The sequence below is a fragment of the Streptomyces sp. NPDC088725 genome, assembly GCF_044751305.1.
Taxonomy (GTDB): Bacteria; Actinomycetota; Actinomycetes; order Streptomycetales; family Streptomycetaceae; genus Streptomyces.
Genome location: NZ_JBIVLO010000017.1, coordinates 1 through 57,671, shown reverse-complemented (window position 1 = coordinate 57,671; position 57,671 = coordinate 1). Strand labels below are relative to the sequence as shown.

Annotated in this window: 29 protein-coding genes and 5 pseudogenes (1 of these 34 running past the window's edge); 24 read left to right on the top strand and 10 right to left on the bottom strand. The window is 71.3% G+C overall.

All coding sequences use genetic code 11. From position 1 onward, the window contains the following. From ACIP6N_RS29190 to ACIP6N_RS29175, 4 genes are all read left to right on the top strand, one after another. Positions 1-663, top strand: the 3' portion of a protein-coding gene (locus ACIP6N_RS29190) for a carbohydrate-binding protein (protein WP_401820603.1). 1,851 nt of this gene lie to the left of the window's left edge; the window shows 663 of its 2,514 coding nt (coding positions 1,852-2,514); its start codon lies beyond the left edge, outside the window; it ends in the stop codon at positions 661-663. 66 nt (positions 664-729) lie between these two features. Then, entirely contained in the window at positions 730-2,361 is a 1,632-nt protein-coding gene (locus ACIP6N_RS29185; RefSeq protein ID WP_401820602.1) for a glycoside hydrolase family 13 protein, read from the top strand. 384 nt (positions 2,362-2,745) lie between these two features. Then, positions 2,746-3,516 carry a polysaccharide deacetylase family protein gene (locus tag ACIP6N_RS29180; RefSeq protein ID WP_401820600.1) on the top strand — a complete coding sequence of 257 codons (771 nt, stop codon included), beginning with the start codon at positions 2,746-2,748 and terminating at the stop codon, positions 3,514-3,516. A 346-nt stretch (positions 3,517-3,862) separates the two neighbouring features. Continuing rightward, complete coding sequence (locus ACIP6N_RS29175; protein ID WP_401820597.1) at positions 3,863-4,213, top strand: UBP-type zinc finger domain-containing protein; 351 nt, start codon at positions 3,863-3,865, stop codon at positions 4,211-4,213. Between the two features lie 46 nt (positions 4,214-4,259). On the opposite strand, the gene ACIP6N_RS29170 is transcribed toward ACIP6N_RS29175, so the two are convergent. Further along, entirely contained in the window at positions 4,260-5,117 is an 858-nt protein-coding gene (locus ACIP6N_RS29170; protein WP_401820596.1) for an NAD-dependent epimerase/dehydratase family protein, read from the bottom strand. Positions 5,118-5,257: 140 nt separating this feature from the next. On the opposite strand from ACIP6N_RS29170, the gene ACIP6N_RS29165 reads away from it, so the two are divergent. After that, entirely contained in the window at positions 5,258-5,692 is a 435-nt protein-coding gene (locus tag ACIP6N_RS29165; RefSeq protein ID WP_401820651.1) for a hypothetical protein, read from the top strand. A 68-nt stretch (positions 5,693-5,760) separates the two neighbouring features. Here the strand turns inward: ACIP6N_RS29165 and ACIP6N_RS29160 are convergent, their stop codons facing one another. Both ACIP6N_RS29160 and ACIP6N_RS29155 read right to left on the bottom strand, forming a co-directional pair. Then, positions 5,761-6,543 carry a VOC family protein gene (locus ACIP6N_RS29160; RefSeq protein WP_401820649.1) on the bottom strand — a complete coding sequence of 261 codons (783 nt, stop codon included), beginning with the start codon at positions 6,541-6,543 and terminating at the stop codon, positions 5,761-5,763. A 103-nt stretch (positions 6,544-6,646) separates the two neighbouring features. After that, positions 6,647-7,414: a sulfite exporter TauE/SafE family protein gene (locus ACIP6N_RS29155; protein ID WP_401820594.1), complete on the bottom strand. Its 768-nt coding sequence runs from the start codon at positions 7,412-7,414 to the stop codon at positions 6,647-6,649. A gap of 588 nt (positions 7,415-8,002) precedes the next feature. Here ACIP6N_RS29155 and trpS point away from each other — a divergent pair. Continuing rightward, on the top strand, positions 8,003-9,046 hold the full coding sequence (gene trpS / locus ACIP6N_RS29150; RefSeq protein WP_401820647.1) for a tryptophan--tRNA ligase: 1,044 nt from the start codon (positions 8,003-8,005) through the stop codon (positions 9,044-9,046). Between the two features lie 115 nt (positions 9,047-9,161). On the opposite strand, the gene ACIP6N_RS29145 is transcribed toward trpS, so the two are convergent. Then, positions 9,162-10,187, bottom strand: a complete 1,026-nt coding sequence (locus ACIP6N_RS29145) for a chitinase (RefSeq protein ID WP_401820593.1) — start codon at positions 10,185-10,187, stop codon at positions 9,162-9,164. 280 nt (positions 10,188-10,467) lie between these two features. Between ACIP6N_RS29145 and ACIP6N_RS29140 the strand changes: the two genes are divergently transcribed. Beyond that, entirely contained in the window at positions 10,468-11,037 is a 570-nt protein-coding gene (locus ACIP6N_RS29140; protein ID WP_401820591.1) for an NUDIX hydrolase, read from the top strand. Between the two features lie 158 nt (positions 11,038-11,195). Here ACIP6N_RS29140 and ACIP6N_RS29135 read toward each other — a convergent pair whose 3' ends face one another. Then, a complete protein-coding gene (locus tag ACIP6N_RS29135; protein ID WP_401820589.1) occupies positions 11,196-11,876 on the bottom strand; it encodes a YoaK family protein in 681 nt (226 codons plus the stop codon). 78 nt (positions 11,877-11,954) lie between these two features. Here ACIP6N_RS29135 and ACIP6N_RS29130 point away from each other — a divergent pair, with 78 nt between their 5' ends. The 8 genes from ACIP6N_RS29130 to ACIP6N_RS29095 all read left to right on the top strand — a co-directional run bounded on the left by ACIP6N_RS29130 (position 11,955) and on the right by ACIP6N_RS29095 (position 44,403). Beyond that, positions 11,955-13,322, top strand: coding sequence for an FAD-binding protein (locus ACIP6N_RS29130; RefSeq protein ID WP_401820588.1), 1,368 nt, complete (start codon positions 11,955-11,957; stop codon positions 13,320-13,322). Positions 13,323-13,421: 99 nt separating this feature from the next. Then, the gene (locus tag ACIP6N_RS29125) at positions 13,422-14,432 is read left to right on the top strand and encodes a serine hydrolase (protein WP_401820586.1); all 1,011 of its coding nucleotides are present in this window, start codon (positions 13,422-13,424) and stop codon (positions 14,430-14,432) included. Between the two features lie 578 nt (positions 14,433-15,010). Next, complete coding sequence (locus tag ACIP6N_RS29120; protein ID WP_401820584.1) at positions 15,011-17,392, top strand: thioester reductase domain-containing protein; 2,382 nt, start codon at positions 15,011-15,013, stop codon at positions 17,390-17,392. Continuing rightward, positions 17,389-18,561, top strand: a complete 1,173-nt coding sequence (locus ACIP6N_RS29115) for an alpha/beta hydrolase (protein WP_401820582.1) — start codon at positions 17,389-17,391, stop codon at positions 18,559-18,561. Before ACIP6N_RS29120 ends, ACIP6N_RS29115 begins: the two co-directional genes overlap by 4 nt. Before the next feature lie 50 nt (positions 18,562-18,611). Then, entirely contained in the window at positions 18,612-27,794 is a 9,183-nt protein-coding gene (locus ACIP6N_RS29110; protein WP_401820580.1) for a type I polyketide synthase, read from the top strand. A 110-nt stretch (positions 27,795-27,904) separates the two neighbouring features. Then, positions 27,905-42,004 (top strand): SDR family NAD(P)-dependent oxidoreductase, encoded by a 14,100-nt coding sequence (locus ACIP6N_RS29105; RefSeq protein WP_401820646.1) that lies wholly within the window; start codon positions 27,905-27,907, stop codon positions 42,002-42,004. Between the two features lie 319 nt (positions 42,005-42,323). Continuing rightward, positions 42,324-43,157: an aldo/keto reductase gene (locus ACIP6N_RS29100; RefSeq protein WP_401820577.1), complete on the top strand. Its 834-nt coding sequence runs from the start codon at positions 42,324-42,326 to the stop codon at positions 43,155-43,157. Between the two features lie 127 nt (positions 43,158-43,284). Beyond that, positions 43,285-44,403 carry a DUF475 domain-containing protein gene (locus ACIP6N_RS29095; protein ID WP_401820574.1) on the top strand — a complete coding sequence of 373 codons (1,119 nt, stop codon included), beginning with the start codon at positions 43,285-43,287 and terminating at the stop codon, positions 44,401-44,403. On the opposite strand, the gene ACIP6N_RS29090 is transcribed toward ACIP6N_RS29095, so the two are convergent. After that, positions 44,400-45,092: a GntR family transcriptional regulator gene (locus ACIP6N_RS29090; protein ID WP_401820571.1), complete on the bottom strand. Its 693-nt coding sequence runs from the start codon at positions 45,090-45,092 to the stop codon at positions 44,400-44,402. The genes ACIP6N_RS29095 and ACIP6N_RS29090 overlap by 4 nt on opposite strands. A 143-nt stretch (positions 45,093-45,235) precedes the next feature. Between ACIP6N_RS29090 and ACIP6N_RS29085 the strand changes: the two genes are divergently transcribed. From ACIP6N_RS29085 to ACIP6N_RS29060, 6 genes and pseudogenes are all read left to right on the top strand, one after another. Then, positions 45,236-46,705 carry an NCS1 family nucleobase:cation symporter-1 gene (locus ACIP6N_RS29085; RefSeq protein ID WP_401820568.1) on the top strand — a complete coding sequence of 490 codons (1,470 nt, stop codon included), beginning with the start codon at positions 45,236-45,238 and terminating at the stop codon, positions 46,703-46,705. Between the two features lie 5 nt (positions 46,706-46,710). Continuing rightward, positions 46,711-47,424: an aspartate/glutamate racemase family protein gene (locus ACIP6N_RS29080; RefSeq protein WP_401820566.1), complete on the top strand. Its 714-nt coding sequence runs from the start codon at positions 46,711-46,713 to the stop codon at positions 47,422-47,424. Positions 47,425-47,695: 271 nt separating this feature from the next. Further along, positions 47,696-49,174 (top strand): MFS transporter, encoded by a 1,479-nt coding sequence (locus ACIP6N_RS29075; RefSeq protein ID WP_401820563.1) that lies wholly within the window; start codon positions 47,696-47,698, stop codon positions 49,172-49,174. Positions 49,175-49,287: 113 nt separating this feature from the next. Then, positions 49,288-50,203 (top strand): annotated as a pseudogene (locus ACIP6N_RS29070) (DUF6891 domain-containing protein). Between the two features lie 63 nt (positions 50,204-50,266). Beyond that, a pseudogene (locus tag ACIP6N_RS29065) lies at positions 50,267-50,451 on the top strand (aminoglycoside phosphotransferase); the annotation flags it as partial. 639 nt (positions 50,452-51,090) lie between these two features. After that, entirely contained in the window at positions 51,091-51,891 is an 801-nt protein-coding gene (locus ACIP6N_RS29060) for an NPP1 family protein (RefSeq protein WP_401820561.1), read from the top strand. A gap of 505 nt (positions 51,892-52,396) precedes the next feature. Here the strand turns inward: ACIP6N_RS29060 and ACIP6N_RS29055 are convergent. Continuing rightward, positions 52,397-52,520, bottom strand: a pseudogene (locus ACIP6N_RS29055) (IS5/IS1182 family transposase); the annotation flags it as partial. Between the two features lie 262 nt (positions 52,521-52,782). Between ACIP6N_RS29055 and ACIP6N_RS29050 the strand changes: the two are divergent. Continuing rightward, positions 52,783-53,448: a hypothetical protein gene (locus tag ACIP6N_RS29050; RefSeq protein ID WP_401820559.1), complete on the top strand. Its 666-nt coding sequence runs from the start codon at positions 52,783-52,785 to the stop codon at positions 53,446-53,448. Between the two features lie 207 nt (positions 53,449-53,655). Here the strand turns inward: ACIP6N_RS29050 and ACIP6N_RS29045 are convergent, their stop codons facing one another. From ACIP6N_RS29045 to ACIP6N_RS29035, 3 genes and pseudogenes are all read right to left on the bottom strand, one after another. Next, a complete protein-coding gene (locus ACIP6N_RS29045; RefSeq protein WP_401820656.1) occupies positions 53,656-53,865 on the bottom strand; it encodes a hypothetical protein in 210 nt (69 codons plus the stop codon). Positions 53,866-53,898: 33 nt separating this feature from the next. Further along, positions 53,899-54,063: pseudogene (locus ACIP6N_RS29040) on the bottom strand (hypothetical protein); the annotation flags it as partial. Next, positions 54,056-54,349 (bottom strand): annotated as a pseudogene (locus ACIP6N_RS29035) (DUF1062 domain-containing protein); the annotation flags it as partial. The pseudogenes ACIP6N_RS29040 and ACIP6N_RS29035, both read right to left, overlap by 8 nt. Before the next feature lie 529 nt (positions 54,350-54,878). Between ACIP6N_RS29035 and ACIP6N_RS29030 the strand changes: the two are divergent. Both ACIP6N_RS29030 and ACIP6N_RS29025 read left to right on the top strand, forming a co-directional pair. After that, positions 54,879-55,679: a maleylpyruvate isomerase family mycothiol-dependent enzyme gene (locus ACIP6N_RS29030; RefSeq protein ID WP_401820558.1), complete on the top strand. Its 801-nt coding sequence runs from the start codon at positions 54,879-54,881 to the stop codon at positions 55,677-55,679. Between the two features lie 837 nt (positions 55,680-56,516). Further along, the gene (locus tag ACIP6N_RS29025; RefSeq protein ID WP_401820556.1) at positions 56,517-56,975 is read left to right on the top strand and encodes a DUF6924 domain-containing protein; all 459 of its coding nucleotides are present in this window, start codon (positions 56,517-56,519) and stop codon (positions 56,973-56,975) included. Positions 56,976-57,671 lie beyond the last annotated feature (696 nt).

Sequence of the window (57,671 nt, the reverse complement as noted above, 5' to 3'; positions counted from 1 at the left end):
CGGATCCGCGACACCTTCGCGGACGGGGTCAGCCTCCACAAGGGCACCGCCAACACCGAGCTGTGGAACTCCAGTGTCCGCAACACCGGCGACGACGGTCTCGCGATGTTCTCCGAAGGCCAGGCGGTGACGAACAGCGCCTTCCGCTTCAACACCGTCCAGGTGCCGCTGCTCGCCAACACGGTCGGCATCTACGGCGGCACCGCCAACCGCGTCGAGGACAACGTCCTCTCCGACACGGTCACCGCCTCCGCGGGCATCGCGATCAGCAGCCGCTTCGCGCCCGTCCCGTTCAGCGGCACCACCTCCGTCCAGCGCAACACACTCCAGCGCACCGGCGGCTTCGAGCCCAACTGGCAGAGCAAGTTCGGCGCCCTGTGGATCTACGCCGACTCCTCCGACATCACCGCGCCCGTCCTCGTCCAGGACATCGACATCCTCGACTCCACCTACAGCGGCGTCCTGATCTCGTTCAACAAGACCATCAGCAATCTGACGCTGAAGAACATCAAGATCCAGAACACCGGCGCCTACGGACTGGAGATCCAGTCGGCCGGCTCCGGCACCTTCTCCGGTGTCACCGTCTCCGGCGCCGCCTCCGGAGGGCTCAACTCCTCCGGGGGCTTCACCATCACGCGCGGCAGCGGCAACTCCGGCTGGTAGCCGCACCATCCGGCGCGGGCCCGCACACAGCGGACCCGCGCCACCCCCATCGAGCAAGGAGTTTCCGTGACCCACTGGTGGCGGCATGCCGCGATCTACCAGATCTACGTACGCAGCTTCGCCGACGGCGACGGCGACGGCACCGGTGACCTCGCCGGCGTCCGCGACCGCCTGCCCTACCTGCGTGAACTGGGCGTGGACGCACTGTGGTTCACCCCCTGGTACACCTCGCCGATGGCCGACGGCGGCTATGACGTCGCCGATTACCGCGACATCGACCCGCTCTTCGGTTCACTCACCGAGGCCGCCGCGCTCGTCGAGGAGGCGCACACCCACGGTCTGCGCGTCCTTGTCGACCTGGTCCCCAACCACTGCTCCGACCAGCACCGGTGGTTCCAGCAGGCGCTGGCGGACGGCCCCGGCTCGCCCGCCCGCGAGCGTTTCTGGTTCGTGCCCGGACGCGGCGAGGACGGCAACGAGCCGCCGAACGACTGGCATTCGTACTTCGGCGGCAGCGCCTGGACGAGGATCACCGAGGCGGACGGCACCCCCGGCCCCTGGTACCTGCACATGTTCGCCCCCCAGCAGCCCGACCTGAACTGGGAACACCCGGAGGTCCGGGCCGAGTTCGAGGACATCCTGCACTTCTGGCTGCGCCTGGGCGTCGACGGCTTCCGTATCGACGTCGCCCACGGACTCGTCAAGAAGGCCGGTCTGCCCGACGCCGGCGACGCACCCGACCCCACCGACCTGCCCTACCAGGACATCGACGGGGTTCACGACATCTACCGCAGCTGGCGGAAGATCCTCGACGGCTACGACGGCGAGCGGATCTTCGTCGGCGAGGTCTGGCTGCCCACGGCCGAACAGTTCGCCCGGTATCTGCGCCCCGACGAACTCCACTCGGCGTTCAACTTCGAGTTCCTGTGCTGCGCGTGGGACGCCGCAGCCCTGCGCGCCGTGGTCGACTCGACCCTCGCCGCCCACGAACAGGTCGGGGCGCCGCCCACCTGGGTGCTGTCCAACCACGACACCATCCGGCATGTCACCCGCTACGGCCGCGAGGACACCTCGTTCGACATGGGCGACAAGCGCCTGTCCGACCCGAGTGACCCGGTTCTCGGCCGCCGGAGAGCCCGGGCGGCGGCGCTCCTCACGATGGCCCTGCCGGGCGGTGTGTACGTCTACCAGGGCGACGAACTGGGCCTGCCCGAAGTGCGCGATCTGCCCGACCACCTCCTCCAGGACCCCACCTTCGTACGCTCCGGGGGAGCGGACCGGGGCCGCGACGGCTGCCGTATCCCGCTCCCGTGGGGACGGGACACCGGCTCGCTCGGCTTCTCACCGGCCGGGGCCACGGCGCAGCCCTGGCTGCCGCAGCCCGCTCAGTGGGCGGAGCTGTCCGTCGAGGCGCAGACCGCGGACCCGGCGTCCTTCCTCACGCTCTACCGGACTGCTCTCGCCCTGCGCCGGGAACGGCTGACCGGTCTGCCGGAGACACTGGAATGGGTCGGGACCGGGCCGGGAACGGTCTGCTTCGACCGGCCGGGCGGATTCCGCTGTGTGGTCAACCTCGGTGATACGGCGCTGCCACTGCCCGCGGGCGCGACCATCCTGCTGGCCAGCGCGCCGCTGGAGGAGACGGCCGGCACGGTCTCGCTGCCTGCGGACTCCTGCGTGTGGCTGCACCTGGACTGATCCCGGACCCGGGATTGGTTCCAGACCTGCCCCGGCGGGAGGCGGGACAGTGAACGGGGACAGCGAACCGGGGCAGCAAAAGGCCCCGACCGGACGGGGGAGACCGGTCGGGGCCGAACACGGGCGAGTGCGGACGGCGGTCGCCTCGCGGCGATGTGCACCATGGGGCTTCAGCCGAACGATCGTCCCCATGGGCTATTTCTCTATGGGGCCCGGGGACCATGTCCCATCCGCACCCACAGTCTCTCCAACGGTCCGCTCCTCCGGATTGTTCCCGGCCTCCCGGCACGGGGCATGGCCCTCGGCTCACTGTGCGTGAACGTGTATACGTCATACGTATAGTTCTCCGGAGTATCAGTCACGCGCCAGAAGAGGGGATGTGCCATGCCGTGGAACAGGAAACCGCTCAGAACCCGCGCCGCCGTGCCCCGGGTGGCCGTCGCCGCACTGGTCCTGACGCTCAGCGGTTGCTCGGCCGGCACCACCTCACCGGCATCGGCCAGAGACGAGGCCGCAGCCGATGACAAGGGGCGAACCGGCGCGGTGGACTGCGCCAAGGCCCACTGCATAGCGCTCACCTTCGACGCGGGCCCCGGCAAGGACACCCCGCGCCTGCTGGACATACTCAAGGAGAAGAAGGTGCACGCGACCTTCTTCCTTCTCGGCAAGAACCACGTGATGCGGCACCCGGATCTCGTCGCCCGAGAGGCACGCGAGGGCCATGAGGTGGGCAACCACACCTGGACGCACAAGGTACTCACCGGCCTGGACGCCGACGCCGTGCGCGACGAGCTGTCCCGCACGCAGGACGCCATAGCGAAGGCGACCGGCCATCGCCCCACCCTGATGCGTCCGCCGCAGGGCCGTACCGACAAGACGGTCGACGACGTGTCCCGCGAACTGGGCCTGTCCGAAGTCCTGTGGAGCGCCACCGCCAAGGACTACTCGACCACGGACACGGCCCTGATACGCAAGCGCATCGTCGACCAGGCGAGCCGGGACGGCATCATCCTGCTGCACGACATCTACGCGGGCACGGTGCCCGCCGTCCCCGGCATTATCGACGATCTGCGAAAACGCGGCTACACCTTCGTCACAGTGCCCGAACTGATGGCCCCCGCCCACCCTGAGCCCGGCACGGTCTACCGCCCCTGACCCCTTCCGCACCGGGAGCCGGGATTCAGGAAGGGAACTCGTCCTGCGGCAGCCCGCTGGTGGCGTTTCCGCCGCAGGGCCGGCGCGGCCACCGCACCGATCGCGAGCCGCCTGCCCGCTCGCCTGCCCGTTCTCCCCGATCCGCCCCGCCCGCGCGTGTGCTCAGCACGATGCCGCTCCCCGTACCCCCGTCCGGCCCCGTCCGGGCGCCGAATGTCCAGGCCCATCCCCTCTTGGACTGCTGTCAATACGCTCCGGTCGGCCGGAATGTCCGGCGGGACAGTTCCGGCGTCTGCTGGCGGAGAGGGCGAAGCCGCCGTAGCGTGAAAAAGGCGATTGACTCGAAATGGCCGAGGCGGCCGGGACGGGCGGCATCACCATGGCGAACGACGAGGAACGGGCGACTTCACTGATCTGCGGCCATCTCGCGGACGTGGAGCCGGTGACACCGGACAGCCCGGACAGCTGCACGGAATGCGTGGCGCTCGGCGACGACTGGGTCCACCTGCGGGAATGCCAGGGCTGCGGGCACATCGGGTGCTGCGACTCGTCCAAGAACAAGCACGCCACCGCACACCACAACGCGAGTGGGCACCCGCTGATCCGCTCGTACGAACCTGGCGAGGGCTGGTGGTGGTGTTACGAGGACGAGGTCGTCTTCGAGGTCGAGGGCATCGGACCGGTACGCGCGGCCTGAGCGCGTCCGGGTCCGGTCCCCTGGGTGCGCGAAACCGCTGCCCCGGCTACTCCGCGCCGAGCCCGTCCCACCAGGACCGGCGCCGGGGCGTCCAGTCCAGCCGCTCCCGCGCGTAGCGGTTGTCCGCGCCGCGCGCCCAGGCGTGCCTTCCTGTGGCGAGCGCCGGCGCGGGGGCGCCGACCGCGGCACAGAACACCGGAACCCACTCCCGACCCGTCGCCGGCTCGTCGTCGCAGACGTTCACCGGCCCCGAGGGCCATTCCAGCGCCGCCACCGCCGCGCCGGCCGCGTCATCGAGGTGGACGAAGCTGCTGACGTCGCCGTCCGCGATCAGACCGCCCGCCCGCGCCCTCCGCGCCACGGGCCCACCGGACGCGAACCACGTGGCGGGCCCGTAGAGCAGCCCGTACCGCAGCACCACCCATTCGGGCGCGTCCCGGACGGCCTCCTCCAGCGCGGCGACCCCGTGCACGCTCGTGGACCTGCGCCCGGACGCGCCGAAGTCCAGCGCCGTCCGCTCGGTCGCGGGCGTGTCCCCGCCCTCGTACGCCCATGCCACGCTCTGCGCCACGACCCTGCGGACCCCTGCGGCCAGGGCCGCGTCCATCAGATTCCGGGTGCCCGTCCTGCGCATCACCGCGTTGGCTTCGCGGCCCCCGTCACCCCCGGCGGCGAGATCGGTCAGCTGGTGGATCACGGCATCGGGAGCCGCGTTCCTGATCGTGCGGGTGATCCCCTCGACGTCGAACACGTCGGCGACCGCCGCCTCCGCTCCGAGGGAACGCAGCGACTCGGCGTCCGAAGTGCGCCGCGTCAGGGCGGTGACGTGATGGCCCTGACCGACCAGGAGCGGCAGCAGGCGGCGGCCGACGACTCCGGTGGCCCCGGCCAGGAAAATACGCATGACGGCAGTCCTTTCATCGTCCAATCAGCTACTTTGCCGTCTTTGGCATGATCTTTGCCGGTAGCCGCGACCGGATCGCCAGGAGTCTTTTGACGCTCCGGGGGCAGGTCGTGACCATGACGACGACGAGAGCGGGTTCCATGAACGACTCCACGGAGCGGAACGGGCAGGACGTGGCACCGACGGTCACGGAACCGGTGCCCGACCTCCAGCTCCAGATGCTGATCCGGCTGCTTGACAAGGACCCGCGGTCCTCACTGCCGATCACGCTGAATGTGCCCGGGGGAGTGGTGTACGGCGACCTGATCGCCCACGAGGCGTGGAAGGCCGACTGGGCGACGAGCCTGCGACGGGTGGAAACCCTCAGCGCGGGGCTGCTCGCCGGATTCCCGGAGACCGTCGATCAGGCGGTCGGCGAACTGCGCGGTGAGGACACCGGCCACCACCTGCCCCGCTGGATCCATCTGCGCAAGGCCACCCTGACCACGGGCGGTGTCGGGCCGGCCGTCGAACTGCCGGTGTGGCGGGGCAGGCTCTCCGACGTCGCGGGCTGGGCGCTCGGCCGGCCCGACTGATCGCCGTCCGCAGGCGGGACGGCCGCCTTCCTCTCCCGTCCCGGAAGGCGGCCGCCGGGCCGGGAGAATCAGCCCGCGGTGACCGTGAACAGCGCGCCGTCCGGATCGCGCAGGGTCGCTTCCCGCAGCTCGGGCGAAGCCTGCCGCGGCGAGATCAGCGCGCCACCACCGCGTACGGCGGCCGCGACCGAACCGTTCACCTCCGGCACCCGGAAGTACACGTGCCAGCGGGGCCGGACCTGCGGATCGGGCGTGGCCTGCACGGCGCCGCCACGGATCTTGGCGACTACATGCCCGTCCTGCCGCAGCACCGAGTGGTCCTCCTCGTGGACGAGGGTGTAGCTGCCCTGCCCCTCGGGCGCCCAGCCGAGCACCTCGCTGTAGAACCGCGCGGCGTCGGCGAAGTCGCGGGTACGCAGCTCCAGCCAGGCAGGCGCGCTGCCCCGCCCGACCGTCCAGTCGGAGCGCACCGCGCCCTCCCAGATGCCGAAGGCGGCGCCGTCGGGATCCGTGGCCAGTGCCGCGCGGCCCGAGTGGAAGGCCAGCGGACCGACCGCGACGGTCGCGCCGCGCTCCCTGATCCGGGCCGCGGCCTCGTCCACATCCGCGACGGCGAAGTACGGCGTCCACACGACGGCGACCTGGAGCGAAGACGCCAGCGCCCCGATGCCCGCGACGGGCGACCCGTCGGTGAGGGCGACACGGAAGTCGTCCCCGAGACCGGCCGCCCGGTAGGTCCAGCCCAGCACATCGCTGTAGAAGCCCTGGGTGGCGGAGAGTTCACGTGACAGCAGGGTCACCCAGCAAGGGGCTCCGGCCACTTTGTGCGAATCCGTCTTGTCCCGCTCCACAACGCTCACTTTGACTCCACACTCGCCCGACACTTCCTGCCCCCCACTCTGCCAGGCCCCGGACGCAGCCGCCGACGCTCGCCCGTCAACCGGGTACCAACCCTCAGCTCAGGAGGAGTTCAACGCCGCCGAGGACGGTCGCGGCGATCACCACGCGCTCGAAGAGACGCTGATTGATCCTGTTCACACAGGTCTTGCCGATGACGGCGCCCGGAACGACGAACAACACCAGGGCCGCGTCCAGCAGAAGGGAATGCGCGTCGATCAGGCCGAGGCCCACGCTGAACGGCACCTTGGACGTGTTGACGATCAGGAAGAACCACGCCGACGTACCGAGGAAGCCCAGCTTCTGAAACCCCGCGGAGAGCAGATAGAGGGACATGACCGGCCCGCCCGCGTTGGCGACCATGGTGGTGAACCCGCCCATCACACCGTACGAACGGGCCTTGAGCCGCCCGGCCGAGGGCCCCGACGACTCCTTCGCCGGGTTCTGTGCCGTCGTCGCTACGCCGCGCCGCCGCCACACCGTGACACCGGCCATCAGCAGCAGAATCGCCCCGATCGACGTACGCACGGCGTCGTCGTCGGCCACCACCAGGAACGCCGTACCGGCCACCACCCCGACGGCGACCGCGGGAAACAGGCGCCACAGGGTCGGCCAGTGCGCGTGCCGCCGGTAGGTGAGGACCGCGAGCACATCACCGGCTATCAGGAGAGGAAGGAGAACGCCGGTCGACCCACGAGCCGGGAGCACGGCCGCGAACACGGCCAGGCTGACCGTATTGGCGCCGCTCACAGCCGTCTTGGAGAAGCCGACGAGCATCGCTGCCGCGGCCAGCGCGGCGAATTCCCACAGAGTGATGGTGTCCATGCCAGTCACCGATGGTATGCCTCGCCGCGGGCCGTCCGGCCCGCGGGCACCCGCCGGGCCCGCACGGCCCGTTGCCCGCCCCGGCGGTGCGCCCTGAGAACGGCGCACCGCCGGGACGGCGAGGCCCGCCCACTCCGATCAGGGCCGTGACAGCGGACGTTGGGACCGAGGTGCGCCGCGTCCGGGGAGCGAGGACAGGGGCGTGGCAGTCATCGGGACGAGCAACGGGATCGGCGTGGCGCCCGCCCGTGCCGCCCACGCCCGCCGCGCGGACTCATCAAACGCCATCTGCGACTCATGACCGAATTATCAGCGACCGGGGATCGGAACACGGACTAGGGTGGCCGCATGCACCTTTCGTCATGTCCGAGCTGGTGGCGCTCCTCGTAGGAGCGGCCGCCTCTCACGCATGAACCGGGCCGTTCGGATGGACGGCCCGTTCGCGTTCCCCTGGAGCGGGGCTCGTGCCTTCCTGACGGCGAGACCGACACACCAGGAGACCCTGTGAACGCCAACTTCCCGACCACAGAACCCGATTACTCCGCCCCGGCTTCCTCCGCCCCAAGACCCTCCGCCGACACGCTCGGCCTGTCTGCCGCGCGGGCCCGCAGCGCGGCGCTGGAAGAGCGGATCCTCGGGGATCCCGGATCATTCCGTGTGCTGACGGGCGACCGCCCGACCGGCCGTCTGCACCTGGGGCACTACTTCGGAACGCTGCACAACCGTGTACGTCTGCAGGACCTCGGTGTGGAGATGTTCGTGGTCGTCGCGGACTACCAGGTCCTGACCGACCGTGATGTGGCGGACAACCTCGCCGGGCACGTCGAGGATCTGGTGCTGGACTACCTCGCCGTCGGCGTGGACCCGGCGCGCAGCACGATCTTCACGCACAGTGCCGTCCCCGCGCTCAACCAGCTGATGCTGCCCTTCCTGAGCCTCGTCTCCGTCGCCGAACTCAACCGCAATCCCACGGTCAAGGACGAGATCACCCACTCGCGGCAGTCCGCCGTCAGCGGCCTGATGTTCACCTACCCCGTCCACCAGGCGGCCGACATCCTCTTCTGCAAGGCCGATCTGGTCCCCGTCGGCCAGGACCAGCTCCCGCACCTCGAAGTCACCCGGACCGTCGCCCGCCGCTTCAACGACCGTTACGGGAACGGCGCCGCCGTGTTCCCGCAGCCCGACGCGCTGCTGTCGAGCGCGCCGCTCCTGCTCGGCACGGACGGTCGGAAGATGAGCAAGAGCCGGGGCAACGCCGTCCCCCTGGCGGCAGACGCCGACGAGACCGCCCGACTGCTCAAGGGCGCCAGGACCGACTCCGAACGGCACATCTTCTACGACCCGGCCACGCGACCCGAGGTATCCTCCCTCCTCCTGCTGGCGGCACTCTGCCAGAAACGGACCCCCGGGCAGGTGGCCGAGGACATCGGCTCGGCGGGCTCCGCCGCGCTGAAGAAGACCGTGACCGAGTCGGTCAACGAGTACCTCGCCCCGATCAGGGCGCGCAGGACCGCGTACGCGCAGGACCGTGCCTTCGTACGCCGGACGCTCCGCGAAGGGGGCGAGCGCGCCACGGCCGTGGCGGAGGCCACGCTCGCCGAGGTGCGCACCGCCATGAACAGCCAGTACTGAACACCGGGACGAACCCCGGGAGCCTTCCCGCCCGTACCGCCATATCGCCGCACCGCGCGCGGAAAGGCGCCGGATTCCCCGCGTCAAGCGTCGCGGGCTACTCGGCCTTCCCGTCTCAGCCCGTGAACCCGGCGATGATGCGGCTGAACTGCCAGGGATCCTGGTCCACTCCCGAGCAGGTGTCGTCGTTCGGGTAGGCGCCGGGGCACGGCCGGTCGCGGTTGACCGACCAGAAGGAGAGGCGCGCCAGGTGGTGTTCCTGGGCATAGGCCGTGATGGCGGTCGCGTCGTCCGTCGTCACGGTCTCACCGTCATCGGTGATGCCGTTCATCGAGGAGATCCCGCTGTGCGCGTACGCCTGCGCGTCGCTGTAGCCGTACGCGCCCTTCACGGTGTTCTTGAGCCCTTCGGCGGCCTGTTCGGTGAGGTTCGCCATGTTCCGGCCGCCGCCGCCGAAGTCGAATGGCATGATCGTCCAGCCGTCGACCTCCAGCCCGGAGTCCGCGGCGCCCTGGATCATCCGGTCGTCGGGACCCGACTGGTCGCTGGGGAAGGTCACGTAGGTGATCAGGCCCGCGTTGTCGGCCTTGACCTGCTTCAGCGCGTCGATCGTCTTCTGCCGCGTCGCCCCGTCGTTGTAGGCGTCGCCCTCGATGTCGATGTCGATCGCCTTCAGGCCATAGGCGTCGACGACCTTCTGGTACGCACCGGCCAGCGCGTCCGCGTCCGCGCACGACTGCTCCAGCTTGCCGCCGCTCGCCCCGCCGAAGGACGGCACGATGTCACCACCGGCACCGCGTACCGCGTCGACGGTCTCCTGGTCGACACCGCCGGTCAGCGGACGGTCGCCGTCCCACCGAGGGTCGCAGCCGCCGCTGTCGAGGACGAACGCCATCGTGAACCAGCGCACGCCGGTCGCGTCCATGACCTCGGTCGGGTCCGGCGGATTGCCCCAGCCGTTGTACAGGTACGGCGCGACGGCCCGCGGAGCAGCCGCGGGCCGCACGGAATCGGTGGCCGCGTACGCGCTCACCGCCATGCCGGCGCCGGAGGCGACGACGGCCGCCGCGGCCGTGACGGCGGCCCCGCGCAGCAGACGGCGCTTCTCCGACGCGGCACCATGACGTGCGTCTGAACTCATGTGGGGGGCCTTCCAGATGTGGGGGAGGGAAGGTGCGAAGGCGGGCGGGCCGGGCGTCCGCGAGCACGGCGGCAGCGCGCGACGTTCGCCCAACAGGCCCTGTTCCAGGGTTAATTCAGGGCTTGAGTCAACTCGCGAGGCAGATGGGCGTCAAGAGGCCGGGCACCGGTGAACGGGCCTTCTCCGCAGGTCCGTTCAGCCGCGAAACCGGCAGACACAGGTCCGGCGCAACCGTAACCTCTGGCTTCCGCCCTCCCGCCCTCTCCCGATTGGTCCGGCGATGAACGCGAAAAGCCGCCCCGTCCTGGCCCTGCTCGCCCAGTACGACGCATGTGATCCGGCGGAGGCCGACGACGTACGGCGGGTGCGCGCGCTCGCCCGGAGCACGGACGACCCCTGGCTGCGCTCCCTCCCCCTGCATGTGACGGCTTCGGCGCTGATCGTCCACCCCGACAGCGGACGCGTACTGCTGCGCCGGCATGCGCGCCAGCGGTCCTGGCTCCACGTCGGCGGCCACGGCGATCCGGGAGAGACCGAGCCCCTGACAGTCGCACTGCGGGAGGGCCTGGAGGAGACAGGGCTCACGGACCTGGCGCCGTGGCCTGATCACTCACCTGTCCACGTGGCGATCGTGCCGGTCCCCGCCAAGGGGGAGGAGCCCGCCCACGAACACGCCGACCTGCGCTTCGTACTCTCGACAGCCGACCCCGGCGCGGCCCGCCCGGAGAACCCCGCAGCGCCACTGCGCTGGCTGAGCCCGGCCGGGGCCCGGGAACTGGCGTCCGAGGCGAACGTGCGCGAACTGCTGACCCGTGCCGAGCGGCTGCTCACGACGCCGCCACGCGCCTGAGCCGGTACCGGTGGTCCGCCGCGCGCCCGCCGCGCCCCCCGCGGGGCGTGCCGCCGGGCACGGCGGACCCGCGCGCCGTCGCCCCGGCTGTCCGTCGTCTCAGCTGTCGCCCGTCGCCCGTCGTCTCAGTCGTCGCCGTCGCCGCCGCCACCGGCCGCTCAGGCTTCCGGCGGCGGCGCCAGCGCGAAGACCCCGGCGGTGCCCGCGACCAGCACGGCGACGATGCCCACCAGGCCCGCCACCGTCACCTCCAGCAGCAGCCCGCCGACGACGGCCCCGCCGAGCATGGCCAGCACGGACCCCAGCCTGCGATGCGGCTTCGCCCCCGTACCGGCGCCGAGCGCGCTCTCCGCCGCGAGCCCGGTGACGGTCTGCGTGAGCACCGTCGTGGTGAGATCCCGGGGCGCCATCAGCCGCACCGTCGCGTTCTGCAGACCGCAGCAGGTGCCGAGAATCGCGATGAGCACCAGGGCGTGGCCGTGCCGGGTGTCGAGGACTCCCGTACCGATCAGCACAGCCGTCCCCGCCAGTACAGCGGCCTGGCCCGCGAACGCCCCCGCGATCCACCGCCTCGGAGAGCCGCCCAGCACCCTGCTGAGCTGCCCGCCGATCAGCGAGCCCAGCACGAAGGACGCCATGGACACGATCGGGGCCACCACCGGCAGCCCGTACTTCTGCGCCACCGAGAAGCCGAGGAACACGACATTGCCGGTCATGTTGGCCACAAAGACGCGTCCCAGCCGCAGATAACTCAACGCGTCCACCAGGCCGGTGGCGAAGGTCATGGTCAGCAGCGCGCCCACGGCCCAGCGCCGTGCGACGGGAAGTTCCTCGGCCACCTGGACACCTCTTCCGTAGCGGTCGGTGCAGTGTCGCACCGGAAGTGATCACCGGTGGGGAGCCCCGGCGAAGCGGCCATGTCCGGGCATGCCAGAGTGCTACGACAGATCTGCGCGTCCATCCCGTACGCAGCGAAGGAGAGAACTGTGCGTCCCACGCCTGAACGGCCCGGCACACCGAACGGCGAGGCCGTGACGAACTGGGCCGGCAACATCATCTTCCAGGCCGCTCAGGTGCACGCCCCCTCGTCCGTGGAGGAACTGCGGGAGATCGTCGCCGGCAGCTCGTCCGTGCGCGCGCTGGGCAGTGGTCACTCCTTCAACGCCCTCGCCGACACCCGGGGCGACCTGATCTCCGTGGCGGCGCTGCCCAAGACCGTCGACATCGACACCGCCGCCTCCACGGTCACGGTCGCCGGAGGCCTGCGCTTCGCCGAGTTCACCGACGCCGTGCACGCGGCGGGTCTGGCCCTGCACAACCTCGGCTCGCTCCCGCACATCTCGGTCGCCGGAGCCTGCGCCACCGGGACCCACGGCTCGGGAGTCGGCAACGGCTCCCTGGCCTCCGCCGTGCGCGCGCTGGAACTCGTCACGGCGGACGGCACCCTCCTGTCCCTGGAGCGCGGCGACGCGGACTTCGAAGGTGCGGTCGTCGCCCTCGGCGCGGCCGGGATCGTCACCCGCATGACCCTCGACCTGGTCCCGGCCTACGACATCAGGCAGTGGGTGTACGAAGGCCTCGCGCACGCCCGGCTGCGCGAGCACTTCGACGACATCCTCTCCGCCGCCTACAGCGTCAGTGTCTTCACCCGCTGGCGGACCGGCGACCTGGACAAGATCTGGCTGAAGCAGCGGGCCGGCGACGACACCGAGCCGCCCGCGCCGCACGAGTGGTTCGGCGCGATGCTCGCGGACGGCGCGCGGCACCCCGTACCCGGCATGGATCCGCAGACCTGCACCGAGCAGGGCGGTGTTCCGGGACCGTGGCACAAGCGGCTCCCGCATTTCCGGCCCGAATTCGTCCCGAGCAACGGCGACGAACTGCAGAGCGAGTACTTCGTCGCGCGGGAGGACGGCCTCGCGGCGTACGAGGCCCTGGCCGCGATCAGCGACCTGATCGCTCCGGTCCTCCAGATCGGCGAGATCCGCGCCATCGCGGGTGACGAGCTGTGGATGAGCCCGACGCAGGGACGCGATTCGGTGGCCTTCCACTTCACCTGGTTCCCCGACACCGAGGCCGTGACGCCGGTGCTGACCGCGATGGAAGAGGCGCTGGCCCCGTTCGACGTCAGGCCGCACTGGGGCAAGCTGTTCACCACCCCGGCGGAGCGGCTGCGCGAGCTGTATCCCCGCTACGACGACTTCACGGCGCTCACCGCGAAGCTCGATCCGCGGGGCACCTTCCGCAACGACCTGCTGGAACGCTTCTTCCCCGGCGGCCACTGACCGGCGCGGGCGACGGGGCACTGGGCGCACGGCCTGTTCGTCACGGGTTTTTAACATCTGGCCAATGCGGTCTTCAGATTGACTTTCTATCTTCTCGGCATGCCTCGCCGCGCGTTCCCCGTGCCCGTTCTCGCCTCCGCCGCCGCGTTTCTCACCCTGGGATGGGCGGCGGCGAACGGCGGGGACGAGCGGGCGCGCGGCCCCGCCCCGGCCACCTCGCTCACGGCTGCCTCGTCGCCCCTGACCGGACCGGCACCGTCCCTGTCCGCCCTGCTGCCCCCGCCGGTCGTGTCCCGGCCGGTCGCGACGCCACCGGTCGCGACACCGGTGGCCACCCCGCGGAAACCCGAGCCGATCAAGGAGCCCGGAGTGCGTCCGGACGAGGTACTGGCCAAGAAGCTCGCCCCGATCACCAAGGACAGCGGGGCGTCGCTCTCGGTGGCCGTGCGCGACCTGGCGGACGGCCGCCAGGCCCAGTACGGGACGCGCGAGGGCGCGACGTACGACACGGCGAGCATCGTCAAGGTCGACATACTGGTCACCCTGCTGCTTCAGGCCCAGGACGGGCACCGCGACCTCACGGCGCAGGAGAAGCGATGCGCCACCGCGATGATCGAGGTCAGTGACAACGCCTCGGCGGACGTCCTCTGGAAGGTGATCGGCGGGGCGCGGGGGCTCGACGCGGCGAACCACCGGCTCGGGCTGACGGGGACCACAGCGGGCGCCGGCGGCCGGTGGGGGCTGACCCAGACAACAGCGGCCGATCAACTCGTCCTGCTGTCCGCCGTGTTCGGCGACGAGTCGGAGCTGAACGCGTCATCGCGGCGATACGTGCGGAAGCTGATGGGACAGATAGCGCCGGATCAGGCCTGGGGAGTGTCGGCGGCCGGAGAGACGTCCGGGCTGAAGAACGGCTGGCTTCCCCGGACCACGACCGGCCTGTGGGACATCAACAGCATCGGACTCGTGACGGTGGCCGGGCAGGGCTACCTGCTGGCGGTCGTGTCGAAGGACAACCCCGCCATGGACTCCGGCGTCTCGCTCGTGGAGGCGGCGGCGAAGGCGGCGGCGTCGGCCATGGCGTGCGCCACCTGTACGGAATCCCGTTGACGGTCCCGCGATGACTCGCGCAGGCGGGGCCAGTGACGGGCTGCCGGGAGACGGCCGTCCATGGTGATGCAGAAGCCGTTGAGTGTGTTTCCGGCGCATGGTCCAGCGTGTTCGGGCCTCGGAGGTGATACGCCTCGTCTGCGACGGTGTACTGGACGGTGACGTCGGCCCGGCTGCCGTCACCGGTGGTGTGTCGGTGAGGTCGCCGGTGACGACGCCGGCCTCGATGGTCATGGCGCCGCCGGCCCGCGTGGACCGAATGGGCCGACGGGTACAACCACCGGCGCCCGCGCGGTGAGATTGGCCACGTCCCCGCCCGGAGAGTGCGAAGCCAACGACCGTTGACCGGCAAGAAACCCCGGGACACCGCAAATATCTAGAGTCTCCACCAGACCTGGAACGGTCCATCTCGTTGACGCCGGGCCCTCTGTGTGGTGGTGCTCCAAAGCGGCGTGATCATCGACTCCGGAAGGCAAATGTTGTGTGGGACAGTACCGGCTGGGACTGAACCCTGGCCCGGTACTTCGTGACTGATCTTTCGTAACTGCGGTGAGAGCAAGAAGCGTTGAGGAAACAGCATGAGCGAGACAAGGGGCGGCGACGACCGTCACCACCAGGCCCCCGATGCGGTGGCCGGCCTGCTGAGCCGTGTCCGGCGGCGGACCCCCGCCGCCGGGACCGAGGCGGAGACAGCCCCCGGCAACCCTCCGGCACCGACCGCCGGTTCCAGCCAGTCGCCGCCGCGGGATGAGACCCCGAAGGACGTCGACGGTGAGGCCCTGAAGGACGTCGACGCACTCGCCTTCCGTATCGCGGCCACGGCCTCCCTGCTCCTCGGCTCGGCGGACGTCGACCCCGAGACCGACCTCTTCGACGCGGGCGCGTCCTCCGTCATCGCCGTCGAGTTCGTCGCCGCACTCCGCCGCGAGTACGACGTCCGGATCAGCCTCGACGACGTCTTCGCCGACGCCCGGCCCCGCAGGCTCGCGGAACGCTGGCTGGGCGTCGAAAGCACCGGACCCGTCACAGCCCCCGGACCCGTCACAGCCCCCGAAGCCCCCGAAGTCCCCGCAGACGCCGCGGCGGACGACACCGCCGAGGCCCCGGCCGCCCCCCACGCCGACCTCCCGCTCATCCTCGGCGACCTGTCCCGCGCCGACGCCCTCCCCTTCGTCCCCGCCCCCGACCCGGTCCCGCCCCGCCGCATCCTCCTCACCGGCGCCACCGGATTCCTCGGCGCCCACCTCCTGTTCGACCTGCTGCGCCGCAGCGACGCGCACGTCGTCTGTCTGGTCCGCGCCGCCGACGCGGAGGCTGCCGAGCGTAAACTGGCCGACGCCCTCACCGGCTACCTCCTGCCCTGGTCCGGCGAACTGCGCCGCCGTATCACCGTGCTCCCCGGCGACATCGGCAAACCCCGCCTCGGCCTGGACGACACGGTCTGGCGGGCGCTCGCCGACGACATCGACTCCGTGGTCAGCGTCGCCGCCGCCGTCGACTTCCTGCGCGGCTACGCGTCCCTGCGCCGCACCAACGTCCTCGGCCCGCTCACCCTCGCCGAACTCGCGGCCACCGGACGCCCCAAGCCGCTGCACCAGATCTCCTCGACGGCCGTCTACAACGAACTCGGCATCGCCGCGATGGACGAGGACTCACCGCTGGGCCGGGTCGACCGCATGATCGGCGGCTACAACCAGTCCAAGTGGGCCGCCGAGGTCGCCCTGCGCAGGGCCCGCGAACACGGACTGCGCGTCACACTGATGCGCCCCGGCGGCATCGCCGGACACACCGTCACCGGCGCCCACAACCCGCTCGACCTCAGCACCGGACTGCTGGGCGCCTTCACCCGGATGCGCACACTGCCCGCGTTCCGCAGCATGAATGTCGCCCCTGTCGACTGGATCAGCCGTGTCGTCGCCGCGATCGTCTGCGACCCCGATGCCTGGGGACAGACGTACAACCTCACCGGTCGCCCCGGACACCTCGACGGCATGGTCCGTGAGATGCAGCTCAGCGGAATGAACGTCGAGGTCGTCGGCTGGGAGGAGTGGCGCGAGGACTTCCTCGCCTGGGCCAAGGCCGAGCCGCTGCCCCAACTCGACTTCCTGGTCCGGATGATGGAGAACTACACCGCGCAAAAACTGTGCGAGGCGTTCCTCAACTCCCCGCCCGCCACCAGCGACCGCACCGACGCCTTCGTCGCCCGGCACAACCTGCCACCCGCGAAGGTGTACGACGCCGAGGCGCAGACCGCGTCCTTCGAGCGGATGGCCGCCAGCGGCGTCGCCCGCCTCCCACACCGTGACGACGAGCCGTACGTGTCCTTCGGGGAGACCATGCGCGGCCGGCTCAGCCCGGCAGACGGGCAGCCCGACACGTTCGCCCACCTGAAGCTCACCCTCTCCGTCGCCGGCATGTATCAGCTGGTCAAGCACCGCCGCGTCGACGTCCGTGAGGGCGGCGCCCTGCGCTGTGCCCGCCTGCACGCCGAACCCCTCACCGTCACCGGCGGCGACGTGTGGGTACGCCCCCAGTACGGCGTCCCGCGCGGCCCGGGCATCCGCCACCCGCTGCTGCGCTACCGGCTGCGGCTGCGCGACGCCGACGGCGGACTGTGGTGGCTGGAGGGTCAGAAAACCGCCCGCGCCCGCCGCGACCTGCTCGCGCAGTGCTTCACCCTCGCCGTCGAGATCGGCCGCGAGGGCGAGGAGGCCACCGTCAAGGGTGCCCTCAAGGTCCCCCGCAAGAGCTATCTCCCCGAACAGGTCGACGGCATCAAGGTCAGGTCCACGCTGTCCGCGAAGGAACGCCGCCTCGCCAAGCTCACCTGGATGGCCTGGTTCGGCTCCCAGATCGGACAGGGGCTGATGGAACCCATGCTGCGCGCCGGCGCCGAACTCCTCGACCTGCGCGCCGACACCGCCCCCCGCCCGACCGACCGCAAGGAACTGACCCGATGATCCTGCGCTCCCTGAGGCGCGCCGGGCAGATCGCCGCCCGCACCGCCCCCTCCCCGCTGCGCCCGGGCCTCGACGGGGTCCGGGTCACCCCGCGCCCCCTCGTCGCCGACGGTCTCGACGGCGCCCTCCTCGAACACATCCCGCTGCGCGTCGCCGACGGCACCCAGCTGGCCCTCTGCCGGGTCCACCGCGGCGACGACCGCGAGCGGCCCGCCGTCCTGCTGCTGCACGGACACACCGCGTCCGCCGACATGTTCACCCTCCCCGAGACCCGCAACCTCACGGCGGCTCTCCTCGACGCGGGCTACGAACCCTGGCTCCTGGACTGGCGGGGCAGCTGCCGCCTCCCCTACAACGAGCGCGGCCCGCGCTACAGCTACGACGACGTCGCCCTCCACGACATCCCCGAGGCCGTCACCCACATCCGCCGCCGGATCGGAGCCGACGCCAAGCTCTTCGCCGTCGCCCACTGCATCGGCGCCCTCACCCTGTCCCTGAGCATGACCGCAGGCCTCGTCCCCGGTCTGTCCGGCGTCGTCGCCCAGGGCGTCTTCCTCACCCCCAAGCTGTACGGCAAGTCCCGGCTGCCGATGATGATCGGTCCCGAACTGCTGCGCGGACGCCAGTCCTACCAGGCCGTCGACATCCGCAAGGCCGGACTCTTCTCCACCCAGACCCTCGCCTTCGCCCTGGCCGCACGCGGCGCCGAATGCACCGACCCCACCTGTCAGATCCTGCACAACTCCGCCTGGGGCATGGGCGCTTCGCTCTACGTCCACGACAACCTGCACCCGCGCACGCACGACCGGCTCGCTGAACTCTTCGGCTCCGCCCCGCTGTCCACCACCGCCCACCTGCGCCAGATGGACCTCGCACACACGGTCGGCCGCTGGCACCAGCGCGACCGGCGCTACGCGGCCCTCCCGGAGAACGCCGTCGCCGCGGCGGGCCGCATCGACTGCCCCGTCCTGCTGATCTCCGGCAACGAGAACAGACTGTGGGCCGACTCCAACAAGGTCTGCCACGAGGTCCTGACCACCCGGTACCCCCACCTCGACGTCCGGTACACCGAGATCGCCGGGTACGGCCATGTCGACCCGTTCATCGGACGCGGCGCCGCCTTCGACGTGTTCGGGCACATCGTGAACTTCCTCGACGAGCTGCGTTAGAGCCGACCGCTCCGCCGCTGTCCCTTCCTCCCTCTGACGAAGGCCCCACCATGAACAGAGCCATACGGCCGGCGGACACTTCCCCCACACCGTACGAACCCATCGCTGTCATCGGCCTCTCCTGCCGCCTGCCCGGCGCCCAGGACCCTGACGCCTACTGGGCGTTGCTGAGCGAGGGCCGGGACGCCGTCGTGGACGTGCCCGAGGAGCGGTGGCCCGCCGGAACGGCCGCCGGGTACCGCAGGGCCGGGCTGATCGGGGACGTGGCCGGGTTCGACGCCGGGTTCTTCGACATCCCGCCGTACGAAGCGACCGCGATGGACCCGCAGCAGCGGCTGGTCCTCGAACTCGCCTGGCAGGCGCTGGAGGACGCGCGGATCGTCCCCGACCGGCTGCGGTCCTCGGCGACCGGTGTGTTCATCGGGGCGATCGGCGACGACTACGCCCTTCTGCACGACCGGCACGCCACCGGTTCCGCGTACGAACTCACCGGCACCCAGCGCGGCATCATCGCGGGCCGGGTCTCCTACGCGCTGGGGCTGCGCGGGGCGAGCATGACCGTGGACACCGGGCAGTCCTCCTCGCTGGTCGCCGTGCACGCGGCCTGCGAGAGCCTGCGCCGGGGCGAGACCGGGGTGGCGCTCGCGGGCGGCGTCAGCCTGGCGCTGCTGCCGGAGACCACCGACACCATCGGCCGGTTCGGGGCGCTCTCGCCGGACGGGCGCTGCCATGTCTTCGACGCCCGCGCCAACGGGTACGTGCGTGGCGAGGGTGGCGCGGTCGTCGTCCTCAAGCCGCTGTCCGCCGCGCTCGCCGACGGTGACCAGGTACTCAGTGTCATCCTCGGCGGCGCCGTCAACAACGACGGCGGCGGCACCGGGCTCACCGTGCCGGACACGGAGGGCCAGCGGGACGTCATCCGCACCGCCTGCGCCCGCGCCGGGGTCGCCCCGGACGACGTCCAGTACGTCGAACTCCACGGCACCGGAACCCCGGTCGGCGACCCGGTCGAGGCCGCCGCCCTCGGCGCCGCACTCGGCGCCGGGCGCGACGCGGCGGACCGGCTGCTGGTCGGGTCGGCGAAGACCAACATCGGTCACCTGGAAGGCGCCGCCGGGGTCGCGGGCCTGCTCAAGGTGGTCCTCAGCATCCACCACCGCCGGATCGCCCCGACCCTGCACCACACCGTCCCGCACCCCGAAATTCCCCTGGCTGAACTCGGGTTGACGGTCGCGGACCACATCCGGGAGTGGCCCGCGCAGGAGCGCCGACTGGTCGCGGGGGTCAGCTCGTTCGGGATGGGCGGCACGAACTGCCACCTGGTGCTGGCGGAGCCGCCGGCAGTGGAGGAGGAGACCGGCACCGCGGAGGAGACCGGCACTGCGGAGGAGACCGGCACCGCGGAGGAGCCGGCGACTCGCGCGCCGTGGATCCTCACCGCCCGCACCACCGCCGCCCTCCAGGGGCAAGCCACCTCCCTGAAAAATCATTTGACGACCAATCAAGAAACGTCCCCGGCTGGAATCGCGGCCTCCCTGGTCCGTACCCGCGCCGAGTTCGAGCACCGCGCGGTGCTCCTCGACGCCGACCCGGCCGCCCTGGACGCCCTTGCCCAGGGCGAGCCGCACGACAATCTCGTCACCGGCACCGCCGCCCCCGCCCGCACTGCCTTCCTCTTCCCCGGCCAGGGCACCGAATGGCCGGAGATGGCCCGCGAACTCCTCGAAACGGCACCGGTGTTCGCGGCTCGCCTCCAGGAATGCCGCGCGGCCCTCGCGCCGCACCTCGAAGAAGACATCCTCGCCGTCCTGAAGGACCAGACGTCCGGACTCGACCGCCTGGACATCGTCCAGCCCGCCCTCTGGGCCGTCATGGTCTCCCTCGCCGCCCTCTGGGAGTCCTACGGCGTCACCCCCGACCTCGTGATCGGCCACTCCCAGGGCGAGATCGCCGCCGCCACCGTCACCGGCGCGCTCAGTCTGGAGGACGGCGCCCGGGTCGTCGCCCTGCGCGCCCGTATCGTCACCCGGCTCGCCGGCCGGGGCAGCGGCATGCTGTCGGTCGCCGCGCCCCGTGAGGAACTGCGGCTGCCCGAGGGCGTCGCCGTCGCCGTCGTCAACGGTCCCCGCGCCACCGTCCTCGCCGGACCGGTCACCCAGCTCACCCTGCTCGCGGAAACGCTGGAGGGCGACGGCCACCGCACCCGGCTCCTGCCGATCGACTTCGCCTCCCACTCCCCGGCCGTCGAGGAGGTGCGCGAGGAACTGCTGAGCGCGCTGGCCCCGATCCGCCCGCGCGCGACCACGATCCCCTTCGTCTCCACGGTCACCGGCGAACTCCTCGACACCACCGGCCTGGACGCCGGCTACTGGTACGCCAACCTGCGCGAGACCGTCGAGCTGACCCACGCCCTCGACACAGCCCTCGGCCGGGGCAGCGGGGTGTTCGTCGAGTGCGGCACCCACCCCGTCCTCCTGGACGCCGTCGAGCAGACCGCCGAGGCGACCGGCCGCACCGCCGTGGGCATCGGAACGCTCCGCCGCGGTGAGGGCGGTACCGCCCGCTTCACCCGCGCGCTCGCGGAAGCGTACGTCCACGGCGTCCCCGTCGACCGCGCGGCTCTCGCCCCCGGTACCCGCTCGGTCCCGCTGCCGACGTACGCCTTCCAGCGCGAGCGCCACTGGCTGGGCGCCGAACCCGTCGTGCCGCAGACCGCGCAGCGCACCTCCCGCCGTCCCACCCGTGAGCTGCTGCGGCTGATCACCGACACCGTCGGCGGGGTCAGCGGCGACGAAGTCACCGACCCCGGGCTGCCGTTCAAGGAACTCGGCCTGGACTCCCTGGGCGCGCTGGAACTGCGCCGCAGGCTCGCCGCCGCGACCGGACTCGCGCTGTCCGCGTCGCTGACGTTCGACTTCCCCACGCCCCGCCGCCTCGCGGAGGAACTGCGCGCCCGGCTGGACGACGCCCCGCGCACCCCGCCCGCGCCCGCGCCCCGGGTACGGGGCACGGAAGACGACCCGGTCGTGATCGTCGGCATGGCCTGCCGTTACCCCGGCGGCGTCGGGACGCCCGAGGACCTGTGGCGGGTGGTCACCGAACACACCGACTGCACCAGCGACTTCCCCACGAACCGGGGCTGGGACCTGGAGGCGCTGGCCTCCGGTGACGGACCCGGCACCAGCTACGTCCGGCGCGGCGGATTCCTGCACGACGCCGACGAGTTCGACGCCCCGTTCTTCGGCATCAGCCCGCGCGAAGCCCTCGCGATGGACCCGCAGCAACGGCTGCTCCTGGAGACCTCCTGGGAGGCTCTGGAGCGGGCGGGCATCGACCCGGCCACCCTGCGCGGCTCCGACACGGGCGTCTTCGCCGGTGTGATGGCGAGCGACTACGGCCCGCGCCTGGACCGGCCCGCGCCCGGCACCGACGGCCATCTGCTGACCGGCTCACAGATGAGCCTCGCCTCCGGACGGGTCGCCTACACCTTCGGCTTCAGCGGACCCGCGATGTCCGTCGACACCGCCTGCTCGTCCTCCGCCGTCGCCCTGCACCTCGCCGTCGAGGCCCTCAAGCGCGGCGAGTGCTCACTCGCCCTCGCGGGCGGCGTCACCGTGATGTCCCGGCCGGGCATACTCGTCGAGTTCAGCCGGCAGAAGGGCCTCTCGCCCGACGGCCGCTGCAAGCCGTTCTCGGCCGGCGCCGACGGCACCGCCTTCGCGGAGGGCGCCGGTATGCTCGTCGTCGAACGGCTCTCCGACGCCCGCCGCCTCGGCCACCAGATCCTGGCCGTCGTACGCGGCAGCGCCGTCAACCAGGACGGCGCCAGCAACGGACTCACCGCCCCCAACGGACCCGCCCAGGAACAGGTCGTACGCCGCGCCCTCGCCGTCGCCGGACTCGGCCCCGCCGATGTCGACGCCGTCGAGGCCCACGGCACCGGCACCTCGCTCGGCGACCCGGTCGAGGCGGAAGCACTCATCGCGACCTACGGCCAGGGGCGCCCGGCGGACCGGCCGCTGCTCATCGGGTCGGTGAAGTCCAACATCGGCCACACACAGGCCGCTTCGGGCGCCGCCGGCATCATCAAGATGATCCACGCGATGCGGCATGGCCGCCTGCCCGGCATCGTGCACTTCACCGAACCCAGCCCGCACGTCGACTGGAGCGCGGGCACGGTCACGCCGCTCGCCGAGGCCCGCGACTGGCCCGCCGTGGACCGTCCGCGCCGCGCGGCGATCTCCTCCTTCGGCATCAGCGGCACCAACGCCCACATCATCATCGAACAGCCCCCGGCCGAGCCCGGGTTCCCGGCCGGCCCTGTCGCGGACATCCCGCTGGCCTGGCCGCTCAGCGCCGCCACCGGGACCTCCCTGTGCGCCCAGGCCGCCCGCCTGCACGACCGGATCGCCGCCGACCCTGACCTGCGCCCGCTGGACGTCGCACACTCCCTCGCCACGACCCGCGCCCGCCTCGACCACCGCGCGGTCCTCCTCGGCCGCACCCGGGAAGACCTGCTCACCGGCCTGGCCGACCTGCGTGACCGGGGCACGGAGGCGAACGCCGTCACCGGCACCGCCCGCGCCGGTACCCAGAGCGCGTTCCTCTTCACCGGGCAGGGCGGCCAGCGCCCCGGCATGGGCCGCGAACTGCACGCCGCCTACCCGGTGTTCGCCGCTGCCCTCGACGAGACGCTCACCGCGCTCGACGCCCACCTCGCCTGCCCGCTGAGACAGATCATGTGGGCCGAGCCCGGCACCGAGGCCGCCGCGCTGCTCGACGAGACGGCCTATACCCAGCCCGCTCTCTTCGCCTACCAGGTCGCCGCGTTCCGCCTGCTGGAGTCCCTCGGGGTACGCCCCGACGAGGTCGCGGGCCACTCGGTGGGCGCGATCGCCGCCGCGCACGTCGCCGGTGTGTGGAGCCTCGCCGACGCCGCCCGGCTCATCACCGCCCGGGGCCGCCTCATGCAGGACCTCACGGCACCCGGCGCCATGGTCGCGATCGCCGCGCCGTACGAGGAGGTCCTCGACAGTCTCGCAGGCCAGGAGCGTCTGCTGGGCGTCGGCGCCGTCAACGGTCCGTCCGGCGTCGTCATCTCCGGCGACGAGACCGCTGCCCTGGCCCTCGCCGAGCAGTGGCGCGAGCGCGGCCGGCGCGTCAAGCGGCTGACCGTCTCACACGCCTTCCACTCGCCTCTGATGGAGCCCATGGTCGAGGAGTTCGCCGCGGTCCTCGACGAGCTCACCTTCCACGAGCCGGAGTTGTCGTACGTCCCCGATCTGATCGGCACGGTCGACGCCGGCTGGCACGAGCCCGCGTACTGGCTCGAACAGGTGCGCCAGACAGTGATGTTCCGCTCGGTCGTCGCCGAACTGGAGGAGCGCCGGACCACCGCCTACATCGAGATCGGCCCCCGCGCCGTGCTCGCCGCGATGGCCCAGGAGTCCCTGAGCGCGCCGGCCACCGTCACCGCGCTGCACCGCCGCGACCTGGAGGAGACCGAAGCGCTGCGCACCGCGCTGGCCGAAGCCCACTGCGCGGGCGTCCCCGTCGACCTCGCGGCCCTCGCCCCCGGCGGACGCCGGATCGACCTGCCGACGTACGCCTTCGGCAAACGGCGAGCCTGGATCGCCGAGGACCACACCGCCGATGTCAGCCCGGGGCTCGCCGCCGCCGAACACCCCATGCTGCGCGCCCGGCTGGCGCACGCCGACGGAACCGGCACGGTCGCCACCGGGCGGCTCGCCCTCGCCGACCTGCCCTGGCTCGCCGACCATCGCATGGGCGGCCGGCTCATCGTCCCCGGCACCGCCGTCCTCGACCTCGCCCTGGACGCCGCCGAACAACTCGGCCTCACCCGCGTCGAGGAGCTGATGTTCGAGGCCCCGCTGATCCTGCCCGAGGACGGCGCCCTGCACCTCCAGGTCGTCGCCCGGGACGACGCGGTCCACGTGTACTCCCGCGCCGACACCGCCGCCGACTGGGTCCGCAACGCTTCCGCGACCGTCACGGCCGCCGCCGCCCCGGCCCCCTTCGACTGGACCGCCACCTGGCCCCCGGCCGGCGCGATCCCGGCCGACTTCTCCTACGACCGCCTCGCCGAGGCCGGCTACGAGTACGGGCCCGCCTTCCAGGCCGTACGACAGGTCTGGCGGCGCGGTGAGGAGACGTTCGCCGAGGTCGCCCTGACCGAAGGACTCACCGCCGACGGCTTCGGCCTCCACCCCGTCCTCCTGGACGCGGCCCTCCACCCCTACGTCGGCGCCGACCCGGACGCCGGACTCCGGCTGCCCTTCGCCTTCCAGGGCGTGCACCTCGCCGCGACCGGCGCCACCGCGCTGCGTGTCCGCCTCACCCCCGACGGCCCCGACACCCTCACCGTCCAGGCCGCCGACACCGCCGGAACCCCGGTCCTCGCCGCCGAACGCCTCCGCGTCCGCGCGGTCCCGGCGGCCGGCGCGGGCCCGGTGAACAGCCTCCACCGCGTCACCTGGGAGAAGCTGCCCACGGCCGGTACGCCCGGAGCCGGTTGGGTCACCTTCGACGCCCTGACCCCTGGTACTCGCCCGGACCGGGTGATCCTTCCTGCCGAATCGCTCCAGGACGTCCTGGCGGTCGTACGCCGCTGGCTCACCGAAGAGGTCTACGAAGGCCTGCCGTTGACGATCGTGACCCGTGACGCCGCGGCCACCGGGCTCGAGTCGCGACCGGTCGACCCCGAACAGGCCGCCGTCTGGGGTCTGGTGCGCACCGCGCAGTCCGAGAGCCCCGGCCGGTTCACACTGGTCGACCTCGACACGCCGTACGAGGAAGCCGCGTTGGCGGTGGCCCTCGCCACCGGAGAACCACAGGTCGCGGTGCGCGGCGGGGAGCCGTACGTGCCCCGCCTCACCAGGGAAAGCACGGCGCTCGCCCTGCCCGGCTCCCCGCTGTGGCGGCTCGAAGCACCCGAGGGCGGCGGTTCGCTGGACGCCGTCGCGTTGCTGCCGTGCGCCGAGACGGACCGGCCGCTCGATGAGTACGAGGTCCGGTTCGAGGTCCGTGCCGCCGGGCTGAACTTCCGCGACGTCATGATCACCCTCGGGCGGATGGAGTACACGGCCGGGCTCGGCTGGGAGGCCGCCGGTGTCGTCACCGGCATCGGCTCCCGCATCACGCACCTCGCCGTCGGCGATCGTGTCGCGGGCGTCACCGTCGACGGCAGCGGCTTCGCGCCGGTGTCGGTCACGGACGGCCGCGACCTGGCCCGCATCCCCGAGGGCTGGTCCTTCGTCCAGGCCGCCGCGGTACCCCTGGCGTGGGTGACGGCGTACTACGGCCTGGTCGACCTGGCCGGGCTGAAGGCGGGGGAGAGGGTGCTGATCCATGCTGCCGCGGGTGGTGTGGGGATGGCGGCCGTGCAGATCGCCCGGTATCTGGGTGCGGAGGTGTACGGGACGGCCAGTCCTGGTAAGTGGGACGCGCTGCGTGGGCTGGGTCTGGACGACGCGCACATCGGGAACTCGCGTGATCTGGAGTTCGGGTCGCGGTTCCCGCGTGTGGATGTCGTACTGGACTCGTTGGCGGGGGAGTTCGTCGATGCTTCTCTGCGGCTGCTGGGTGACGGTGGCCGGTTCGTGGAGATGGGCAAGACCGATATCCGTGACGCCGGAGAGGTCGCCGCAGCGCACCCCGGAGTGGCCTACAACGCCTTCGACCTGAGGGAGTTGGAGGCGCCGCACCGGGGCGGGATGCTCGCGGAGGTGCTGCGGCTCTTCGCGGAGGGCGTGCTCGTGCCGTCGCCGGTCACCACCTGGGACGTCCGGCGTGCCCCCGATGCCCTGCGGTACCTGAGCCAGGCCCGGCACACCGGCAAGGTCGTCCTCACCCTGCCGCGTGGCCCGGAGCCGGGCGGGACCGTACTGATCACGGGCGCCACCGGCACCCTGGGCGGCCTGGTCGCCCGGCACCTGGTGACCGAGCACCGCGTACGACACCTGCTGCTCGTCGGCCGTCGCGGCCTCGCCGCCGAGGGCATGTCCCAACTCCAGTCCGAACTGGAGGAGTCGGGGGCCGAGGTGACGGTGGCCGCCTGTGATGTCGCCGACCGGGACGCGCTGGCCAAGCTGCTCGCCTCCGTACCGGCCGAGCACCCCCTGACGGCCGTCATCCACGCGGCCGGTGTCATCGACGACGGGGTGCTCGCCCAGCTCACGCCCGAACGGCTGGAAAAGGTGCTGCGGCCCAAGGCGGAGGCCGCACGGGCGCTGCACGAGCTGACGGCCGGTCACGACCTCACCCACTTCGTACTGTTCTCCTCCATCGCCGGCCTCATCGGCAACGCCGGCCAGGCCAACTACGCCGCCGCCAACGCCGCGTTGGACGCCCTCGCCGAGCGCCGGGCGCGCGCCGGCCTCGCCGCGACCTCGATCGCATGGGGGCTGTGGGACCAGGAGAGCGGCATGACCGGGCACCTCGGCACGGCCGAGAAGGCCCGGCTGGCCGGTGCGGGCGCCCTCGCGCTTGCCACCGAGGAGGGGCTCGCGCTGCTCGACGCGGCGATGGCCGGGCCGGAACCGGCCGTGGTCGCCTCCCCGTGGGACCTGGGCGCACTGCGCGCCCGCGCCAACCGGGGCGACGAACTGCCCGCCCCGCTGCGCGGACTCGTCCGCGTCCGCCGCCGCGCCGCCGAAGCCGCGCTCACCGCGGCCGGCGGCCCGGGCTTCGCCGACACCCTCGCAGGGCTCGACGAGGACGCGGCGCGCCAGCGGGTCACCGACGCCGTACGCGGACTCGTCGCCGGGACTCTCGGCTACGGTGACGGCGCCGCCGTAGCCCTGGAACGTCCCTTCACCGAGCTGGGCTTCGACTCACTGACCTCCGTCGAACTGCGCAACCGCGTCGCCGCCCTGACCGGCCTGCGGCTGTCCACCACGGTCGTCTTCGACTTCCCGGCCCCGGACCGGCTCTCCGCCCACCTCTACGACCGACTCGCCGCCCAGGCGCCCGCGCGGCCGACGGGCGAGATGTCCCTCGACGAGCTGGAGAGGGCACTGCGCGGCGCGGCGGGCCGGGCCGGCGAGGACGACGCCGTACGCGACGGACTCCTGCGTGTCCTGCGGCAGACGCTCGCCGGCCTCGACCTGGCCGCCGTCGCCCGCACCGGTCCCGCCGAACCCGACGAGGCCACCGGGGAGCCGGAGTTCGACTCCGACGAGGACATGTTCGCCTTCCTGGACCAGCAGATCTGACGCCGGACCCCTCATCCGCCTGAGGTCGCGCGCCCTCGTATGCCCCGCGCGCCGGGTCCCCCTGACGAGAAGAGCCGAGGACACACCCCATGGCAGCCACCGAAGACACGCTGCGCGACTACCTCAAGCGCGCGACGACCGACCTCGCGCGCACCCGCCGCAAGCTGGCGGCCCTCCAGGAACGCGCCGACGAACCCGTCGCGATCGTCGGCATGGCCTGCCGCTACCCCGGCGGCGTCGCCTCCCCCGAAGAGCTGTGGCGGCTCGTCGCTGACGGCGTGGACGCCACCGGAGACTTCCCCACCGACCGGGGCTGGGACCTCGACGCCCTGTTCGCCCCCGAGGGCCCCGCCACCAGCTACGTACGGCGCGGCGGATTCGTGTACGACGCCGACCGGTTCGACGGGGCGTTCTTCGGGATCAGCCCCCGGGAAGCCCTCGGCATGGGCCCCGCGCAGCGAATCGCGCTGGAGACCGCCTGGGAGGCGCTGGAGCGGGCGGGCCTCGACCCGGCCGGGCTGCGCGGCTCCGACACCGGGGTCTACCTGGGCGTCATGAACGACGAGTACGGCCCGCGCATGGACGAGCCCGGCGAGGCCGGCGGTCATGTCGCCACCGGCAACCAGGCCAGCGTCGCCTCCGGCCGGATCTCCTACACCTTCGGCTTCCACGGCCCCGCCCTCTCCGTCGACACCGCCTGCTCCTCCTCCCTGGTCGCGCTGCACCTCGCGGTGGAGGCGCTGCGGCGCGGCGAGTGCTCGCTGGCCCTCGCCGGCGGCGTCACCTTCATGTCGGGGCCCGGTACGTTCGTGCAGTTCAGCCTCCAGGGCGGGCTCTCCCACGACGGCCGCTGCAAGTCGTTCGCCGCCTCCGCCGACGGCACCGGCTGGGGCGAGGGCGCCGGCATGCTCGTCGTCGAACGGCTCTCCGACGCCCGCCGCCTCGGCCATCAGGTCCTGGCCGTCGTACGCGGCAGCGCCGTCAACCAGGACGGCACCAGCCACGGTCTCACCGCGCCCAACGGCCCCGCGCAGGAGAAGGTCATCCGGCAGGCGCTGGCTGCCGCCGGGCTCTCCGCCGACGGCGTCGACGCGGTCGAGGCGCACGGCACCGGCACGGTCCTCGGCGACCCCCTGGAGGCCTCGGCGCTGATCGCGACGTACGGCCAGGGGCGCCCGGAGGAAAGGCCGTTGCTGCTCGGCTCGCTCAAGTCGAACATCGGCCACACGCAGGCCGCCGCGGGCATCGCCGGAGTCATCAAGATGGTCATGGCGATGCGGCACGGCCTCTTCCCGGCGAGCCTGCACCTCGACGAGGCGACCCCGCACGTCGACTGGAGCGGCGGGGGAGTCGTCCCCCAGGGCGAGGCGGTCCCCTGGCCGGAGAGCGGGCGGCCCCGGCGGGCCGGGGTGTCGTCCTTCGGGATCAGCGGGACCAACGCGCATGTGATCCTGGAGGCAGTAGAGGCAGTAGAGGCCGTCTCGGCGGAGGAACGGACCCGGGAGCCTTTCCCCGCCCTCGCCTGGCCCCTCTCCGGCAAGGGCGACGACGCGCTCGCCTCCCAGGCCGCCCGCCTGCGCGAGGCCGTCACCGGTGCGGACGGCACCGACGTCGCCGTCTCCCTGGCCGCCCGCGCCGCCTTCGAGCAGCGGGCCGTCGTCGTCGCCCCCGACGCGGGCACCGCCCGTGTGCTCACCGGCGCCGTCGCCGCCGGGGACGACGCCGCCGGTGTCGTACGGGGCCACGCGCCCGCGACCCGGCGACGGCCCGTGTTCGTCTTCCCCGGGCAGGGCGCCCAGTGGGCCGGCATGGGGGTCGAACTCATCGACACCTCACCGGTGTTCGCTGCGGCCATCGCCGACTGCGAGGCCGCGCTGGCGCCATACGCCGACTGGTCGCTGACCGAGGTGCTGCGGGCCGGCCCCGAGGCCGGATGGCTGGAGCGGGTGGACGTCGTACAGCCCGTGTCCTTCGCCGTCATGGTCGCGCTGGCCCGGCTGTGGGAGTCGGCCGGGGTGACGCCGACCGCCGTCGTGGGTCACTCCCAGGGCGAGATCGCCGCCGCGCACATCGCGGGGATCCTCCCGCTCGACCAGGCCGCCCGCGTGGTCGCGGCGCGTTCCCGGGCGATCACCGCGCTCGCGGGTCAGGGCGGTATGGTCTCCGTTCCGCTGCCCCCGGCGGACACCGCCGGGCTGCTGGCCCCCTGGACGGGCCGGATCGAGGTCGCCGCGGTCAACGGGCCCGCCCTGACAGTCGTCAGCGGCGACGCCGAAGCCGTCGAAGAACTACTCGCCGCCCGCCCGGACGCCCGCCGCATCCCCGTCGACTACGCCTCGCACTCCCAGCACGTCGAGCGCATCCAGACCGAACTCGCCGAACTGCTGGCCGGGTTGACGCCACAGAAGGGTCACATCCCGCTCTACTCGTCCGTCACCGGCGAGGACACGACGGTCACCGTGACCGACGGCGCGTACTGGTATCGCAACCTGCGCCGTCCCGTCCGCTTCGAGGCCGCGCTGCGCGCCGCGCTCGCCGCCGGGCACGACGCGTTCGTCGAGGTCAGCCCGCACCCCGTGGTCACCGTCGGCGTCACCCAGACCGTCGAGGACTCCGGGGCCGCCGTCGCGAGCACCCTCCGCCGGGATCAGGGAGGCTGGGACCGGATGCTCACCGCCTTCGCCGAGGCCTGGGTGCAGGGCGTCCCCGTCGACTGGCCCGCCCTGCACCCCACAGGCCGCCGCATCCCGCTGCCGACGTACGCCTTCCGGCGCACCCGGTACTGGCTCGACCGCGCGCCCTCAGGCACCCAGGCCCACGTGACCGCCTCCGGGCTGGAGGGCACAGGACATGCCCTGCTCGGCGCGGCGGCCCCCATCGCGGACACCGGGCAGTGGCTGCTGACCGGCCGCCTCTCGCTGCGCACCCACCCTTGGCTCGCCGACCACGCCGTCGGGGGGCGGGTCCTGCTGCCCGGCACAGCGTTCACCGAACTCGCTTTCACCGCAGGGGACATGGCGGGCAGCCCGGCCATCGACGACCTCACCCTGCATGCCCCGCTCGCCCTCGCCGGGGGCGAGGCGATCCGCCTCCAGGTCTGGGTCGGGACACCCGGCGACGACGGCCGCCGGGCCCTGACCATCTCGTCCGCGCCCGACGGCGGCACCACCTGGACCCGCCATGCCTCCGGCACCCTCACCCCCACCTCTGCCCCCGCCCCCGACACCCTCACCCCCTGGCCGCCCCCGGCCGCCGACGCACTCCCCGTCGAGGGCCTGTACGAGACCCTGGCCGAAGCGGGCTACGGCTACGGCCCCGCCTTCCGGGGCCTGCGCGCCGCCTGGCGGTCCGGCGACGACCTGTACGCCGACGTCGCCCTCCCCGGCGAACACACCGGCAGCACCGGGGATTTCGGCCTCCACCCGGCCCTCCTCGACGCGGCCCTGCACACCCTGCGTGCCGGCGGCTGGTTCGCCGGCGCCGCCCCGCTCCTCCCCTTCCACTGGTCCGGTGTCCGCCTGCACGCGACCGGCGCGACGCGGCTACGGGTCCGCCTCCGCCGCGGCGACTCGGGACAGGTGTGCCTCCTCGCGGCCGACACGACCGGCGCTCCGGTCGTCACCGTCGACACGCTCACGCTCCGCGAGGCGACCGGGGCGGCGCCCGTGACGCCCGTCGAGCATCTCTACGAGGTGACCTGGACGCCGGTCGGGGCAGGCCCGTCGGAAACGGCACCCGCCGCGACGGTCATACACTGCGCCACCGTGACGCAGGCTCTCGCCGCCGTGCGGAGCGACGACACCCGCATCGCGATCGTCACCCGCGGCGCTGTCGCCACCGGCCCCGCCGATGCGGCTCCCGACCCCGAACAGGCCGCGATCTGGGGCCTGATCCGCTCCGCCCAGTCGGAGCAGCCGGACCGGTTCGTGCTGGTCGACACCGACGACGACAGCGCCATCGCTGTCGCGTTGACCTCGGGCGAAGAGCAACTCGCTCACCGCGCGGGAAAGTCGTACGCTCCCCGGCTGACCCCGGCCACCCCTGCGCTGCGACCGCCGTCCACCCCCGCCTGGAAGCTCACGGCGACCGGCGGCGGCACCCTGGACGGCCTGGCGTTCACCCCGCACGAGCCCGCCCTGCACCCCCTCGCCCCAGGTGAGGTCCGCGTCGGCATCCGGGCGACGGGCATCAACTTCCGTGACGTCCTCATCGCCCTCGGCATGGTCGAGAAGGGCGCCGGGCTCGGCTACGAGGCCGCCGGCGACGTCCTGGAGACCGGCCCCGGGGTCACCGGGCTCGCTGTCGGCGACCGCGTGACGGGCCTGGTGGCCGGTGACGGCTACGGGCCGGTGACGGTGACCGACCAGCACCACCTGGCCCGCCTCCCCGGCGACTGGTCGTACGTCGACGGCGCGTCGATCCCGGTCGCCTACCTCACCGCCTACTACGGCCTGGTCGACCTGGCCGGGCTGAAGGCGGGGGAGAGGGTGCTGATCCATGCTGCCGCGGGTGGTGTGGGGATGGCGGCCGTGCAGATCGCCCGGTATCTGGGTGCGGAGGTGTACGGGACGGCGAGTCCTGGTAAGTGGGACGCGCTGCGTGGGCTGGGTCTGGACGACGCGCACATCGGGAACTCGCGTGATCTGGAGTTCGGGTCGCGGTTCCCGCGTGTGGATGTCGTACTGGACTCGTTGGCGGGGGAGTTCGTCGATGCTTCTCTGCGGCTGCTGGGTGACGGTGGCCGGTTCGTGGAGATGGGCAAGACCGATATCCGTGACGCCGGAGAGGTCGCCGCAGCGCACCCCGGAGTGGCCTACAACGCCTTCGACCTGCGCGAGGCCGGTCCCGAGCGGACCCGGGAGATGCTCACCGAGGTGCTGCGGCTCTTCGAGACAGGTGCCTGCACCCTGCCGCCGATCACGACGTGGGACGTCCGCCGCGCCCCCGAAGCCCTGCGGTACGTCAGCCAGGCCCGCCACACCGGCAAGGTCGTCCTTACCGTGCCCCGCCCGATGAACCCCGGCGGCACCCTCCTGATCACGGGCGCCACCGGCACCCTGGGCGGCCTGGTCGCCCGGCATCTGGTGACCGAGCACGGCGTACGACGGCTGCTGCTCGTCGGCCGGCGCGGCCTCGCCGCCGCGGGCATGCCCGGACTCAAGACGGAGCTGGAGGAACTGGGCGCCGAAGAGGTCACCGTGGCCGCCTGTGACGTGGCCGACCGGGCGGCCCTCGCCCGGCTCCTCGCCGAGCACCGCCTGTCGGCCGTCGTGCACGCGGCGGGCGTCCTCGATGACGGCGTCGTCCAACACCTCACCCCCGAAAGACTGGAGAAGGTCCTGCGCCCCAAGCTGCACGCGGCGCAGGCACTTCACGAGCTGACGCTCGACCACGACCTCACGCACTTCGTGCTGTTCTCCTCCGTCGCCGGCGTCGTCGGCAACGCGGGCCAGGCCAACTACGCCGCCGCCAACGCCGCGTTGGACGCCCTCGCCGAGCGGCGGACCCGGTCCGGGCTCCCGGCGGTCTCCCTCGCCTGGGGCCTGTGGGAGCAGGCCAGCGGCATGACCGGGCACCTCGGCGCCGCCGGGAAGGCACGCCTCGCGAGTGGCGGCGCGCTGCCGATGACCGACACCGAAGGGCTCGCGCTGCTCGACGCGGCGCTCGGCACCGGCATCGCGGCGGTCGTCCCGGCCAAGCTGGACACCGTGCGCCTCACCGCACCGGTCCCGCCCCTGCTGCGCTCCCTCGTCCGCACATCGGCCCGCCGGCCCGCCGTCAGCTCCGCCGTGACCGGAACCGGGCTCGCGGACCGGCTCGCCGCGCTGCCCGAGGCCGACCGGAGAGCCGAAGTCCTCACCCTGGTCCGTGAGGAGAGCGCGCGTGCCCTCGGCCTCGCCGCCCCGGACGCCGTGGAGCCCGACCGGCCCCTGCGCGAACACGGCCTCGACTCCCTGCTGGCCGTCGAACTCCGCAACCGCATCAGCACCCGCGTCGGCGCGAAGCTCCCGGCGACCCTGCTCTTCGACCACCCCACACCGCAGCGGCTCACGGCACATCTGCTGACCACGGTGCTCGGTGCACCCGAGGGCCGGACAACTGCCTCACTGAGCAAGGCAGCTGATGAACCGATAGCCATCGTCTCCATGGCCTGCCGACTCCCCGGAGGAGTCACCTCCCCCGAGGACCTGTGGCAGCTCGTCATGGACGGCCGCGACGCCGTGGGACCCTTCCCGGCCGACCGCTGGGACGTCGAGGCCCTCTACGACCCGGACCCGGAGGCGACGGGCACGTCGTACGCCCGCGAAGGCGGCTTCCTGAGCGACATCGGCTCCTTCGACGCAGGGTTCTTCGGGATCGCCCCCAAGGAAGCGGCGGCGATGGACCCGCAGCAGCGGCTGCTCCTGGAGACCACGTGGGAGGCGCTGGAGCGGGCGGGCATCGTCCCGGCCGACCTGGCGGGCAGTACGACCGGCGTGTACCTGGGCCTCTTCGACAGCGGCTACCACAACGAGGCCGGCCTGGACCGGATGGACGGCTACGTCACCACCGGCTCGGCGGTCAGCGTGGCCTCCGGACGGCTCGCCTACGCGCTCGGCCTGAACGGCCCGGCCATGTCGGTCGACACGGCGTGCTCGTCGTCGCTCGTCGCCCTGCATCTCGCGGCGCAGGCGCTGCGCGCGGGCGAGTGCGACCTCGCTCTGACCGGTGGTGTCACGCTCATGGTGACGCCCCGCATGTTCGTCGAGTTCAGCAGGTTGCGCGGAGTGTCCGCGACCGGCCGCTGCCGGTCCTTCTCCGACGACGCCGACGGCGCGATCTGGGCCGAGGGCGTCGGCGTGGTCGTCCTCAAACGGCTGAGCGACGCCCGGCGCGACGGCGACGAGGTCCTGGCCGTCGTACGCGGTACCGCGGTCAACCAGGACGGCCGCAGCCAGGGCCTGAGCGCCCCCAACGGGCCCGCGCAGGAAGAGGTGGTCCGGCGTGCCCTCGCGCGCTCCGGCCTCACCCCGGCGGACATCGACGCCGTCGAGGCGCACGGCACCGGCACGACGCTCGGCGACCCCATCGAGGCGAACGCGCTGGCGGCGGTCTTCGGCGGCAGCCGTCCCGGCGGGCGGCCCCTGAGGCTCGGCTCGCTGAAGTCCAACATCGGCCACGCGCAAGCTGTTTCGGGTATCGCGGGCCTCATCAAGGTCGTGCAGTCGCTGCGGCACAGCACTCTGCCGCGCACGTTGCACGCCGCCGAGCCGAGCCGGCACGTCGAGTGGGAGGGCAGCGGGCTCGCGCTGCTCCAGGAGCACCTGCCGTGGCCCGCGTCCCCCGAGCGGGTACGGCGGGCCGGGATCAGCTCGTTCGGGATCAGCGGGACGAACGTCCACGCGGTCGTCGAAGAGGCACCGGCGGCCGAACCCGTCGCCGAAACCCCTTCCACCCCGGGGCTGTTCACTCTTTCCGGCCGCACCCCCGACGCCGTCCGTGGTCTGGCCGCCCGGCTGGCCGGGGCGGTAGCCGAGGGCGCTGAACTCCCGGATCTCGCCTACAGCCTGGCCCGGCACCGTACCCACTTCGACCGGCGTGCGGCCGTGGTGGCCCAGGACCGCGACCAACTCCTCGCTTCCCTGTCGGCGCTGGCGACCGGCGACACACCGCTGGTCCCGGGTGGGGCGCCGGCGGGCAAGGTGGCGTTCGTCTTCCCCGGGCACGGCGGCCAATGGCCCGGCATGGGCCTGGAGCCGGCGGCGAACTCGGACGCGTTCCGCGAGGAGCTGGACCGCATCGACGAGGCCGTGCGGCGGATCGCGGGCTGGTCGGTGCTCGACGCTCTGAGCGGTGCGGAGTTCGGCCGCACCGAGATCCTCCAGCCGGTGCTGTTCGCCCTGAACGCGGCCCTCGCCGCGGCCTGGCGCGAGCTGGGCGTACACCCCGACGCGGTGCTGGGGCACAGCCTCGGCGAGATCGCCGCCGCGTACGTCTGCGGCGCGCTGACGCTCGACGCCGCTGTCACCGTCGTGACCCGGCGGGCCCGCTCCGTCATCCCTGTGGAGCACCAAGGCGGCATGCTAGCCGTCGAGTTGAACCACACCGAAGTGGCCGAACTGCTCACCCCGTACGAAGGTCGCCTGTTCGTCGCGGCCGTCAACAGCGCCGACTCGACGGTGGTGTCGGGCACATCGGCGGACCTCGCCCGACTCCGACGCGAGCTGGACGCACGCGACATCCGCACCCGCGAGCTGTCGACGCCGTTCGCCTCGCACACCCCGCTGATGGAAGCCGTCCGCGAGACGTTCCTGGCTGGCCTCGACGGACTGACGGCGACGCCGGAGACACTCCCGTTCTACTCGGCGGTGACCGCCTCGGCGCTCCCCGGTGAGACCCTCGACTCCGCCTACTGGTACGCCAACCTGGCCGAGCCGGTGCGCTTCGCCGACGCCGTACGGCGACTGCTGGACGACGGCTACCGCTGGTTTGTCGAACTCAGCCCGCACCCCTCGCTGGCCGCGTCCATCGAGGCCGTCGCCGCCGAACAGGGCGTACAGGTCGTGACCGCCGGCTCGCTCCGCCGTGAGCAGGGCGAACTCCTCACCTCCGTGGCCACGTTGTACACCGCCGGATACGACCCTGACTGGCCGGTCCTGTTCCCGAGCGGCCGCCGTACGGCGCTCCCCACCTACCCCTTCGCCCGTGAACGCCACTGGACGGCGGCGGCCCCCGCTGCCAGGGCGGGCACGACTCCCTTCGTGGACACGCATGTCGAGCCGAGCGACGAACCCGGCCGGCACGTCTTCCAGACCCGGATCGACCTGCGCGACCCCCGCTTCGCCTACCTCGCCGACCACCGCGTCTCCGGCGAGATCTGGCTCCCCGGCGCGGCCTTCCTGGAGATGGCGCTCGAATCGGCGGAGCGTATCCACAAGGGCGAGCTGCGGCTCGCCGACGTACGTTTCGTCCAGCCCCTCCGGCTGGACGAAACAATCCCGGTGGAAGTGCAGTTGACGCTTCGGCCGGCGGGCTTCAGCATCGCCTCCCGAGTGCCGGGGCAGGCATGGACGGTCCACGCCACCGGACACCTCACGGACAGTCCGCTGAGCGTGGACGACCTCACGCTCACCGGACTCCGCGCGGAGTGCACCACCGAAGCACCCTCCGTGTACGCCGACTTCACCGCATCCGGCCTCGACTACGGTCCCGCCTTCCGAGGCCTGGCCGAAGGCTGGGCGGGGAACAGGGCAGCCCTCGGCCGTCTGACCGGTCAACCGCGCGCGGGCCACCTGATCCACCCGGCCGTCCTCGACGCGGCCTTCCACGTGGCGGCTCTCCCGGACGAGACGCCCTCCGGACGCCCGTACGTCCCCGCCTCCGTCGGCGCCCTCCGCTTCACCGGCCGCCGTACGACGCCGACGTGGACGGCCTGCCGGCTGCGCGCCATCGAGGACGACCGGCTGACGCTGGACATCAGGCTCCTCGACGAGGAGGGCGAACCGGTCCTGGAGATCGAGGGCTTCGAACTCGCCGCCCTCTCCGCCCAGGACCGTTCCCTCATGGAAGTCCGCTGGCACCCCCGCCCGGTACCCCAGGAACCCCCGCGCGAGGGAACCTGGCTGATCCTCGCGGACGACACGGGAACCGCCGACGACCTCGCCGCACAACTGGGCTCCACGCCACACGTGATCGCCCGCAGCGGCAAGGAGTTCACCGCGGACGCCCCGGGACGCTACACCCTGGACCCGGCCGACCCGACCCACCTGTCCCGCCTCCTCGACGAGGCGTTCCCCACTGAACTGCCCACGTCCGTAGTACAAATGACGGCCCTCGACGCCCCCGTGATCAACTCCGCCGAGACGGCGGACGAGGCCGCACGCCTGGCCTGCCTGAGCACTCTGCACCTGGTCCGGACGCTCACCGAACGGCCCCGGAAGGGCAAGGCGCCCCGCCTGTTTCTTGTCACCCGCGCCTCCCAGGCCGCCGACGGGACCGGCGTCGCGCACCCGGCTCAGGCGCTCGCCTGGGGCTTCGGCCTCACCGTCGCCCAGGAACACCCGGAACTGACGACCACCCTGGTCGACCTCCCGGCCCAAGGCGGCACCGGCGCCCTGGCGGCCCAGCTGCGCCACGCCGACGCCGAACTCCTCGTCGCCCTGCGGGATTCGGGCCGTCTGGTGCCGAGGCTGGCCCGTGCCCAGGTCACCGACAGTGCCGAGTTCGCCCCCGGCGGGGTCCATCTGATCACCGGCGGTCTCGGCGGTCTCGGCCGCGTCGTCGCCGAACGGCTCGCGGCCCGAGGCGTCCGCAAACTCGCCCTCCTCGGCCGCGGCGCCCCGGCCCCGGACGCGGTCCGCTGGGCCGACGGCCTGCGCGAACAGGGCGTAGAGATCACCCTGGCCCGCGCCGACGTCACCGACCGCGCCGGTCTCACGGCCGCCCTGGACACCGTACGAACGCAACTCAACAGCCAGATCGCAGGAGTTGTGCACGCGGCCGGTGTCCTCGACGACGCGACCCTCGCGAACCTCACCGAGGAGCGGATACGGCGGGTACTGGCACCCAAAGTGCTCGGCACGGCACTGCTGGGCGAACTCGTCCCGGAGGCAAGGAGCTTCGTGCTCTTCTCCTCGGTCGCCGGGCTCTTCGGCTCCGCCGGACAGGCCCCCTACACGGCCGCGGGCGCCTTCCTCGACGCCTGGTCCCACCACGCCGAGCGCCCGGCGCTCAGCCTGGACTGGGGTGCGTGGGACAACGCCGGCATGGCCGCCGCGACCGGCGAGCGCACCGCGTCCGCGGCCCGGCGCGCGCTCGTCGGCCTCACCCCCCAGGAAGGCGGCGCCCTCTTCGACCGCGCCCTGACCAGCGGCGTACGCCAGCTCGTCCCGGCCGCCCTGGACTGGCCCTCCCTCGCCCTGCGCCCGGAGACCGCCCGCGCCCTGCCGCTCCTGGCGGACCTGGTCACGACCCCGGACAGCGCGCCCACGGACCTGGTCGCCCGGATCCTGGCCACCCCGGACGAGGAAACGCTGGAGTCGTACGTGCGCACCAAGGTCGCCGAGGTCACCGGAGGCCGGGTCACCGACCTCGTGTCGATCACCTCCCTCAAGGAACTCGGCCTCGACTCCCTGATGATCGTCCAGCTGCGCAACGCCTTCAGCCGAGACCTCTCCGTCGACCTGCCCACCTCGGCCGTGTTCGCGGCGGCCGACATCCGTGACCTGGCGCGCGACCTGCGGACCGCGCTCGCGGACGGCGTGCCCCTCGCCGCCCCGGCCGACGAGCACCCGGAAGGCGAGGTTCCGGCCTGCGAGCTGTTCCCGGCCACCCGGGACGTCGTACGCCTCCTGCGCACCGCCCAGCAGGGCGTGCCCGACCCGGCGCACGCCATCGGGCTCGCACTACGGCTGCCCGAGCCCGCCACCCGCGAACGGCTCACCGGCATCGTCGACCGGCTCGCCGCCCGCCACGCGGCCCTGCGCACGGCCGTCGTCACCGAGGACCGCGCCCTGCGCGTGGACCGCGAGCTGCCCGGACCACTGCTGCGCTGGACGCCGGCCCGGGCGGCCGACCCCGAGGCGGAGGCCGCCGACCGGCTGCGGGCACTGCTGGAACCGCGGTTCGACCTGACCGCCCCCTCACTGTGGCGGTTCGAACTCCTCGACTACGGCCCCGACGGCCAGATCCTGGTCTTCGGCGCCCACCACGTGGTCAGCGACCTCCAGTCCCTGCTGCTGGTGACCGGCGAACTGGACGCCGAACTCTCCGGCACCCGGCTGCCCGCCGAGGTCACCAACCGGGACGCCGCCCTGCTGCTGCGCTCCCAGGAAGCGGGCAGAGAGCCCGCCGACGCCGACTGGAGCGCCGCCTTCGACGGAGTGCGACGCCTCGACCTCACCCTCGCGGCGCCGCGCCCGGAGCGGCGCTCGTACCGGGCGGGCAGCGTCACCCTGTCCATGCCCGCCGGCCTGATGGACCGGGTGACGGCACGGGCGAGTGCCCTCGCGATCACCCCGGCCGCGTTCTGCCTGGGCACACTCACCGTACTGCTGGCCCGGCGCCGGGAGCGCGAGCGCTTCGTGCTGGCCGTGCCGGTCGACACCCGCATCCACGTCGACGCGCCCGGCGCCCTCGGATTCTTCGGCGTCCCGGTGCCGTTCCCGGCCGAGGCACACCCGGCCGAACGCGTCGAGGACGTGCTGCGCCGCACCGACAGCCGGCTGGAGAAGGTCCTGGAGAAGGGCGCCATGTTCTCCGACACCCTCGCCGAACTCGCCGCGCAGGGGCTGCACCGGGCCAACGCCCCGCTGGTGGAGGTGTACTTCAACTATGTGCGCAGCGCGCCCCCGGCCGGCGGCGTGGAGGTCCTGCCCGCCGGGACCGGCTACTCCGACCTCGACCTGATGATCACTTTCACACCGGACGCCGGCCGGACACGGCTGGACTACAACGCGGACATCCTCGACGACAAGACGGTGGCCGGACTCGGGGAGGAGTTCCTGGAACTGCTGGCGGAGGCGGCACAACGGCCGGGGACACCGGTGCGTCCGGAGCAGGAATCGGTACCGGAGCAAGAAACCGCACCGGAGCAGGGAACGACACCGGAGCAGGAAACCGCATCGGAACAGGAAAGGGCAGCGGACCGGCCCGAACAGCGGCTCCCGGTCCTCGCCCTCGCCGCGACCTTCGCCCTCGGCGACCTCCCGCCGCTCTGCGAAGCGGCCCTCGACGACACCGTGACGGTCACCGAGGCCCCCTACCACCAGGTTCTGGCCGCCCTCAAGGACCCCTCCGGAGTCCTGAGCGCCCCGGACACGGACCTCGGCGTGATTCTGCTGCGCGCCGCCGACCTGGAACGATTCGGCCCGGTCGACGACACACTCCTTGCCGAGCTGGGCACCGCGTACCCGGCGACGGTACGGGCGCTGGCGGAACGGACCCGCACTCCGCTGATCGTCGGCTTCGCCCCCACCGCCGATGCCGACGACCGGCTGCTGCGCTGGGAGAACGAGATGGCCGCCGCACTCGACGCAACCCCCGGCGTGGCGGTCCTGCGCCCGGCGGACTGGACCCGGGAACACCAGGTCGGCGACCCCTTCGACGCCGGCACCGAAGAGCTCGCCCACCTGCCCTTCACCCCCGAATTCCAGGCGGCCGTGGCCCTGACCCTGGCGGAGGTCGTCCAGGCCGTACGGCGGCCCGCGCCGAAGGTCATCGTGGTCGACGGCGACGAGACCCTGTGGGGCGGAGTCGCGGGTGAGTCAGGACCTGAGTCGGTGGAACTGGACGGACCCAGGGCCGAGTTGGCGCGCAGACTGCTCCAATGGCGGGACGCGGGCGCGCTGCTGGCGCTGGTCAGCAACAACGACGAGGCGACCGTCCGCGCGGTCCTGGACCGCCCTGACAGTCTGCTCGGAGCGGAGCACTTCAGTGTGCTGTCGGCCGCCTGGGGGCCGAAGCCCGAACGGCTCGAGGCGGCGGCGCGGCAACTGAACCTGGGCGTCGACAGCTTCCTGTTCCTGGACGACAACCCCGCCGAGATCGCCAAGATGCGTGCGGCGCTGCCGCAGGCCGACTCGGTGCAATGCCCGCCCGCCGGTGAACTGTCCGCTTTCCTGGGCCGGTTGTGGCCGCTCGTCCCGGCGGCGGCGACCACCGAGGACCGGCTGCGCGCCCGCTTCTACGAGCAGGAGCGCGAGCGGGACGCCGTCCGCGCCCAGGCCGGGTTCGAGGAATTCCTCGCGAGCCTCGAACTGGAGGTGGAGATCCGGCCCGTCACCGACGAGGACGCCCCGCGTGCGGCCCAACTGGTGCGCCGCACCAATCAGTTCACTCTGCGGGCCCGCTCGGCCGACGGCCGCGACCTGGAGCGCTGGCGGGACCAGGGCGAAGTGTGGACGGCCGCCGCCCGTGACCGGTACGGCGACTACGGTCAGATCGGACTGCTCGCGATCCGCGCCGACGGCGGCCGGCTCGACGTCCTCGCCTGGATGCTGAGCTGCCGGGCGCTCGGCCGGGGCGTGGAGGAACGCCTCCTGGCCTGGCTCGCCGGCCGCGCCGAAGAACTGGGCTGCGCGAAAGTCCGTTTCACCGCGCAGCGCACCCCGCGCAACGTCCCGGTCCGCCGACTGCTCGCGGCCCTCGGCGGCGGTGACCAGGACGCCGAGCGGATGGAGACGGTGACCACACCGGAACTGATGCGGGAGTTCCGCTCCTGGCGGTCCTGAGAGCCGCACGGACGCGGTCGCCCCGGCCGGGCTGTACGCCGGGGCGCGCCGCGACGGCGAGGCCTGCCACTGAGGACGAATTCGGGACAGGGGCCTCCGCGATGAGCGGAGGCCCACCGGGCAGCGGGCGGACAACAGTGCCGGGCCTCGCCGTCGCGGCGCGCCTCACCCACCACCCGGTCCACCGGCTCAGGCGGACACGACCGGGTCGGGCGATGCCTTCACACCATTCGTACGTTTTCAGACGCAGAAGAAGGGGAGGCGATCTTCAGAGCGGAAATCGACAGTCCCCACCGCGGGGACATGGGAGGAACAGAGCATGTCCGCAGTTCCCAGCATCACCCTCAACAACGGCGTCGAGATCCCGCAGCTCGGATTCGGCACCTTCCAGATCCCCCCGGAGGAGACCAGGGACGCCACCCTGGCCGCCCTGGAGACCGGATACCGGCACATCGACACCGCGCAGCTGTACCGCAACGAGAAGGAAGTGGGCCAGGCGGTCCGCGACTCCGGCATCGACCGGAGCGAGATCTTCGTGACGAGCAAGCTCGGTAACGGAGCGCACGCACCCGACGACGCGCTGCGCGCGTTCGACCAGACCATGGACGCCCTGGGCCTCGACTACGTGGACCTCTACCTCATCCACTGGCCGCTGCCCGCCGTCGGGGACTTCACGGAGACCTGGCAGGCGATGGAGGAGATGTACCGGTCGGGCCGCGCCAAGGCGATCGGCGTCTCCAACTTCCAGCAGAATCATCTGCGCCGGATCTTCGACAGCGGCGTGGTCGTTCCCGCCGTCAACCAGATCGAGGTGCACCCCTACCTCACCCAGGACGAACTGCGCGCCTTCGACACCGAGCACGGCATCGCCACGGAGGCGTGGTCGCCGATCGCGCAGGGCAAGGTACTCTCCGACCCCGCCATCACCGGCATCGCCGAACGGCTCGGGCGGACACCCGCCCAGGTCACGCTGCGCTGGCACATCCAGCGCGGTGACATCGTCTTCCCGAAGTCGGTCACCCGCGAGCGTGTCACGGAGAACTTCGCGCTCTTCGACTTCGAACTGAGCGAGGGAGACATGGCCGAGATCACGGCGCTGAACAGGAACGAGCGTACGGGCCCGGACCCGGACGTGTTCAACCCCACCCCCTGAGCGGGTGCGGTGAGCGGCGAGCGGTGATTCGCCGGGCGGCCGGGCCCGGCGATCGCCTACGGTGTGCGAAATCTCCGTAGCCCCGCGCAGCACTCCGCGGACGCCGTGACAGAAGGCTGGACAGCCCGTGATTCTGAAGACCTTCCGCTGGGCGTTCGTGGTCACCGTGCTCGGGCTCGCCGCCGGCATCCTCTACGACGGGTGGGCCGCCCTGGGGGTCGTCGCCATCCTGGCGGTCCTCGAGGTGTCGCTCTCCTTCGACAACGCGGTGATCAACGCCGGAATCCTGAAGAAGATGAGCGCCTTCTGGCAGAAGATCTTCCTCACGATCGGCGTGCTCATCGCGGTCTTCGGCATGCGCCTCGCCTTCCCCATCGTGATCGTCGCCGTCACAGCCAGGATCAGCCCCGTACAGGCGGTCCGGCTGGCGGTCGACGACAAGGACCGCTACCAGCAGCTGGTGACGGACGCGCACCCGTCGATCGCCGCGTTCGGTGGCATGTTCCTGCTGATGATCTTCCTCGGCTTCATCTTCGAGGAACGGGACATCACGTGGCAGACCTGGCTGGAGCGGCCGCTGGCCAAGCTGGGCAGGGTCGACATGCTCGCGGTCTGCGTCGCGCTGATCCTGCTGCTCATCGCCTCCGCGACCGTCGCGACGCACGCGCATCAGCACGGCGGCGCGCACGCGGACAAGTCCGCGACGGTCCTCACCGCCGGTGTGGCCGGGCTCATCACGTATCTGATCGTCGGAGGTCTCTCCGGCTTCTTCGAGAACCGCCTCGAAGAGGACGAAGAGCGCGAAGAGGAACGGACCGAGGAGCGACGGGCCGGGGAAGCCGCCGAGAAGCGCGGCAGCGCCGGCTCCGCCGCCGCCCTCACCGGCAGGGCCGCGTTCTTCATGTTCCTCTACCTGGAAGTCCTCGACGCGTCGTTCTCCTTCGACGGTGTGATCGGCGCCTTCGCCATCACCAACGACATCGTGCTGATGGCCCTCGGTCTCGGGATCGGCGCCATATACGTCAGGTCACTCACCGTCTACCTGGTCCGCAAAGGGACGCTGGACGACTACGTCTACCTGGAGCACGGGGCGCACTACGCCATCGGCGCACTCGCCCTGATCCTGCTCATCACCATCCGGTACGAGATCAGTGAACTCATCACCGGCCTGATCGGGGTCGTGCTGATCGGCTGGTCGTTCTGGTCCTCGGTCCGCCGCAACACACGCCTGGCCGCTACGCCTTAGGGCGCCGCCCCGGCGGATCCCTGCGAACCCTGTCGCTCCGGCGCGCCCTCACCGAACAGCTTCCGGGCCGTGGCCCGGTGACTGGCCTTCACATGCGCGAGCGCGCTCGCCCGCGCCCGCTCGGGGACACCGGACGCGATGGCCTCGTACAGCTCCCGGTGCTCCGCCAGCAGTTGGGGCCACTGCTCGTTGTGGCGGGTGAGCAGGCGCAGCCGTCCGTCGACCGGTTCCATCACAGAGATGAGCAGGCTGTTCCCCGCCATGGCCAGAACACGCTCGTGGAAACGGGTGTTGATGTCCGTGATCCGCTCGGCGTCCAGGGCGCGGGTCGCGGACGCGGCGTGCTCCAGAAGCTCCGCGAGCGCGGCGAGACCGTCCGCGTCCGCGCGGCTCGCCGCCAGAGCGGCGGCGTGGACCTCCAGTGCCTCGCGGAGTTCGAAGAGTTCGTCGACATCGGTGGGAGTGAGCCGGCGCACCACGGAACGCCGGGGAGTCTCGAACAGGACGAACCTCTCGGCCACCAGCGCGCGGACGGCCTCGCGGACGGGAACGCGCGAGACGCCGAAGCGGTCGGCGAGTTCGCGTTCGACGAGCCGGTCGCCGGGGCGCAGCCGTCCGGCGATGATGTCGCGGCGCAGCGCGGTCAGTACCCGCTCGCGCACGGCTCCCAGGGGCTCGGCGGTGGTCATACGTCCCATACTCCCCGACTCACGCGGTGTTTTACGGAGCCGTAACCGCCGGGACATGCCCGGCGGCGGTCATCGCCGGGAGCATGACAATGCGTTTGGTATACCAAATTCACTGTCCATCGTCCCCTCCACCAGGAGGCCCCGTGTCCCTCGCCGACCGTGCCGCAGCCACCGGCAGCACCGCCTTCGTTCCCGACCCCCGCCTCACCAACGAAGACCTGGCCCCCGCATCCGCACGCACCTGGAAGGTCTTCGACCTCTTCGCGCTGTGGATGTCCGACGTCCACAACCTCGGCAACTACACCTTTGCCGCAGGGCTGCTGGTGCTCGGCATGAACGTCTGGCAGGTCTTCACCTCGCTGCTGGCCGGATTCGTCCTCATCTACCTCGGCATGAACCTGATGGGCCGTATCGGCCAGCGGCACGGCGTCCCGTTCCCCGTCGTCAGCCGCATCAGCTTCGGCGTCTGGGGCGCCAACATCCCGGCCCTGATCCGCGCCGTGATCGCCATCATGTGGTACGGCATCCAGACGTACCTGGCCTCGGTCGCGGTGAACGTGATGCTGCTCGCGGCGATACCGGAACTCGACTCCTGGACGGAACACTCCTTCCTCGGGCTCGACGCGCTCGGCTGGACCTCCTTCCTCACCCTCTGGGTCCTCCAGGCGCTGATCATCGGCCGCGGCATGGAATCGGTCCGCAAGTTCCAGGACTTCTGCGGCCCGGCGATCTGGCTCGTGATGATCGCGCTCGCCGTGTGGGTCCTCGCCAAGGCCGGCTGGACGATCTCTCTCACGTCCACCCCGAACCCGGTCTCCACCGGCAAACAGGTGAGCCAGTGGTTCGGCGCGATCGGCCTGATTCTGGCGACCTACGGGACGCTCATGCTGAACTTCTGCGACTTCTCGCGCTTCGCCCCCGACCAGCGCACCGTCAGGCGCGGCAACTTCTGGGGCCTGCCGGTCAACTCGACCGCTTTCGTCATCCTCTCCGTCATCGTGACGGCCGGGTCCATCGAGGTCTTCGGCGAGGCGATCACCGACCCCGCCCTGCTGGTCGCGAAGGTCGGCAACACCTGGGTCCTGGTGCTGGGCGCGCTGACCTTCGCCATCGCCACGATGGGCGTCAACATCGTCGCGAACTTCGTCTCGCCCGCCTACGACCTCGCCAACGTCTGGCCGCAGAAGATCACCTTCAAGGTCGGCGGAATGATCAGTACGGTCGCCGCCCTGCTGGTCACCCCCTGGAACCTCTACTCCAACCCCGACGTCGTCAACTACTTCCTCGGCGGCCTCGGCGCCTTCCTCGGCCCGCTGTTCGGTGTGATCATGATCGACTACTACTGGGTCAAGCGCGGTCGCGTCGACGTCGAAGCGCTCTTCGACGGGAGTGAAGACGCGCGTTACTACTACCGCAAGGGAGTCAACCCCAAGGCGCTCTGGACCTTCCTGCCGTCCGCCGGACTCGCCGCCGTGCTCGCGCTCGTCCCGTACTTCGGCGACGTGGCCGCGTACTCCTGGTTCATCGGCACGGCCGTCGCCGCCGTCCTCTACGCGGCGCTGAACCGGACGGAACGTACCCGCGCCCTCACCCCCGCCCCCTCGGAGGCCTGAACCCCATGCGGATCGTCGTCACCAACTGCAACACCACCCGGGCGATGACCGACGAGATCGTACGCGGCGCCCGGGCCGCGGCGGGCCCGGGCACGACCATCACCGGACTCACCCCCGCCTGGGGACCCGAGTCCGCGGAGGGCTGGCTCGACAGCTACCTGTCCGCCGCGGCGGTCCTCGACACACTGCGCCGATACGAGGAGCCGTACGACGCCGTGGTCATGGCCGGGTTCGGCGAGCACGGACGCGAAGGCGCCCGCGAACTCCTCGGCGTCCCCGTCGTCGACATCACGGAGGCCGCCGCCCACCTGGCCTGCCTCCTCGGACGGCGCTACGGCGTCGTCACCACCCTGGACCGGACCCGCGGCCAGATCGAGGACAGCCTGCACACGGCAGGCATCGCCCAGCACTGCGCCGCCGTCGAGGGCACCGGCCTCGGCGTCCTCGACCTCACCGACGAACACCGCACCACCGAGGCGTTCCTGGCCGCCGCCGAACGAGCCGTACGCGCGGGAGCCGAGGTGCTGGTCCTCGGCTGCGCCGGCATGACCGGTCTCCAGCGCACCCTGGGGGACCGGCTGGGCATGCCCGTCGTCGACGGCGTGGCCGCCGCCGTCAAACTCGCCGAGTCCCTCGTCGCGCTGGACCTCACCACGAGCCGTACGGGAAGCTACGCCACACCGCTCCCCAAACGCCGTACGTGGCCGCCCCTCCCCTGATGTGCCGCAGCGACCGCCGGCTCTTCGGCGTCCTGCCGTCGCGGATCGAGCCCAGGATCGCCCGGGCGACCGACACCCCGGAAACCACCCGTATCCGCAACCGCGTGCGCCGCTGAGCCGGGCGTGTCAGCGGTGTGCGCGCCGTGCCGGACCGTAGGCTGAGCGGCGGCCCGGCACAGTGCGGGTGTCCACAACCAGGACCTCAAAGACGTCGGTTCTGGACGCGCGACCGGGTGCTCCGCCTTCCCCCACGACGATCCCGGAGACGACCATGCGGTCCAGTCCTGCGCGCCTCTTCACCAGGGTTCCGCTTGCCGGAAACTACGCGGCCGCCGTGATTCTGGCCCTGCTGGCGCTCTGCCCGTACCTGGTGCTCACCACAGCCCTGTCCCTCATGGGGCCCGTCCTCATGAGGGAACTCGACGCGAGCCGTTTCGAGTTACAGCTGACCGGCGGACTGTCCAACGCCTGTTACGCGTTCGGGGCGGTGGCGTCGGCGGACCTGGTCCAGCGGGCGCCCCGGCGCACGCTCTACCTCATCTGCGAAGGCGGCTTCGTGGTGAGCGGGGTGCTGACGCTGAGTGCCCCGGGGATCGGCCTGTTCATGGCGGGCGTCATCCTTCAGGGGCTGTTCACCGGAATGCTGCTGGTCGTGGCCCTGCCGCCGCTGATCACCGGACACGGCATCGACCGGCTGCCGACCACCGCCGCGGTCATCAGCCTGGGGCTGTTCGGGATGGTGACGCTCGGCCCGCTGGTGGGCGGACTGGTCGGCAGTTTCAACGGCTGGCGGGAACTCTTCGCCGGACTCGCCGTGCTCGCGGCGACCGGGCTGACCGTCGGTGCCCTCACCTTCGAGAGCAACGAGCCTCCCGGCCGGGGTACGGCCTTCGACTGGTTCGCGATTCCGCTCGCCCTCGGTGCCACCGTGCTGCCGTTCTTCGGTGTGTCGTGGCTGACCCGTGGCGACTTCACCGACGCCGCGTTCCTCGTACCGGTCATCGTCGGAATCCTCCTCGGTGTGGTTCTGGTGGTGAGCCAGTACCGCAAGACCCACCCGCTGATGCCGGTACGGCCGATCAGCAACACACTGCCGGTCACCGGAACGGCCAACGCGATGCTCACCGGCGCCGCCTTCACCACCCTGCTCGAACTGTCCGAGGTCTACCTCCTGCGGATCCCGCACTACGCGCCCGTACGCGTGGGCCTGCTCGTCACGCCCCAGATTGTCGGTGTGTTTGTCGCGGCCGTGGTGTTCCGGAAGCTCGTGGCCACACAGTGGGTGCCGTACCTGGCATTGTCTGGCCTCGTCAGCGTCGCCGTGGGCGGCGCCGTACTGCTGTCCGCGACCGCGTCCAACGCCTCCGCGATCGTCCCCGTCGCCGCGCTGTTCCTGGGATTCGGCGCCGGCGCGGGTGTGGCGCCAGGACTCTTCCTGGCCGGCTTCTCGGTCCCCGTCTGGCAGATCGGCGCGACCTTCGCTCTGGTCGAACTGCTGCGTTCCGAGGCGGCGTTCCTCATCGGACCCGTTCTTCTGCGCATCGCGATGACACCGCAAAGCCTGGTGCACGGATTCCACCTGGCCGTGGTGATCACCCTGGGAGTGACCGTCCTCGGCGGGCTTTTCCTCGTCGGCCTCTTCGTTCTGGGTGGTGCCCGGCCGGAGCCCCCGGACCTCGACACCTGGATCGCGGGCGAGGGAACGGGCTATCACTCCCCGGCGCTGGCCGCCAGGATCCGCGACGTCTGACGGCCGTGGTTCTTCCGCTGCCGCGCCCGGTCGTACACACTGCCGGATCCCCGGAGGGCCGGATCCCGGCTCCCCGGAGGGCCGTTGTCAGTGGCGTGTGCCAGAGTCTGCGCATGCTCGAGATCGTGGTGGAGACGGAGAACGCGGAACGGCATGTCAGTGTCCGCCCAGGAGCTGGCCGGCCTGGTCCGGCGAATCGGCGGTGCCGGTGACCGGTTCCTGGTGGCCCAGCGCATACCCGACCTGCCCGACATCTTCGCCCAGGTCTGGCACGAGGCCGGCGAGAACTACACGCTGGAGCACCGTGACGGCTCCGCCGGCCGGCACTTCCAGGCGATGGTCGACGGCTCCGAGGGCGTGATCGCGGCGATGACCGGCTGAGCCCGCCGGAAGCCCGGTTGGGACACGGGACTGGACTGGTCGCCGCTGGACACCGGACCCGCTCGCGAGGTGCCGCCGCTCGACCTGGACGAAGACGAGCGTGAGGAGTTGGTGAAGCACGTCCGCGAGGTGCTGCTCGGCGGCTACGCCTCCCGTGCTGAACTGGCCGAGGCCGCCGAGGAATTCCTGGTCACCGCGGACCACCGCCCCGTGTCCCGAGAGCAGACACAGGCACTGGCGGACCGGATGTGGCTGGAGCGCGTCGCGGAACAGGCCGACTGGCAGGGCGAGACGGACCCCGAGCGGCTCACCCGCGCGTTCACCATCCTTCAGGAAGCCGGCATCACCGCCTGCGAGCACTTCACCTGCTGCCGCGCCTGCGGCCGGTCCGAGATAGGCGGCGCGGGCGGCCCCGACGCCCGCGGCTTCGTCTTTTTCCATTCCCGGTCCACGTACTCCGCCGCAGCCGGAGACGGACTGACTCTGCTCTACGGAGGCTTCGACGGTTCGTCCGAGACCACCGCGGCCATCGGCCAGGAGGTCACGGCCGCACTGGAGGCGGCCGGCCTCCACACGGACGGCAACGCCGACCCCAGCCGGGCCATCACCGTCACGCCCCTGAAGTGGCTCCGCCGCCTGGTCGGTTAGGCGACTGAGCCGGGGTCTCGGCAGTGTGCCGTCGATGGTTGAACGGGGACGGGCCGTTTCAAGATGGACGGGACTCTGGTGCGGCCCCTGGTGCGTGAGCAGCAGCATCCGGATCCCGCAGGATGGGCACTGCGCGAGGCGGCGGGCGGTTGGCTGGCGGTCGGGCCCGTCAAGTGTGGCGACTCGGGGAGGAGTTGGCTGTACGCATGCCGCGTACTGAGCGCGCACCGTCCCTCCTGCGCGCTGAGCGCCCAGCGGATGTCGGTGAGGTTCGGCGGCATGCCCTTCCATCTGATCGGGGCGGTGACCGAGCTGGTTGTCCCGGGCTTTGGGCGCCGGCGCTTCTGTCTGAGTCTCGCCGGCTGGGTGAAGGGCTCTCTGGAACTTTGTCCTCTGGGCGTGGCAGGGGATGCTGCCTGGCCGGTGTCGTGGGTGTGGGATGTGTGCCTGACACCCGCGCCGTGTGGTGGCGGTGATGGTGTGTGTGCCGAAGCATCGTTTACTGGGCGGCTCGTGCCGCCTGTCGATGGGCTTTCCCGGCCGGCAGGCGGGCCCGGGGGCGAGGGTCTCCCATGCCTGGGCGGGAGTGTCCGGTCCGCGGGCCTGTCGTGCGGCTCCGCGAACTTCCCTCCGTCGTACGAGGGTTGGGCCCCGGGCGGCGCAGGAGGCGGGTCCCCCGGCTGCGCGGAAAAAAGAGCCTGTCGTGAAGCCTTTGTTTCTCAATGCTCTTGAAAGTTTGTCCTGTGCACTACAGATTGCTCATCTGTGGGACAGAGGGATCGCGTCGTATGGGAGCAAGGGTGATCTTGCTGTGATGCGACGCGCAGCGGACGGTTACCGAGTTCTTCGAGAGGGCGGAAAAATTGAGAAACCTGTCATCATCCGGAGTGCGTCAGTCGGCTCCCGGACACCTGAAGCGGAAGGCGTCCCGGTTCGGGGTGCTCTTCGGTGCCACCGTCCTTGCGGTCACGCTTCCCTCGGCGGTGGCGCGGGCGGACAACCTGCCGAATCTGCCCCAGAACGCGGGGGGTTACGAGACGTCGTTCTCGCCCGCGTACGACTATGACGGCGACGGCTGTTACCCCGTCGCTGCCATTGCTTCCGACGGGACGCTGAATCCCGGTCTGAACACCACGGGTGACGTCAACGGCAACTGCCGTGACCAGTCGGACCTCGACCGGACGCAGACCTACGCCCGCTCGGCATGCAACAACGGATGGTGTGCCGTCGTGTATGCCAGCTACTTCGAGAAGGACCAGGCGGTGGCCGGCAGCGGTCTGGGCGGACACCGTCACGACTTCGAGCACGTCATCTCCTGGATCGACCAGGCGTCCAACCAGGTGGAGTACGTGACGACCACGCAGCACTCCGGCCAGAAGACGTACGCGCGTTCCGAGGTACTGTTCGACGGTTCACACCCCAAGGTCGTCTACCACAAGGACGGTCTGGGCACGCACTTCTTCCGCCTCGCCAACAACAACGACGAGCCTCCGGAGAACCACTACCACGACTGGCGTCAGCCTCCCATCGTGGACTGGAACGGCTGGCCCAGCATCGAGCTGCGGGACCGGTTGATGAACGCGGACTTCGGGTCGGCGACCATCAAGACCACGGACAAGGACGACCGCTTCCGGAATCTCCTCAACGCCTCCAAGCCCGCCGGGATCCCGTTCGACCCGTGGAACTGACATCGGGGGGTCGTGGTACCTCCGCGCGTGCTCGGCGACCCCGGCGGGCAGCGGTCGCGGAGTGACGGCCTGAGCCGTCACTGACCGGACCTTGCCCGCTGCCGCGCATGTCACCTGGACGCCGTGGTACCCGAACCGAACTCGGTTCGGGTACCACGGCGTTGCGCTGTCCGGCGACGGGCCCGGGGGCCCGGTATGCGGGTACGATGCGCCGGTTTCGTGTCGGCGGCTGGTGTCAGTGACGTTTTCTCAACGGCCTTTATTCCAGGCACCGTTGAGGAAGCTGGCAGCGCCGGCGATGCCAGCCGCTTCGGCGGCCTCATCCGCGCGAGGTTCGCGGGGGACTCCTTCGCGAATCCGGCTTGCCGCGAAGAGCGAGGCAGCCTCGTACCGGCGCGTTCATCGCTCATTACTTCTTTGAGGCGTATCTCGGTCACACTTCCGGAGGGTTCGCAGCGGTGTGACGGGGAGGCGTTCGATGCTGCTGGCACCGTTTCCTCAGCCAGCGGCGGATGCGTGAGGCGAGGTGATCACAGGCCTGGTTGACGATGCCGAACTGCCGCCCAGCGGGCCATGTACCTCAAGACCGTACGCCAGGGCGGGATATCGACGGGCAGGGCCCGCCACTTTCAGCCGGTGGTCCATGACACAGCGGCGGTGGCTCATGGCAACAGCGTCCCCCGGCCCCCGCCGGGTCGATGGGTCAGTCTGAGGCGATGAGGCTGAAGGCGGATTCGATGGAGTTGTGCTGGGCGACGATGTGACGCACCCACATGCCGTTCGGATGGGCGGCGGCGTGCGGGGCGACGGTGCCGTTGATGAACCGGCGGAACGGGTCAGCCTCTGGCTGACACCTTCCGCTCGGGTTTCTGGTCCAACTTCCGTGGAGCGGTGACGCTCAGTGTTGCTGAACAGTTCTGTGCATGGTGTGCCACCACGACCGATGGTGGTGTCGGTGGGCGGGACCCCCTGGAGCCGCCCGGACTGGCCCAACGCGGGCGGTCGCGGTTGTGGATTGATGATCACGGGTGGTGGCTCGGGGTTGTGGAGTTCACCCCGCCGCGGACGGTCGGCAGCGGTCTGTACGTCGGTGCGATGTGGCTGTGGCACGACGTGGATCACCTGGCCTTCCACGTGGACGCACTCCGCACCGGCCCCGAGCTGTTCCGCACCGAGGACCAGCTCACACCGCTGGCACTCGACCTCGGCCGACAGGCGGCTGCGAACGTGACCGCGCTGAGGGAGAAGTTCCCGGATCTGCCGAACGTCGCCCTGTACCTGACCTCCAGGCCGGTGCGGCGGGGATTCCTCTGGGCCAGCTTCGACGCCGGGATCGCAGCCGCCCTCATTGGGGACCCTGACATGGCCCGCGATCACTTCAAGCGAGTCCTACGAGAGGACGCGTTGGCGCCTTGGATAGTCGAAGCCCAGGAGAGGACTCGTGAGCTTCACGCGATCGCGGCAGATCACGGCGCCGTGACCGCCTGGGTCATGCGGGCCGTCGATCCACGCCGAAGCAAGCTGGGCCTCGATCCCTTGGCGCTTGCGATCAGCTGAGCGGACAGCGAGTGCCAGAGCTGCGATCAGGCAAGACCTGCGACAGCGAATCTTGAGCGGGTGTTGCCGTTCCGATCCTGTGGGGTGTTGGTCGAACGGGAGTCTCGATCGGGTGACTGTGGCTGGTGCCGCACGGAGCAGGGCCTCCTGGCGGCTCGAAGGTTGTCTACGCCAACAGGCTGTCCAGAAGGCCCTGCTGCCCCGCTCTTACGCTCCCGCCGCCGATCGCGACACGTGCTGCGGCGTGCCGTGCAACCCGACGCGGCTCAGGTCGGTACGCACGTCGGTCGGAGCACCAAGGAGCTTCGAGTGCTTCGCGGCATCGACGGAACCGAGATCGTGGATGGTGAGCTCGAAGTCACGATGCACCTTGGCGTCCAGGGCCAGCGGCAGGTGAATACGCCCGTCCCCGACCATGCGTCGTACCCCACTGCGGCTGAGACCGAGCCCGAGCATGAGCAGTCGTTCGACCCTGACCGGCGCGGGCAGCTCGAAGCCGACCAGGACCTTGAGCGGTGCACGGATTGTCGAGTGCGCAGAGGGGCGTGCAGGTCTCCACCCCCCACGTACCGGTCCAGTCGAGGCGGTATCCGCTCTTCGCGGCCAGCGACGCACTCATCGTCAGCTCCCGTACCACGGCTGGGTCATTGTTCTCGTACGCCACCAGGCGAGCGGGCTCCAGCGACGAGACGTGGACGCGCTCGTGGACGGGCACCTTCGAGGTCCGGTCGCACCCTGCACAGCTCAGGAGAAGCCAGACATCGAGGAGTTTGCCGCTCGCGTTGACACGGATCTTGCCCGAGGGACGATGCCGGCTGCCGGAGCAGCCCGGGCAGAGGCGTACGACGGTGGGCAGCGCGGACTCACGCACGGCCCACAGGGCCTTGCGGTCAGTATTCATGGATGTGGTTGCTTTCAGGACTGACCAGGAGCTCTCGCAGGCGAGGCTGCGGCTCCTGGGATATGACGGATGCACACGAGGGCGCGAGTCATCGCCTCGGGGCCGAGTCGTCAGGCTCCGGGTCAACCGCGCGACAGGTTGGCTTTGCTACGTGGCAGCCGTTACAGGTCCATGCAGGCGATCATGAGCGAGGCCGCGGCCCGCGAACAACTCGTTTTCCGCGGGCCGCCCGCCGACAGGCCGTGGCAGCGCCTCGGCCTCGTTGCAGGCAAGGCCTGGATGGCTTGGCCTGCCGCGAACTGGCCTTTGCCGCGCCTGGGGGTTGTCTCAGAGATCAGTGGGTGTTGTCGTTCCGATGTCGAGGGGTGTTGGTCGAACGGGAATCCCCGATCGGGCGACTTCGACCGATGCTGCGCACGAGAACAGGGCACCGCGCCATCCGAGGGTGCGCGGCCCGTGCCGCGCACCCGCCGCGTCGGCTGTGAAAATCCGCGTGCGGTCGCCTGGAGCACGGTGATAGACATCCGGTGTGCGAAACACTCTGGGCTTCCCTGACCTGCTGCGACTCATCGACGAACGGTCGGCCGCCTTCCGCGCCGCGGTCGCCGCCGCTCCCAGCCTCGATGTGCAGGTGCCGACCTGCCCCGGATGGACACTGTTCGATCTGGTGAAGCACCTGGGTGGGGGAGACCGTTTCTGGGCCGCCATCGTCGGCGCGGGGCCTGCCGACGCTCCCCCGGCCGAGGCCACCGCTGCGCGCGCCGCTCTGGAAGTGCCGCGGGAGCGTGAGGCCCTGCTGGCCTGGCTGGCCGCGTCGACGCAGCTTCTGCTGAGCGCCCTGCGCGAGGCAGGACCGGAGAGCGGTAGCTGGACGTGGTGGCCTGCGTCGCAGTCACCGCAAACCTCCGGCGGTATCGCCCGGCACCGGGCCCAGGAAACCGCGGTGCACACGTGCGACGCCCAGCTCACCGGGGGCGCCCCGCAGCCGCTGCCGGTCGAGGTGGCACTCGACGGTGTGGAGGAGTTCCTGTTCACCGTCTGCGCAACGCCGAGTGCCTGGCCGCACAAGCCCACGGCCTTCGACTTCCACGCCGCCGAGGGCCGCTCCTGGCGCCTCACGGTCGACGGCGACGGCGCACGCTCCACCCGCCTTCCCGCGCACACTGCCGCGACCGGCGAGGACTCGGACGCAGCTGGCGCCTCCATCCGTGGCACGGCCAGTGAGTTGGTCCTCTACTTGTACGACCGTATCCCGGCCGCCTCCTTGCACGTTGACGGAGACGCAGGGCTGCTCGACCTCCTCCGCGCCTGGGAGCCGGAGGAGAAGTAGGACGTAGCGGGGGCGGTTGGCCGCGCCTCGAGCCGGTAGGAGACGACTCTTCGCCAGGTTCGTCAGTCGCGGCACCGGGCTCAAACCCGCGAGGCGGCCTCGGGGCGTCACCAAGCCGACCGTCTACCTGGTCAGAGCTCGAACTCACGACCTCCACACGATCAGAGACGAGTACATCGACAGCCGGGCAACCGCCGCCCGGCTCGCTCTCCGTATCCAGCGAGCCTCACCCCGATCTCTGGCTGGCGGGGGCTTGCGTTTATTCATCGGCCGCCTGGCTTTCACCAATCGCCTCGAAGCCCGCTTCCTGTGGAACTGCCTTTGCGGGTTCCGTGATCGAACGAACACTATCGGTTGGAAGCGCTTGGCCGACGCTTGACCGGCCGGAGCGCGGGCTCCCTATAGGACGTTCTGGGGAGGAAGCCCTGCCCTGAGTGCGATGGGATGCTTCCCTTTTCCTCGGTCATTGGCCGTCGGTTGCTGCGCTGCTCCCAGCGCTGTCGCCGGGCCGCCTTCCGCAAGCGCCATCCGAAGGGCCCACAAACGTCCCAGCGATGGCGACGGTGGGTCACCTTCACCTGCGAAAGGTGTCAGACCCGCTTTCAACGGCTCCGCCGAATCCGATGGTGCTCGGACACCTGCCGGGACACGGTACTGGCCGAGGACCGGGGGCGGCGCTGCGGGATCTGCGGAACACCGCTGGTCAATGCCCCGCGCGGGCGCACCTGGCAGTGGTGCTCGGCTGCCTGCCGCCAGAGGGCATACCGAGAACGCCCTCCCGTGCAGGCCGACAACCCCTCCGAACGAGAGCAGGACCCAGTGAAGGTGTTGCCTCCCGTGACCAGCCGCAATGAGTTCAGCGCACTCATCATCAGGACCGACTACAGGGATCAGCACGCATGGCAGGCTGTGGTGACGGCGCTGGAACAACCCTGGGGAACAGGGGAGTTCGAGGCACTGGTCCACATCGTCGACGATCCGGTCTGGGCCGAAGCCACGGTCGACGAGGTGCTGGCTGTCGTCTGCTTCGACGACAACCTGAGCGTCGCCTTTCTCGCAGACGAGCTCACTCAACAGGCAGAGCCACACGCGCTTCCGGCCCTCACCACGGTCAGCCGGGAGGAGTGCGAGGACGCCGAGGAATGCGAAGAGCTGACCGAGTTCGGCCGGTGGTTCCGCACTGAACCCGCGGGAGTCCACGACATTCACGCGAACCTGAGTGTCGCCAACCTAGGCTTCGAGGAGTACGCCGCAGCCGCACAGGAAGATCCCACCAGGATCTTCCGCTCATTCTGACGCCGACCACGCAACTGCAGATCATCCCGGGGCCAACTACAGGTGAAACGCGACGTCCTCGCACATATGTTCGGCCAACAGGCAGCGGCCTGCCCGCCAGTTCAAGCCGCCCTGTTGGCGGGAGGTCACTTTGTGATCGGGGAGGGCTCTGCCCCTGCCCGGCACCCTGCTGCCACATATCGGCGGCGACTTCGACTGTCTGAGCGACGCGGTCAGGAGACCCTCGCCCTCGACAAGACCGTCGGGATCCTCGAAGCGGCCGGAGACCTCCCGATCGATTCAGCTCAGCCGAATCCAAGACCCCGAGGGCCCCTGGGTCTTCATTCTGTTCCTTACTCCCGCATCCGAGACGGTCCTGGCCTGCACGGCAGTGCGACGACCGGACCGAGAGCCTCAATCTCCGGCCTGACTCGGACGGGCCGGCACAGGCATCCCGATGCAAGCAGGCCGGTGGTCAAACTTCGATGGCAAACGGTGAAACTTCGTTGTCACAGGACACCCGGGAAGCGCAGACCGCTCCAGCGGCCGCACCACGCGGGACGGCCTCACGACCCGCTCTCACGTGCCCTGTGCTCGAAAAGTTAAGCTATACCGCATCTGGTATGCGTTATTCGCATTTTATTGGGGTAGGGTGTGTTTGTGTTGATGGGTACTGAGGAGACGTTGCGGGTGACGGTGGCTGCGATTGTGCATCGT

Excerpts from the sequence above, each read along its gene's own strand:
- ACIP6N_RS29180 (WP_401820600.1), top strand. The coding sequence starts at position 2,746 with ATGCCGTGGAACAGGAAACCGCTCAGAACCCGCGCCGCCGTGCCCCGG.
- ACIP6N_RS29175 (WP_401820597.1), top strand. The coding sequence starts at position 3,863 with ATGGCCGAGGCGGCCGGGACGGGCGGCATCACCATGGCGAACGACGAG.
- ACIP6N_RS29170 (WP_401820596.1), bottom strand. The coding sequence starts at position 5,117 with ATGCGTATTTTCCTGGCCGGGGCCACCGGAGTCGTCGGCCGCCGCCTG.
- ACIP6N_RS29165 (WP_401820651.1), top strand. The coding sequence starts at position 5,258 with ATGAACGACTCCACGGAGCGGAACGGGCAGGACGTGGCACCGACGGTC.
- ACIP6N_RS29155 (WP_401820594.1), bottom strand. The coding sequence starts at position 7,414 with ATGGACACCATCACTCTGTGGGAATTCGCCGCGCTGGCCGCGGCAGCG.
- ACIP6N_RS29145 (WP_401820593.1), bottom strand. The coding sequence starts at position 10,187 with ATGAGTTCAGACGCACGTCATGGTGCCGCGTCGGAGAAGCGCCGTCTG.
- ACIP6N_RS29140 (WP_401820591.1), top strand. The coding sequence starts at position 10,468 with ATGAACGCGAAAAGCCGCCCCGTCCTGGCCCTGCTCGCCCAGTACGAC.
- ACIP6N_RS29130 (WP_401820588.1), top strand. The coding sequence starts at position 11,955 with ATGTCCGGGCATGCCAGAGTGCTACGACAGATCTGCGCGTCCATCCCG.
- ACIP6N_RS29125 (WP_401820586.1), top strand. The coding sequence starts at position 13,422 with ATGCCTCGCCGCGCGTTCCCCGTGCCCGTTCTCGCCTCCGCCGCCGCG.
- ACIP6N_RS29120 (WP_401820584.1), top strand. The coding sequence starts at position 15,011 with ATGAGCGAGACAAGGGGCGGCGACGACCGTCACCACCAGGCCCCCGAT.
- ACIP6N_RS29115 (WP_401820582.1), top strand. The coding sequence starts at position 17,389 with ATGATCCTGCGCTCCCTGAGGCGCGCCGGGCAGATCGCCGCCCGCACC.
- ACIP6N_RS29110 (WP_401820580.1), top strand. The coding sequence starts at position 18,612 with ATGAACAGAGCCATACGGCCGGCGGACACTTCCCCCACACCGTACGAA.
- ACIP6N_RS29100 (WP_401820577.1), top strand. The coding sequence starts at position 42,324 with ATGTCCGCAGTTCCCAGCATCACCCTCAACAACGGCGTCGAGATCCCG.
- ACIP6N_RS29090 (WP_401820571.1), bottom strand. The coding sequence starts at position 45,092 with ATGACCACCGCCGAGCCCCTGGGAGCCGTGCGCGAGCGGGTACTGACC.
- ACIP6N_RS29080 (WP_401820566.1), top strand. The coding sequence starts at position 46,711 with ATGCGGATCGTCGTCACCAACTGCAACACCACCCGGGCGATGACCGAC.
- ACIP6N_RS29075 (WP_401820563.1), top strand. The coding sequence starts at position 47,696 with ATGCGGTCCAGTCCTGCGCGCCTCTTCACCAGGGTTCCGCTTGCCGGA.
- ACIP6N_RS29045 (WP_401820656.1), bottom strand. The coding sequence starts at position 53,865 with ATGGTCGGGGACGGGCGTATTCACCTGCCGCTGGCCCTGGACGCCAAG.